This is a genomic window from Streptomyces yokosukanensis (assembly GCF_001514035.1).
Taxonomy (GTDB): domain Bacteria; phylum Actinomycetota; class Actinomycetes; order Streptomycetales; family Streptomycetaceae; genus Streptomyces; species Streptomyces yokosukanensis.
The window spans coordinates 179,652-236,319 of the sequence record NZ_KQ948218.1 but is presented as its reverse complement, the minus strand read 5'-3'; the positions used below and the strand labels follow the sequence as shown (position 1 = coordinate 236,319).

The following is a 56,668-nucleotide window of genomic DNA, read 5'->3' as shown; positions in this document are numbered from 1 at the left end:
GAAGGTGGCCCGCCGCAGCCAGAACTCCAGCAACTCCCGCTCGCCGAGCACCTCCAGTCCGGGGCTGTCCAGCGGCAGCCGGCGGTAGAAGGCGAGCAGCACGGAGGTGACCGGGCCGCGCAGGGCCACCGTGGCCTTCTCGTGCCCGCGCCGCCAGGCGATCGACTCCTCGCCCAGCTCGATCAGCCACTCGGCGTTCAGCGCCGGATCGGTGGCGTGCAGATGGATGCTGCTGCCCGGGCGGCGCAGGTCCTTGGCCGCGTCGTGCGGCATGTTCCGCTGCACCCACTGCACGAGCTGCAGCCACTCGTCCAGCGCGTCGACGGCGATGTCCGGCGCGACCTCGTACGGCAGCCCGGCCGCGAGCGTGGCGTCGGCACGGTGCACGGTGATCTCGTGGGCCATCCGGCGCGCCCAGAACGCGGAGTTCGCCACCCCGGCCCAGGCCCACACCGCGGTGTCCGGCCCGGCCTCGCGCAGAGCGGCGACGACCAGGTCGCCGGTCTCGGCGAGCCACTCGTCCAGGGCGGCCGCGTCGCCCTGCTTCTCCGGCCCCTTGGCCAGCGGGATCCGCTCCGCCGGAACGTTCTCCTGCGCCCGGGTGCGCACAAGGGTGTCCACCCAGCGCAGGGCACCCCCCATATGCCGTACGAGGTCCTCCAGCGACCAGTCCGGGCAGGTGGGCACGGTCGCGGACAGATCGGCGCCGGAGGTCACGACAGCCCTCAACTGTTCGACCTGGTGGGCGATTTCGTCACAGTAGCGGTCATGCGCGAGCAAAGTCATGCCCCTCACCCTAGGGGGGCGGTGATCAGTCGAGCACGGCGATTTCGGCCGCGTCGAACTCCACGCCGACCGCCTCACCGACCTCCGGCGCGTCCCGCAGTGCGCAGGCGGCCTCCAGGCGGGGTCCGTCCCCGGGCTGGAGACGGACGGCCACATGGCTGCCCTTGAAGGTGCGGGCGGTCACCGTGCAGGGCAGGCCGGCGTCGGCCGCCACGAGCCGCACCCCGGCCGGCCGGACCACCAGGGTGCGCCCGCCCTGCGGGGAGCCCTCGGGCACCGGCAGCTTGCCCCACGGGCTGTCGGCGGCCGTACCGGCGACCGTCCCGCCGACCACGTTGTCGAAGCCGAGGAAGCGGGCCACGAACGCGTCGGCGGGCCGCTGCCACACCTCGAGCGGCGTGCCGGACTGCGCGATCCGCCCGTCCCGCATCACCACCACCCGGTCGGCCAGCGCGAACGCCTCGCCCTGGTCATGGGTCACGGCGAGCACGGTCGTCCCCAACCGGCCGAACAGCTCGCGCAGTTCGACCACCAGGCGTTCCCTGAGCGAGCGGTCGAGCTGGCCGAGCGGCTCGTCGAGCATCAGCAGCCGGGGCCTCGGCGCGAGCGCGCGGGCGAGGGCCACGCGCTGCTGCTCGCCGCCGGACAGGGAGGCCACGGCCCGGCGGGCGGCGCCCGGCAGTCCGACCAGCTCCAGCAACTTCCCCACCTCGGCGTCCCGTTCACGCCTGGCGACACCGCGCATGCGCGGCCCGAACGCCACGTTCGCGCCGACGTCCCGCTGCGGGAAGAGCTGGTGGTCCTGGAACATCAGGCCGACGCCCCGCTTGTGCGCGGGTACGCCGGACTGGTCGCGGCCATCGAGCAGAATCCTTCCGCCGGTCAGGGGCTGCAGCCCGGCGACCGCCCGCAGCAGCGTCGACTTCCCGCTGCCGCTGGGCCCGAGCACGCACACCACCTCGTGCTCGGCGACGTCGAGGCCGACCGCGTCGAGCACGGCCCGCTCGCCGAAGCGCACGGTCGCGGCGTCGAGGCTGAGCAGCATCTAGAACTCCCCCGTCCGGTCGGTGCGCAGCCGCTCCAGGATCAGCAGGGCGACGGCGCACACCACCATCAGAATGGTCGAAAGGGCCATCGCCTGGCCGTAGTTGAGGTCTCCGGGGCGGCTGAGCAACCGGGCCACAGCGACCGGGAGCGTCGGGTTGTCGGGCCGGGCGATGAACACGGTCGCCCCGAACTCACCGAGCGAGACGGCGAACGCGAACCCGGCCGCGACCAGCAGCGCCCGCCGCACCATCGGCAGGTCCACCTCCCGCCACACCCGCCAGGGCGAAGCCCCGAGCACGGCGGCGGCCTCGCGCAGCCGGGCGTCCACCGCGCGCAGCACCGGCAGCATGGTCCGTACGACGAACGGGGCACCCACCAGCGCCTGTGCGAGCGGCACGAGAATCCAGGACTGCCGCAGGTCCAGCGGCGGCTTGTCGAGGGCGATGAGGAAGCCGAAGCCGACCGTCACGGCGGACACCCCGAGCGGCAGCATCAGCAGCGCGTCGAAGCCCCGCACCAGCCGGCCGGCGTCCCGCCGGGCCAGCGCGGCGGCGGCGAGACCTCCGATCACCACGGCGATGGCCGTGGCGGCGACGGCGTACTCCAGCGAGGTCCACACCGCGTGCACGGGCGCCACCAGGAACGTACCGCCGTCGGCGTGCGCGAGCGCCCGGTAGTAGCCGAGGCCGGGCGCGTCGAGGGAGCGGCGGACGAGCACGGTGAGCGGCAGGACCAGCAGCAGCGCGATGGTGGCGAGGACCCCGGCGAGCAGGGCCCACTGGCCGGCGCCGCGCGGGCGACGGGCGGTGGTCCTGGGGTCGACGAGGCGCAGGGCGGTCTCCCGGCGCCGCACCGTCCAGGCGTGCACGACGAGGATCGCGCCGACCGCGACGAACTGGACGAGGGTGAGGACCGCGGCCGAGGACAGGTCGAAGATCTCGGAGGTCTGCCGGTAGATCTCGACTTCGAGGGTCGAGAACGTGGGGCCGCCGAGGATCTGGACGACACCGAAGGAGGTGAAGGTGAACAGGAACACCATCAGCGCGGCGGCGGCCACGGCGGGCGCCAGGGCCGGCAGGGTCACCTTGCGCCAGGCCTTCAGCGGCGAGGCGCCCAGCATCCGGGCGGCCTCCTCCTGACGGGGGTCGAGCTGGGCCCACAGCCCGCCCACGGTCCGTACGACGACCGCGTAGTTGAAGAAGACGTGCGCCAGCAGGATCGCCCACACCGTGGTGTCCAGCCGTACGCCCCACAGCTCGTCCAGCAGGCCGCCCCGGCCGACCAGCGCCAGGAACGCGCTGCCGACGACGACGGTCGGCAGCACGAACGGCACGGTGACCACGGCCCGCAGCAGCTGCTTGCCCGGGAAGTCGAGCCGGGCGAAGACATGCGCGGCGGGCAGCGCGAGGAGCAGCGTGAGCGCGGTGGAGGCGAGCGCCTGCCAGGTGGTGAACCACAGCACGTGCCGGATGTCCGGCTGCGTGACCACGTCCGCGATCCGCCCGAACTGCCAGGCGCCGTCCGCCTTGAGCCCGCGCGCGACGATCGCGGCGACGGGCCAGGCGAAGAACACGGCGAAGAACGCGACGGGCAGGGCCAGCAGCCCGAGCCGCGCCGCGCTCCCCCGCCGGGTCCTCGCTACTTGAGTACGAGTGACGTCCACGCCTTGACCCACTGGTCACGATTGGCGGCGATCTTGCCGGGGGCCATGGTCTCGGGGTGCTGGGCGGCCGGGCCGTACTCGGTGAACTCGGTGGGCACCTTCGCGCCGTTCAGCACCGGGTAGACGTACATGTTCAGCGGCATGTCCTCCTGGAACTCCTTGGAGACCAGGAAGTCGATGAACGCCTTGGCGCCCGTGGGGTTCTTGGCGTTGCTCAGCAGCCCCGCGAACTCGATCTGCCGGAAGCAGGTGCCGCTCGCCACGCCGGTCGGGGCGGTGCTGGGCCGCTTCTTGGCGTAGATCACCTCGGCGGGCGGGGAAGAGGCGTACGACACCACCAGCGGCCGGTCGCCGCCGGCCTTCTTGCCCTCGGACGACCCGGAGAACTCCTGGTAGTAGGCCTGCTCCCAGCCGTCGACGACCTTGACGCCGTTGGCCTGGAGCTTCTTCCACCAGCCCTGCCAGCCCTGGTCGCCGAACCGCGCGGCACTGCCGAGCAGGAAGCCGAGGCCGGGTGAGGAGGTAGCAGCGTTCTCGGTGACCAGAAGGTTCTTGTACTTCGGCTCGGTCAGGTCGGCGAAGGACTGCGGCGGGGTCAGCTTGTGCGCGCTGAAGTAGGCCTTGTCGTAGTTGACGCAGATGTCGCCGTAGTCGACGGGCGTGACCCGGTGCCTGCCCTGGTCCAGCTGATAGGCGGCGCCGACCTTGTCGAGGCCCTTGGCCGTGTACGGCTGGAAGAGGCCGTTGTCGACAGCGCGGGACAGCAGGGTGTTGTCGACGCCGAAGAAGACGTCGCCCTGCGGGTTGTCCTTGGTCAGGATCGCCTTGTTGACGGCCTGGCCGGCGTCGCCGTCCTTGAGGACGTGGACCTTGTACCCGGTCTTCTTCTCGAAGTCCCGCAGCACGCTCTTGGAGACGGCCCACGAGTCGTGGCTGACGAGCGTCACGGTCTTGGCGTCCGCGGCGCTCTTGGTGTCCGACGATCCGCACGCGGACAGCGCGATCAGGCCGAGCCCGACCGCCACGGCCGTGAAGGTCTTGTTGTGCACTGGATGTCCTCCTGGGGTTGACCAGGAAGAACGCGGCCCCGTCCGGCCTTGTGCGAAGGCGGCCGGGCAGGGCGCAACAGCTCGAGTGATGACCGAACTTCCTACCCAGAATGACCTGGGCGAGGTTCAGAGGGTCTGCGGCCCGGTTGCCGCACTCTCAGCGCTGTGGCGCTCCCCTGTCGGAATATGAAGATGTGGGTGCTGTGAAGTTGTGAGCGCTATGAAGATGTGGGTGACCCGGCCAGATTACCGCTCGGTGGCCGCCAGCTGACCACAGGCCCCGTCGATCTCCTGCCCACGGGTGTCCCGGATCGTCACCGGCACGCCATGGGCGGCGATCGCCTCGACGAACGCCTTCTCGTCCTCGGGTCGCGAGGCGGTCCACTTCGACCCCGGCGTCGGGTTCAGCGGAATGAGGTTGACGTGCACCGGCTTGCCCTTGAGCAGCCGGCCGAGCCGGTCACCGCGCCAGGCCTGGTCGTTGATGTCCCGGATCAGCGCGTACTCGATCGACAGCCGGCGCCCGCTCTTCTCGGCGTACTCGAACCCGGCGTCCAGCACCTCGCGCACCTTCCACCGCGTGTTCACGGGGACGAGGGTGTCGCGCAGCTCGTCGTCGGGGGCGTGCAGGGAGATCGCGAGGCGGCACTTGAAGCCCTCGTCGGCGAACCGGTGGATGGCCGGCACGAGCCCGACGGTGGACACGGTGATCCCGCGCTGCGACAGCCCCAGCCCGTCGGGGGCCGGGTCGGTGAGCGCCCGGACGGCGCCGACGACGCGCTTGTAGTTGGCGAGCGGCTCGCCCATGCCCATGAACACGATGTTGGACAGCCGCGCCGGACCACCCGGCACCTCGCCGTCCCGCAGCGCACGCATCCCGTCCACGATCTGGTGGACGATCTCGGCGGTGGACAGATTCCGGTCCAGGCCCGCCTGGCCCGTGGCGCAGAACGGGCAGTTCATGCCGCAGCCCGCCTGCGAGCTGATGCACATGGTCACCCGGTCCGGATACCGCATCAGCACGGACTCGACGAGCGTCCCGTCGAACAGCCGCCACAGCGTCTTGCGCGTGGTCCCCTGATCGGTCGACAGATGCCGGACGACCGTCATCAGCTCCGGGAACAGCGCGTCGCGGAGCTTGTCGCGCGCCCCGGCGGGGATGTCGGTCCACTGCTGCGGGTCGTGCGCGTACCGCGCGAAGTAGTGCTGCGAGAGCTGCTTGGCGCGGAACGGCTTCTCACCGGTCTCGGCCACCGCGTCCTTGCGCTCGGCAGGCGTGAGATCGGCAAGATGCCGCGGCGGCTTCTGGGCTCCGCGCGGCGCGACGAAAGTGAGTTCTCCGGGCTTAGGCATGGCTGTACCAGTGTCTCAGATCCAATTGGGTGACCTGGGGCGTCGGTCGCCACGGCTGTCGGCACCCGTCGTCACCGGTCGCTGCCGGGCGGCCCCGGACGGGTCGGGGACGGCCCGGACAAGATCGTGGCGGGCCCAGGCCGTACGCGTCGCTTTCCGCGGACGCGGACGGCCGCGAGCTCCGGCGGAAAGCCTTCTTCCCGTGGTCTTCGGGCCGTGAGGCTGCGCGGGGCGACGACGCCGCGGAGCCGGTTGCCGGGGTTGTGCACGCGGTGGCCTGTGAAGTTCTGCTGACGAACGGTCGGGTTTCCTGGTCGGGCCTTGTCCCGTCCCTGGCCCTGACGTAACCACATGAGCCATGAACCTTTTCGGCCGCAACTCCTCCTTCCACCGGCGCGCGCAGCCGGCTGCCGCTGCCGTGGCGACCGCCGCCCCGGTGGCCAGTGCCCGTGCCACCGCCGTTCTGCCGGATCCCGCGCTGGCGGACCTCACCGGCGATTGGATGATCGATCCCGCGCACAGCAGGATCGGGTTCTCCGTGCGGCACGCGATGGTCACGACGGTGCGCGGCGCCTTCACGCAGTACGAGAGCCGGCTGCGCTTCGACGGCCGCGACCCGGCCCGCTCCCGGGCCGACCTCGTGCTCTACACCGCCAGCGTCGACACCGGCGTGGAGCAGCGCGACGCGCATCTGGTCGGCCGGGAGTTCCTGGACGCCGCGGCTCACCCGCGGATGACCTTCACGAGCACGACCGTGCAGCTCGTGGGCAAGAACGTCTACCGGATGACCGGCGATCTCACGATCAAGGACACCACCCGCCCCGTCGATCTGGAACTCACCTACATCGGTCATGTCACGGACGCGTTCGGCGACGAGCGCGTCGGTTTCGACGGCACCACCACCATCAACCGCTCCGACTGGGGTCTGACGTACGACGCCCGGCTCCTTCAGGGCGGGACCATGGTGAGCGAGACGGTACGTCTGCAGTTCGACATCGCCGCCATCCGCGCCACGCCCGCCGTCTGAGGCGCCCCCCACGGCCGCCCCGCCCCCGGACACGCGACGGGCCCCCGCCCTCTCACAGGACGGGGGCCCGGAAGCCGTACGGCACAGGGCTCACGCGGAGCCGACGAAGACCACCATCAGCAGCCAGACCACCGGGGCCGTCGGCAGGAGTGAGTCCAGGCGGTCCATGATGCCGCCGTGGCCGGGGAGCAAGGTGCCCATGTCCTTGATGCCCAGGTCACGCTTGATCATGGATTCGCCGAGGTCGCCCAGCGTGGCGCTGGCCGCGACCGCGAGACCGAGCAGCAGACCCTGCCACCAGGTGCCGTCGTCGATCAGGAACTGCATGCACAGCGCGCCCGCGACCATCGCGAACAGCACCGCGCCCAGCAGGCCCTCGCGGGTCTTGCCGGGGCTGATGCGCGGGGCGAGCTTGTGCTTGCCGAAGCGCCAGCCGACCGCGTACGCGCCGGTGTCGCTGACGACGGTGAGGAGAAGGAACGTCAGGACGCGCCAGGGGCCGTCCTGAGCGGTCAGCATCATCGCGACGAACGTGGCGAGGAACGGCACGTAGAACGCCGCGAAGACGCCCGCCGTGACGTCCTTGAGATAGTCCTCCGGGGATTCCGTCATGCGCCAGACCAGGACGGCCAGGGTCGTGAGCGCCATGGCGACCCACGCGCCCTCGGCGCCGCGCACGTACCCGGCGACCACCATCGCCGCACCGCCGACCGCGAGCGGCACCAGCGGCGCCTTGATGCCCTTGCGCTCCCGCAGCCTGCTGGTCAGCTCCCACAGACCGACGACGACGGCGACCGCGACCACACCGACGAACACGGCCTTGTAGACGAACAGGGAGGCGATGATCACCACACCGAGCCCGACCCCGACCCCTATGGCCGCGCTCAGGTCACGGCCCGCGCTCTTCTTCTGCGGCGCTGGCGCCGGCTGGTGGGCGTCGGGCATGGGCTCCGGATTCTGCTTCTCGGCCGGGACTGTCCGGGGCTGTGCGAACCCTGGGCGGAACTCGTCCTGGAACAAGGGACCACTCGGCCGAGCGGCCCCCCGGTCGTCGTCCTGGCCCCCGCCATGGGCGGGCTCGTCGGGCACGATGGGCATGGGGCGAGTGTGCTGCGCCTCAGGCGCATCGTACGCGGGACCCGCCGGGGCGGCCCCCTGGACAGGCCCACGCGCGGTGGGCCCCCAGAAGCCGGCCTGCCCCGCCGGCGGCGGTGCCCCCCAGGAAGAGTCGGTCATCAGACTTCGAGCAGCTCCGCTTCCTTGTGCTTCAGGAGCTCATCCACCTGGGCGACGTACTTCGCCGTGGTGTCGTCCAGCTCCTTCTCCGCACGGCGGACCTCGTCCTCGCCGGACTCCTTGTCCTTGACGAGCTTGTCGAGGGCGTCCTTGGCCTTGCGGCGCACGGAGCGGACGGAGACCTTGGCGTCCTCGGCCTTGCCCCTGGCGACCTTGATGTACTCGCGGCGGCGTTCCTCGGTCAGCTCGGGGAACGTCACCCGGATGATGTTGCCGTCGTTGCTGGGGTTGACGCCCAGGTCGGAGTCGCGGATCGCCTGCTCGATGTTGCGCAGCGCGCTCTTGTCGAACGGCGTCACGACCGCCATGCGCGGCTCGGGCACGGAGAACGAGGCCAGCTGGTTGATCGGCGTCAGCGCACCGTAGTAGTCGGCCACGATCTTGTTGAACATCGCCGGGTGCGCACGGCCGGTGCGGATCGCTGCGAAGTCCTCCTTGGCGACCACAACGGCCTTCTCCATCTTCTCCTCGGCCTCGAGAAGGATCTCTTCGATCACCACTTGCTCCTGTGTGTCTTGAGTAAGGCCCGGCTGCGGTTCCTGAAGTCGGTTGGCGGCCGGCTGCGTCGCGTCTTCTTCCTGCACGGTTCCGGACCGGCAGGACATTGTCCATCCCCCGGCCAGGGCGCGTCCCGCCCGTCCCCCGGAAAGGTGGCGGGTCAGGTGGCGCCCCCGGCGAAGGAGGTGCCGGTACGGGTCAGTCCCGGCTACCCTGTTCGCCCACCAGCGTGCCGATCTTCTCACCCTTGACGGCGCGGGCGATATTGCCCTCCGCGAGAAGCTCGAAGACGAGGATCGGGAGCTTGTTGTCGCGGCACAGCGTGACGGCGGTGGCGTCGGCGACCTTCAGGTCGCGGGTGATGACCTCGCCGTACCCGAGGGCGTCGAACTTGACGGCGTCCGGGTTGGTCTTCGGGTCGGAGTCGTAGACCCCGTCCACGCCGTTCTTACCCATGAGCAGGGCCTCGGCGTCGATCTCCAGGGCGCGCTGGGCGGCGGTGGTGTCGGTGGAGAAGTACGGCATGCCCATACCGGCGCCGAAGATGACCACGCGGCCCTTCTCCAGGTGGCGCACGGCGCGCAGCGGGATGTACGGCTCGGCGACCTGGCCCATGGTGATGGCGGTCTGCACCCGGCTGTCGATGCCTTCCTTCTCCAGGAAGTCCTGGAGGGCGAGGCAGTTCATCACGGTGCCGAGCATGCCCATGTAGTCGGAGCGGGCCCGGTCCATGCCGCGCTGCTGCAGCTCCGCGCCGCGGAAGAAGTTGCCGCCGCCGATGACGACCGCGACCTCCGCGCCGTCCCGGACGACGGCCGCGATCTCGCGGGCGATCTTGTGCACCACGTCCGGGTCCACGCCCAGGCCCCCGCCGCCGGAGAAGGCCTCTCCGGACAGCTTCAGCAGAAACCGGCCGCGTACTTTGCCGTCGTCGCTCTTCTGGGCCTTGGTGGTCATGGGAGATCCCGCCTCTTTCACGTGTTGCACATACGAAGAAGGCCATTGCCGATGGGGTCGCTTTTCGCTCCCATGCGCGGCAATGGCCTCCTCGTCAGATCTGCTGCCGTCCGCCCCACGCCCGGGTGTGGCGGTGTGCGCGGACGACTGCTGTCGACCCTATCGGGATTCCTCCGCGGGTCGTGCGTCGATCGCGGTACGGACTCAGATGCCGACCTTGATGCGCGAGAAGCGCTTCAGGGTGACACCGGCCTCGTCCAGCACCTTCTGGACCGACTTCTTGTTGTCGAGCGCGTACGGCTGACCGAGCAGCGTGGCGTCCTTGAAGAAGCCGTTGAGGCGACCCTCGACGATCTTCGGCAGGGCGGCCTCGGGCTTGCCCTCGGCGCGGGTGGTCTCCTCGGCGACACGACGCTCGGTCTCGACGACCTCGGCCGGCACGTCCTCCTTGGAGAGGTACTTCGGCGCGAAGGCGGCGATGTGCTGCGCGATGCCCTTGGCGATCTCGGCGTTCGGCTTGTCCAGCTCGACCAGGACACCGATCTGCGGGGGCAGGTCGGGCATGGTGCGGTGCATGTAGGCGAGCACGAAGCCGTCGGAGAACTGCGCGAAGCGGTCCAGGACGATCTTCTCGCCGAGGTTGGCGTTGGCCTCGTCCACGTACGCCTGGACGGTCTTGCCGGCCTCGATCTCGGAGGCGAGCAGGGCCTCGAGGTCGGCCGGGGAGGTCTTGGCGACGTGCTCGGCGATGGCCTTGGCCGCGGCCTGGAACTTCTCGCCCTTGGCGACGAAGTCCGTCTCGCACTTCAGCTCGACGATGACACCGGAGGAGTTGTCGTCGGCGATGATGGAGACCACGGCGCCGTTCTCGGCGGAGCGGCCCTCGCGCTTGGCGACGCCCTTCTGGCCCTTGATGCGCAGCGCCTCGACGGCCTTGTCGACGTTGCCCTCGGCCTCGTCCAGCGCCTTCTTGCAGTCCATCATGCCGGCGCCGGTGAGCTCACGGAGCTTCTTGACGTCAGCGGCGGTGTAGTTCGCCATGAGTCTGTGAGTCTTTCTCGAAGTCTGGAAGGTCTTCAGATCCGCACGGTATGCGTTCCACATATAGCCGCGGACCGCATACCTCGTGCCGACCTGCGGGTGAACAGCGGGGGCGGACTTGTCCGCGCCGAAGGCGCTGTCGGATTTCGTACCGCCCCCGCTGTCAACGCCTGTGTCAGGCCTGCTCGCCCTCGGCGGGCTTCTCCTCGGCCGGAGCGGCCTCGGCAGCCGGAGCCTCGGCGACAGGGGCCTCAGCGGCCGGGGCCTCGGCAGCCGGAGCCTCGGCGGCCGGATCCTCGTCAGCCTTCTTCTCACCCTCGAGCAGGTCGCGCTCCCACTCGGCGAGCGGCTCGCCCGCGGCCTTCTCGCCCTTGTCACCGGTGGCGACGCGAGAGCGGGAGATGAGGCCCTCGGCGACCGCGTCGGCGATCACACGGGTGAGCAGGGTGACGGAGCGGATCGCGTCGTCGTTGCCCGGGATCTTGTAGTCGACCTCGTCGGGGTCACAGTTGGTGTCGAGGATGGCGACGACCGGGATGTTGAGCTTCCGGGCCTCGCCGACCGCGATGTGCTCCTTCTTGGTGTCCACGATCCAGACGGCGCTGGGCACCTTCTGCATCTCGCGGATACCACCGAGGGTCTTCTCCAGCTTGGCCTTCTCGCGCGAGAGCACGAGAAGCTCCTTCTTGGTCAGACCGGACGCGGCGACGTCCTCGAAGTCGATCTGCTCGAGCTCCTTGAGGCGCTGCAGACGCTTGTAGACGGTCGAGAAGTTGGTGAGCATGCCGCCCAGCCAGCGCTGGTTGACGTAGGGCATGCCGACGCGGGTGGCCTGCTCGGCGATGGCCTCCTGCGCCTGCTTCTTGGTGCCGACGAACATGACCGTGCCGCCGTGGGCGACGGTCTCCTTGACGAACTCGTAGGCGCGGTCGATGTACGACAGCGACTGGAGCAGGTCGATGATGTAGATGCCGTTGCGCTCGGTGAAGATGAAGCGCTTCATCTTCGGGTTCCAGCGACGGGTCTGGTGACCGAAGTGGACGCCGCTCTCCAGCAGCTCCCGCATCGTGACGACGGCCATGGCCGCAACTCCTCGTTGTTCTCGGTTGTGCCGCGTCCGCCGGACGGCGGACGCGCCTGACGCCCGCGATGCGCCGTGCCGCGAAGGACCGAGGGGCGCTGACACCGGCCGGTGACCGGCCTGGTGTCGGGGCGTGCGAAGTCGACCCGGTGACCCGGATCGCCAGAAGAAGTGTACGGGACCGCCGAGGCACCGGGTGACGCCGCTGTCCACAACCGGGGAGCGGTCCACAGCCCCCGTCCGTGACCGGCGGGGCTGCGGGAGGGTTCTCGCATGCGACGAGTGAGGCGATGCGCGGCCTTGGCCGCGGCTTGGCTGACGGCCCCGGCGATGACGGTACTGGCCCCCCTGGCCTGGGCGGACGCCCCCGCCCCGGCGCCGCCGCCGGCTCCCGGGGGCCGGGTGGCGGCCATCGGCCGAGCCTGGCCGGTGGGCGTCCGGCCGGTGGTGCTACGGGGCTGGGAGCCCCCGGCGACGGTGTACGGCCCGGGGCACCGCGGTGTGGACCTGGGCGCATCCCCCGGTGCTCCGGTACGGGCGGTTGCGGCCGGCCGGGTGACCTTCGCGGGCCGGGTGGCGGGCCGGGGTGTGGTGTCGGTGGAGTTGACGGGGACCGCTCTGCGGACGACGTACGAGCCGGTGAACCCGTCGGTGAGCAAGGGGGACGCGGTGGGACCGGGTGAGGTGCTCGGCACGGTCGAGGCGACGTGGTCGCACTGCCCCGTCACCTGCGTGCACTGGGGCCTGCGCAGAGGGGAGTCCTACCTGGACCCGCTGTCCTTGCTGCCGCCGGGGCTGTTGCGGACGGGGCCGTCGCGCCTGCTGCCGGTCCTGGGCGTACCGACCCCCGGGTAGCCGCCGGGGGGCACCCTCTCGCCGCGGGCGAGCGCCCCCACGCCGCACCCGCACGGCGCCGGCGTCGGCGTCGGCGTCGGCGTCGGCAGCGCTCAGCCCTTCACACCCCGCAGAACCATGCCCACCGCGGCATCCGTGATCACCTCGGGATCCTCCGCCGCCCCCAGCTCGATCCGCCGCACCGCCGCGTCCACGGTCCCCTGCAGAAGCATCGCGGCCAGCCGAGGCTGCTCGTGCCCCATCTCGCCGAGTGCCTCGACGATCATCGCGACCAGCCCGCCGTGCGCCGCCCGGATCTTCTCCCGCGCCCCGGCGTCCAGCTCGCTCGCGGAGATGGCGACGACCGCCCGGTGCCGCCGGTCCCCGACCAGCGCCAGTTGCCGGCGCACATACGCCTCGACCTTGCCCTCGGCCGACTCCGCCCGCTCCATCGCCGCCGCGACCTCCGCCGCCCACACGGGGAAGTCGACCTCGCACAGCTCCTCGACCACGGCGGCCCGCGAACGGAAGTACTCGTACACGGACGACCGCGCCAGCCCGGTGCGCTCGGCGAGCGCCGGGAAGGTCAGCGCCTCCGTCCCGCCCTCGGACAGCAGGGAGCGAGCCGCGTCCAGCAGGGCGGCTCGCTGCATCGACCGGTGCTCGGCCACGGAGGCCGCTCGAATCCTTGGCACGTCAACCACTTTACGGACCCCCCGTCCCGGAAGGGGAGGACTCAGCGCCCGAAGCTCGCCAGCTTTGCCCTCAGCTGCAACACCGACTTGGTGTGGATCTGACTGACCCGGCTCTCGGTGACCCCGAGGACATTGCCGATCTCGGCGAGGGTGAGCCCCTCGTAGTAGTACAGCGTGACCACGGTCTTCTCGCGCTCGGGCAGCGTGTTGATCGCCCGCGCGAGGAATCTGCGCAGCTCGCGGTCCTCGGCCACCTCCACCGGATTGTCCGCGGCGGTGTCCTCGATCGTGTCCATGAGGCTGAGCCGGTCGCCGCCCTCGCTGCCGACGTGCAGCAGCTCCTCCAGCGCGACCACGTTGGCCAGCGACAACTGGCTGAACACGGCGTGCAGCTCGTCGACGTCCATGCCCAGCTCCGCGGCGACCTCACCCTCGTTCGGAGTGCGCCGCAACCGCGCCTCCAGGGTGGCGTAGGCCCGCTCCACGTTCCGCGCCTTCTGCCGCACCGACCGAGGGATCCAGTCCAGCGCCCGCAGCTCGTCGATCATCGCGCCCCGGATCCGGGTGATCGCGTACGTCTCGAACTTGATCTCCCGGTCGATGTCGAACTTCTCGATCGCGTCGATCAGCCCGAAGACTCCCGAGGAGACGAAGTCGGCCTGCTCCACATTGGGCGGCAGCCCGACGCTCACCCGCCCCGCGACGTATTTCACGAGCGGCGAGTAGTGCAGGATCAGCTGCTCCCGCAGCCGTTCGTCCCCCGTCGCCTTGTACGACCGCCACAGCTCGTCGAGCGTCGAGGGAGCGGGCGGCCGCACGCTGCCACCGTCGCGGGCGGCTGGGGGGATCGCCGCCCGGTCGGACCCGGAGGTGTGCTGGGGCATTCGTCGCCTTGTGCCGTTCTGCCGTGAAGTGCTGTGAAGTGCCGCGAGTGGGACGGGACGGGGTTGCGTGGGACGGAGTGGGCTACCTGGGTGAGCTGTCGGTCTGGTGTCGAGTTGGCGGGATCTGCGCCGGCTCCTTTGTGAGCGTAGCGTGACTGGGCTGTCGCGGTGTGCGAACACCGAGGCTCCACTCGTGCGCGGGGCGCTCCGGGCGGCCCCGCGCGCTCGTTTCGCGACTCGCTCTGTGTGACCAGCCGGAGTGCCAACTCCGGGAAACATCAAGGGCGTCGGGGATTCCCCCGGACGGCCGAACACGCTCGATCAGCACGGACTGTGACCGGTGCGGACCGACATCATCGCCTGGCGTGTCAACTTCCAGCCGTCGCCGTGTCGTTCGACGTATCCAAGTGCTCGGAGTTCGTACAGTCTCGCGATCGCGTCGTCCCGGGTGGTCGGCGTGCCGAGCGCGATCTCGTCGGCGGCGGCCGCGCGATCGCCGGGCAGGGCGGCGAGGACGGCCCGGACGGCAGGTGCCAGCAGGTCACGCGGGAGCACCGGGCCGTGCCGGGCCGGCGCCAGCTCCCCGATGTCGCCCACCAGCTCCACGATCTCCGCCGCGTCGGTGACCAGGGCGGCCTCTGCGCGCAGCAGTTCGTGCACCCCGGCGGAGAGCGCGCTGGTGACGGGGCCTGGCACGCCCATGGTGAACCGGCCGAGGCGCTGCGCGGCCCGCGCGGTCGCCAGGGAGCCGCTGCGGCAGGCGGCCTCCACGACGACGGTACCCCTGGTCAGGGCAGCGATGACACGGTTGCGGAGGATGAACCGGCTCGGCGTCGGATGGTCTCCCGGGGGCAGCTCGCCGACGACCAGTCCCTGCTCCGCGATCCTTTCGATGAGCGCGGTGTGACCGCGCGGGTAGGGCCGGTCCACGCCGCAGGCCAGGACCGCGACGGTGGCTCCGCGGGCGGCGAGGGCGCCTCTGTGGGCGGCGCCGTCGATGCCGTACGCGCCGCCCGAGACCACCACCCAGCCGCGCTCGGCGAGCCCTGCGGCGAGGGTGGCGGCGACGTGTGTGCCGTACTCGGTGCAGGCGCGCGCCCCCACCACGGCGACGGACCGCAGTGCCCAGATCCGCAGGCTGGGCCGGCCGCGCACCCACAGTCCGATCGGCCGGGCGTCCCCGAGATCGTCGAGCTGCCGGGGCCACTCCGCGTCGTGGGGTGCCACGAACCTGGCCCCGACGGCCTGCGCCACGGCCAGATCCCGCTCCGGCTCGGCCCGCCTAGCCCGCGCGACCAGCCCGGCCCACCGCACCTCGCTCACCCCGGGCAACCCCGGCAACTCCTCGGCCCCCTCCTTCAACCGCCGCACCACCTCCCCCACCCCGAACTCGCGCACCCAGCGCCCTGCGATCTCGTCCCCCGGCTCGACGACCCGGCAGAGAAAGACCCGCCCGAGCGTCCGGTCCGCCGGGTCCCCGTTCGTCGTCATGTCAGCGCCCCGATGGCCATCGGCACCCCTCGCGGGACTCCGGTGCGCAGCTGGAGGGCCAGAGCCACGTCGGTCGCGTCCGGGCGGTCATGGCCGACGAGGTCCGCGACCGTCCAGGCGACGCGCAGGACCCGGTCGACACCGCGGGCGGTGAGCACACCCCGTTCGAGGTTGCGCTCGGCCTCGTCCATCGCACCGGTCACCGCGTGATAGCGGCTGCGCAGGTCCCGTCCCGGCACTTCGCTGTTGGTGCGCCAGGGGGTCCCGGCCAGGCGGGCCGCCGTGCGCTCCCGGGCCCGCCGCACCCGCTCGGCCACGGTCGCCGTGGACTCGCCCCGGGCGCCGCGTTCGGTGAGTTCGGCCCGGGTGACCGGGTCGACCTCGACACGCAGGTCCACCCGGTCCAGCAGCGGGCCGGAGAGCCGGGACTGGTAGCGCCGGATCACCGACGGAGGGCATTCGCACAGGGAGTCGCGCTGCGAGAAGCGCCCGCAGGGGCAGGGATTGGCCGCCAGCACCATGAGAAAGCGTGCCGGGAACCGGACGACACCCGCACTGCGCGCGATCACGACGTGCCCCGACTCCAGCGGCTGCCGCAGCGCGTCCAGGGGCTGGCTGCGGAACTCGGGCGCCTCGTCCAGGAACAGCACGCCGCGGTGGGCCAGCGACACCGCGCCGGGGCGTGCGATGCCGGGACCTCCGCCGACCAGTGACTGCATCGTGGCCGAGTGGTGCGGGGCGCAGTAGGGGGCGACGTCGATGAGCGGCTTGCCGGGCGGCAGCAGCCCGGCCACCGAGTGCACCGCCGTGACCTCCAGCGAGTCCTCCCTGGTGAGCCCCGGCAGGATCGCGGGCAGTCGCTCGGCGAGCATGGTCTTGCCCGCTCCGGGCGGGCCTTCGAGGAACAGGTGGTGCCCTCCGGCGGCGGACACCTCCACGGCCGTGCGGGCCGAGGTCTGGCCCACGACGTCGGCCAGGTCGTGATCGTGGTCGTGCTCCGCGGCGCCGGTGCTGTGCATGCCGGTGGCCGCACCCGCGCCCGGCAGGCGCAGACCGGCCAGGAGGGGGTCGGGGCGTCCCCGTTCGTCCGGCTGCTCCTCGGGCACGGGCTCCTCGGTGAGGACGGCGACGAGCTGGCGCAGACTGCGGACACCGAGCACCGAGACGCCGGGGACCAGCGCGGCCTCGGCGGCGGCGCACTCGGGCACGACCACTTGCTCGTATCCGGCGTCGGCCGCGGCGAGGACGGCCGGCAGGATGCCGCGGACGGGTCGGACCCGGCCGTCCAGGCCCAGCTCGCCGATCATGACGATGTCCTGCAGCACGCGCGGATCGATCCGTTCGGCGGCGCCGAGCACCGCGCAGGCGACGGCCAGGTCGAAGCCGGAGCCGGCCTTGGGCACGGATGCCGGGCTGAGACCGACGGTGAGCTTCTTCTGCGGCCACTCGCCGCCCGAGTTCACCACCGCGGCCCGTACCCGGTCCCGGCTTTCCGTCAGGCTCTTGTCCGGGAGGCCGACCAGGGTGAAGGCCGCGACGCCGGGTTCGAGGTCGGCCTGGACCTCTACGACGACGCCCTCCACGCCGACGAGTGCCACCGAGCAGGTGCGGGCGAATCCCATTCAGGCCACCCCCCGCACATGCTCCACGGTCGGCGCGCCCCGGTGCGGCAGCAGGACGCCGATCAGGTCGATCCGCACACCGCCCGGCGGAGCGCCGCCGTGGGCCTGGATCCAGTGCTCGGCCAGCTCGCGCAGCCTGGCCGCCTTGTCGGGGGTCACCGCGGCCATCGGATGCTCGAAGGAGCCGCCTGTGCGGGTCTTGACCTCGCACACGACGAGGACGTCGCCGTCCCTGGCCACGATGTCGATCTCGCCGGTCCTGCCGGAGCGCCAGTTGCGCTCCAGGACCGTCATTCCGGCCTCGGCCAGCCGCCGCGCGGCCAGATCCTCGCCGTACCTGCCGAGTGCACTGCGTGCGTTGCTCATGTCGGCACCACCTCCGGCGCCAACGATCATGCATCCCGCCCACAGTTGTTGATCTTGGTGGGCTACTCGGCGGTTGTGGAAAACCCCGTCACCCGCCCGGAAGCTCCAGGTCGGTCTTGTTCAGCTCCTCGATGTTCACGTCCTTGAACGTGAGGACTCTGACCTGCTTCACGAAGCGAGCCGGCCGGTACATGTCCCAGACCCAGGCATCGGCCATCGACACCTCGAAGAACACCTCGCCCTGGACCGAGTGCACCTGCATCTCGTAGTCGTTGGTGAGGTAGAAGCGCCGCTCGGTCTCGATCACGTATTTGAACAGACCGACGACGTCTCGGTACTCCCGGTAGAGCTTCAGCTCCATCTCGGTCTCGTACTTCTCGAGGTCCTCGGCGCTCATGGCATGTTCCCCTTCAGCCGTGCGATCCCACCATTGTGCGCCAGTCCGACGAGCCCTCAGACGATTTCCGCGTCAAGGGTCACAGGACCGGCCGGGGGACCTTCGTCGAGCAGCGTGCGCAGCAGCTCGGCGAGTCTGGTCGGATACACCGTCTCATGTGCCCGGGTCAGTTCCTGACACGTCCACCAGCGCGCTCCGGCGACACTGCGCCGCTCCAGCTCCGTCAGCCCCGTCGCCGCTGTGGCCGTCTGGGTCGTACGGGCCAGGAAGTACCACTCGTCCTGGTCCCAGCGGCGGCCCGCGAACGGGAAGGAGCACCTGCGCCGCCACAGCACCGGGCCGAGTTCGACCTCGGTGATGCCGGTCTCCTCGGCCAGCTCCCGCAGCGCTGCCTCCTGTCTCGTCTCGGCGCCCTCGAGACCGCCGCCCGGGGTGAACCACCAGTCGTCGGCGGGATCGTCCGGCTCATGGCCGTGCAACAGCAGGATGCGGTCCTCGGGGTCGAGGAGGACCACCCGGGCCACCTTGCGCAGACCCCCCTCGTACTCCTGTTCGCCGGTCCGCTGGGTCTCAGCGGACACCGGCCGCCTCCGGGCGGGCCCCGCGGGCGCGGGAGCGGCCCAGGCGGCCCGCGATCGGACCGTAGGCGCCGCCGACCAGGACCAGGACGGCGCCGGCGGCGATCAGCAGCTCGATCGTGCCCAGCGGGCCGGGCTGCGAGAGCGCCCCGAGGGTCTCGAAGCCGGTGGGGCGCTTGAGCGAGCCCTTCCAGGGCCATACGACGGCGTCCACCCGGGCGGTCACGGCGTCGCGGGAGACCGTGCCCTTGGCCCCGTCGGTGAGGTGGGCCGTGGAGTCCAGGGAGCCCTGGCGCTCGTCACCGAGCAGGAACAGACGTCCCTCGGGGACCTTCACCGCCGGGATGTTCTGGTTCTCGGCCAGGCTGCCCTTGGGCAGGTAGGGCTCGTCGATCTGCTTGCCGTTGACGGTGAGCTTGCCGTTCGTGCAGCAGGCGACGGTGTCGCCGCCGACCGCGACCACGCGCTTGACCACCTTGGCGTTGCTGACCCAGCTCTTGTCCTCGAAGACGACGACGTCACCGCGGCGCACCTCGCCGCCGTCGACCTTCTGCGCCAGCACCCGGTCGCCGGCGTCGATCGTGGGTGTCATGGAGCTGGTGGGCACGGTGTACGGCCGGTAGCTCACCGCCGCCCAGCCGAATCCGCCGAGGAACAGCACCAGACCCAGTGCCACGGCCACACCGGACAGCCGCTGACCGAGCCGGCTGCCGCCGGCCTGTGCCGTGCCTGTCCCCCCGCTGTGCGGGGCCGTACGCGTCGTGCTCTCGCCACCCATGGACCCGCACCCTACCCGGCGGTACCAGGCAGAGGCAGCCCCTGTTCCACGACCGGAGGCAAAGACCCGCCCTCGCGGACTCACGAGTTCCGGATCGCCTCGGCCGGGCCGGGACCGGGACGCGGACCGACGCCCCGGCGAGCCGTCGGCGCGGCAAACGCGAGACCGCCCGCGCATCGCCTCAGTGGGCGCGCAGGCGGTCGGTCGTCGACCCGGCGGAAAGCGCCGGGCCCTCGTCGGTCAGGGGTGGTTCGGATGCGTCACCGGTGGTCAGGACGGGTCACCGGCCGCCCGTGGCCGTCTTGCGGTCGATCTTGGACTCCAGCCGGTCCGACCGCCTGCGCCGCCACACCACCACCGGCAGCACCGCCGCGACGGCCACGCCCTGCGGGGCCACCGTCAGAGCGGCGGACGCCGAGGACTGCTGGGAGATGCCCGGCTGGTCGAAGGTGTCCGGGATCGGCAGGGTGCCCCAGCGGTTGATCGGCCAGGCCTTGACGATCGCGCGGCCCACGACATCGCTGACCGGGACCATGCCGTGGTGCTTGTCGGACTGGTTGTAACGCGAGTCGCGGGAGTTCTGGCGGTGGTCACCCATCACCCAGATGTAGCCGGCGGGGACCTTCACCTTGAACTGGCCGCCCAGGTCGTCGTCGGTGCACGGCGTGTTGCCGGGGTAGACGTACGGCTCGTTCAGCGCATGGCCGTTGACCAGCAGTGGGCCGGTGCCCTTGCACTGGACGGTGTCGCCGCCGACGCCGACCACGCGCTTGATGAGGTCCTTCTCGTTGGCGGACGGCATCAGGCCGATCCAGCTGAGGACCTGCTGCACGGCGTTCGGGGTCGGCGCCGGCTCGCCCGCCAGCCAGTCGTCCGGGTCGTGGAAGACCACGACCTCGCCGCGCTCGGGCTTGGAGCCGAACCACGGGGTGAGCTTGTCGACCAGGACGCGGTCACCCACCTGGAGGGTGTTCTGCATCGAGGCGGACGGGATCGAGAACGCCTGCACCAGGAACGTCTTGATCAGCAGCGCCAGGACCAGCGCGATGACGACGAGGATGGGCAGCTCCTTCCAGAAGGAGCGCGGCGGCTTCCTCGGCCGCCCGGCGGCCTCGCCGGCGCCCGCTCCCGCGTCGTCGGTCCGGGGCCCCTGTTCCTCGTCGGGCCCGCCCTGGTCGCCCGCCGGGTCATTCCCTGAGGTCATGGCGCCGTCCGGCACGGGGGCGTTCGCTTCCACGGGGTGTCCGCGGTGCTCCTCGCCGTCGTGCCCCGACCGTGCGCCAACCGCCACATCCCCCACGCCAACTCCTTACTCTGTGCCGCTGCCTGCCCCGCATACGGTGCAGGCCCACCACTCCCATAACGAGCGGGAGTTCCGCAGGGGTCGGGAGCTGGGTCAGTCCGTTCGGATTCTCGGGGGCAACCCTATGCGACAGCCGAGGACCGGCGGTCGCACCCGACACGGAGTTCCCCACGCTTGCGAAGGTTTTAGGTTCCTCCAGGCGTGTCCAGTGGCCGATCGGCCAGCCGATGGCGACGGCCCGGCCGACCACGGACTTCTCGGAGACAGTTCCGCCGTAGGGCGTGTCCTGGTGGAACCGGGAGTCCGCGGAATTGCCCCGGTGGTCGCCCATCACCCACAGCCGCCCCTTGGGGACGGTGATGTCGAAGGACTGGGCGGACGGGGCGTCTCCCGGGTAGATGTAGTCGCCTTCGGTGAGCGGTACGCCGTTGACGGTGACGCGGCCGTGCGCGTCACAGCACTTGACGTGGTCCCCGCCGACCCCGATGACCCGCTTGATCAGGTCTTTCTCGTTGTCGGAGGGCAGCAGGCCGATAAAGGTGAGGCCTTCCTTGAGCTGCTTGACGACGACCGGGTCGTGCTTCTTGGCCGTCTGCTCGTCGGCCAGCCAGCCGCCCGGGTCGTGGAAGACCACGACGTCCCCGCGCTCGGGCTTGGAGCCGAACCACGGGGTGAGCTTGTCGACCAGGACGCGGTCGCCGATCCGGATCGTCTGCTCCATCGAGCCGGACGGGATCACGAACGCCTGGACGAGGAAGGTCTTCAGGACCAGCGCTATGAGGACGGCCACGCCGACCAGAAGGGGGATCTCCCGAACGGCTGAACGCCGGCGCTTGCGCTTGACCTTGCGCTGGAGTTTCCGTCGCTCCGCGCGCGTACGGCCGCCGCCGGGCGCGGCGGTACGGCGTGATCCGGTCGGCAGCAGGTTGGCGGCGGGGCCGGCGGGCACCCCACGCGGCTTGCCGCGGTTACCCATGCGTGCCCGCCCCTCTCGGCGGCTCCGGAACGCGCGCGTAGGCGGCGGGCCGCGACAGGTGGGTCCAGTGGTCGTAGGGCCACAGGATCCAGTCGGCGCGGCCGATGACGTCGCCGACCGGGATCATGCCGCCGCCGGGGGAGCCGAGATGGTCCCGGGAGTCGCTGGAGTCGCTGCGGTGGTCACCGAGGACGAAGAGGTGACCGGCGGGCACGGCGACGTCGAAGGGCACGCTGGAGGCGGTGTCCCCCGGATAGAGGAAGGCCGACTCGTCGACCGCGCGGCCGTTCACCTCGATCCGTCCCTTCTTGTCGCAGCAGACCACATGGTCTCCCCCCACCCCGACCACGCGCTTGATGTAGTCGGCGTCCCCGAAGTACCCGGTGCCGTCGAACACGATCACGTCCCCGCGGTGCGGCTGGGCACCGAAACGGTACGCCAACTTATTTACGAGAACGCGGTCCCCGATCCTCAAACCCTGCTCCATGGATCCGCTCGGAATCTGGAACGGTTGCACCATGAACGTGTTGAGGACCAGCAAGAACAGCAGGCAGGTGAAGAGGGTGAGGGTGATCCGGCCGCCGGGCAGCCAGTCGGCGATCCGTGCCACCAACGCGAAACGCGACCGTTCCTCCGGCCCCGGGGATTCCGGGTGGGAGGAGCGGTCGCGTTCCGTCGACTGTGCTTCGGTGTCCATCGGGGCGAGATGCTATCCCGCCGAGCCATGGACGCCGGAGAGCGCTCAGCTCTCGCGCTTCTCCTTGATCTTCGCGGCCTTGCCGCGCAGCTCACGGAGGTAGTACAGCTTGGCGCGGCGCACGTCACCCCGGGTGACCAGCTCGATCTTCTCGACGATCGGGGTGTGCACCGGGAAGGTGCGCTCGACGCCGACGGAGAACGAGACCTTGCGGACCGTGAAGGTCTCGCGGACGCCGGAGCCCTGGCGACGGATCACAACGCCCTTGAACTGCTGCACACGGGAGCGGTTGCCCTCGATGACGCGCACGTGGACGTTGACGGTGTCACCCGGGCGGAAGGCCGGGATGTCGCTGCGCAGCGACGCGACGTCGACGGAGTCGAGCAGGTGAGACATTTCGTCTGCTTTCTTCGCTGATGCCACAGGTCATCAGCGGCAACTAGGTGTTTGCACGAAGCCGTGTGCGGGTCGGGGCGGACGTCGTGTCCCCCTGCGGCAGGGGCGCACGCCGGACGGGCGCACAACAGCGGTCTATTCTTCCATGCCTTCGGCCCGCCGCCAAAATCGGCCGTACGGCTCCCCCGCCGGGTCCGGCTCCCAGCCCAGGATGGACAGCATCTCGCGGTCCTTCTTGTCGAAGGCCTTGGGGTCGCAGCGCTCGATCAGGTCGGGCCGGTTGCGGGTCGTACGCCGCAGGGCCTCGTCGCGGCGCCAGCGGGCGATCTTGCCGTGGTGGCCGCTGAGCAGCGTGTCCGGGATGTCCCGGCCGCGCCACAGGGGCGGCTTGGTGTAGACGGGGCCTTCCAGGAGGCTCGCCATCGCGCCGGGCGCGAAGGAGTCGTCGCGGTGCGACTCGGCGTTGCCGAGGACGCCGGGCAGCAGCCGGGCGACGGCCTCCGTGATGACGAGTACGGCCGCCTCGCCGCCGGCGAGGACGTAGTCGCCGATGGACACCTCGTACACCGGTACACGGGTCGCGTACTCGTCCATGACGCGCCGGTCGATGCCCTCGTAGCGGGCCGGGGTGAAGATCAGCCAGGGGCGCTCGGAGAGTTCGACAGCGAGTTCCTGGGTGAAGGGACGGCCGCTGGGGGTGGGCACGATCAGCGCGGGCGCCCGGGCACCGGTGTCGTAGCCGTCGGCGAGGACCGTGTCCAGGGCGTCGCCCCAGGGGTCGGTCTTCATGACCATGCCGGGGCCGCCGCCGTACGGCGTGTCGTCGACCGTGTTGTGCCGGTCGTACGTCCAGGCCCGCAGATCGTGCACATGGACGTCGAGTTGTCCACGCGCGCGTGCCTTGCCGACGAGGGAGACGTTCAGCGGGTCCAGGTACTCGGGGAAGATCGTGACGACGTCGAGGCGCATCACGACTCGTCCTTCGCGGAGTCCGAGTCCCTGGAGGAGTCGATCTCGGCGCGGTCGTCGATCAGGCCCGGCGGGGGCGCGATGACGGCCTTCTGCTCCTCCAGGTCGATCTCGGTGACGATCTGCTCCACGAAGGGGATCAGCACCTCGGTCCCGTCCGGACGCTCCACGATGAACAGGTCCTGGGAGGGCAGGTGCGAGATCTCCGTGATCCGGCCGACCTCCGTCCCGTCCTCGGTGACCACGTCGAGGTCCATGAGCTGGTGGTCGTAGTACTCGTCCTCGCCCTCGGGCAGTTCCTCCGGATCGATGTCGGCGATCAGGAGGGTGTTGCGCAGGGCCTCGGCCGCGGTCCGGTCGGCGACGCCCTCGAAGCGCAGGAGCAGGCGGCCGCTGTGCACGCGGCCGGTGGCGATGGTGAGGGGCCCGGTGGAGGGCGGGTCGGTGGCCAGGACGGCGCCCGGCGCGAGCCGCAGCTCCGGCTCGTCGGTACGTACCTCGACGGTGACCTCGCCCTTGATGCCGTGGGCGCGGCCGATCCGAGCGACTACCAGCTGCACGTGTCCAATTCTCCTGTCATCTCCTGTCCCCGCATCCTGCGCACACGACTGCGGGCCGGGGCGGGCCAGGCGGCCCTCCCCGGCCCGAGCCGGTTGCGATGAAGCGTCAGCGGACGTGGTCCACGTCGACGAGGTCGACGCGGACACCGCGGCCGCCGATGGCGCCCACGACGGTGCGCAGGGCACGCGCGGTACGGCCGTTGCGGCCGATCACCTTGCCGAGGTCGTCGGGGTGGACCCGGACCTCGAGCACGCGCCCGCGGCGCAGGTCGCGCGAGGCGACCTGCACATCGTCGGGGTTGTCGACGATGCCCTTCACGAGGTGCTCAAGCGCCTCTTCGAGCATGCTGCTCAGGCCTCGGTCGACTCGGACTCGGCAGCGGCCTCGTCCTTCTTCTCAGCCTTCTTCTTCTGGGTGATCGCCTCACCCTTGCCCTCGTCGTCACCGCCGAGAGCCTCGAACGACGGACGGGCCGACTTCGGCTCGGCGACGAGCAGCGGCGCGGGAGCCGGCTCGCCCTTGAACTTCTGCCAGTCGCCGGTCTTCTTCAGGATGGCGAGAACGGGCTCGGTCGGCTGCGCGCCGACACCCAGCCAGTACGCCACGCGCTCGGCGTCCACCTCCATGACCGACGGGTTGTAGGTCGGGTGGTACTTGCCGATCTCCTCGATGGCCCGGCCGTCACGGCGGGTACGGGAGTCGGCGACGACGATGCGGTAGTGAGGCGAACGGATCTTGCCCAGACGCTTCAGCTTGATCTTGACTGCCACGGGAGTGGGTTCTCCTGGTTTTGACGTGGTTGGGCACGGCGAGCTGCCGCGTGGGGTTGCGGTACCCGAGTGCCCGATGGACGCGTCAGCCGGAGGAGAGAGGGGTCCTATGCGGCTGTCGAGTACAGCTAGCCATTGTGCCACACCTCGCGGACCGCTCTCGGCCGCGGGGTGCGTGGGCTGTGCCTGGGCATGCCGATGAGGCACCCGGCGTGGAGGTGAGGTCACGTCGGGTGCGCTCCTGGGTGCTGTGCGGTGGCTCAGCTGGTGAGGCCCGGTGTCCACGATCCGGCACCCACGAGATGCCGGTGCTGCGTGGTGCGTCCGCGCCTAGGCCGCTCCGGCGACCTCCGGAATGCGGAACGGCTTGCCGCAGCCGCCGCAGACGATGGGGGCCTGGGCCAGGACCGAGGGGACCACGCGGACGTTGCGGCCGCAGTCGCATACCGCCTTGACGCGAACACCACCACCGGAGGAGCCGTGCCGGGCTGCCGGGCCACGGAAGGTGCGGGAGGTGTCCGACGAGGTGGCCGCCGTGTGGGCCTTCAGCGCGCGCTGGAGCCGCTCGATGGTCGGGCGGTAGCGCCGCTTGGCCTCGGGGTTGAGCGTGACCAGGGAGAAGCCGCTGCTCGGGTGCGGCTCCTCGGGGTGGTCGAGGCCCAGTTCCTCGGCGATCGCGAGGAAGCGGCGGTTGTGGTAGCGGCCGGCGCGGGAGGTGTCGCGGATCCCGCGGGCGGCGGCGATGCCGTGGACTGCCTCATGAAGCAGTCGCTCGAAGGAGAGTTCGTGACCGCACGCGGACGACGACTCCCCGATCAGGGATTCTGGCGCGGCAAGGTCCGGCAGCTCGGGGTGGTACCGCTGAATGTCGGCCCACGCCTGCGCCAGCTCTGCGGCGAGAACAGGTGGTGTCTGTGTCGTGCTCACGTAATGACAACGAGCGGGGGTACCGCTGTGTTCCTATTCCGGGGCATCCCAAATAATTTGCACGTACTGGTCAGTTGCCGCTGATGCGTCCGGACGAGGGCGGGTGCGCTGATCTGCGGAGAAGCCTCACAGCTCATACCAAGCCGGTGCGTAGTCCGCACTACGATCGCGCGTGTACGCCGGGCACGGACGGGGGCGGCGGTCGCGCAAGACGCCTTTCGGCCGCTCTCGGCGCGGAGCCTCACCTTGGTCAGCGTCCGTGACGGGCGTGACGTTACCGCGCGTCGCCGGACCCCCCGGCACCGGCCGGTTCCCCGGAAGCGGACACCGTACGGCCACCCAGATTGCCGGCATGTGAAATCTCGCCACACCCGGGCCCGGACCCCAAGCGGGGCCCCACACCCCCTGGACGGGGCAGCGAGCCGGGAGTTACCTGGCATACGTGGGAAGTGCGCGCGCACGGCACGGGGGCCACGCAACCGGGCACAGCGGCGAACTGTCGGCGGATTGGGGCGCTTACCTATGACACCTACGCTCGTGCGGCAGCACGCGTCGCACGCGGATTCCACACCCCGCGTGGACCGGTGCGCACGCGCGCGTGACTGGTCCGAGATCCAGGAGCGGATGCTCGTACCGCTCTACGAAGCCGTCTACGAACGACTCGAAGTGGGGCCCGCAACCCGGCTGCTGGGCCTGCGCTGCGGCTCCGGGCTCGCCCTGCTGCTGGCGGCCGGCAGAGGCGCCGCCGTCACCGGGCTCGACTCCGCCTGCCCCGAACGCCTCGCGCTCGCCCGCGAACGCCTGCTGCCGGGCGCCCCGCGCGACGCAGACGGCGGCGTCCCCGGCGCGCGCGGCACGGACGGTGGCGGACCCGAGGGGCACGGGTCGCGCGGCGGGAGAAGCCGTGCGCCCGCGTCCGTGGCCGCGCGGCTGGTCGACGGCTCGCCCGGTGACGCGGCCGGCGCGGAGACGGCCGCGTACACCCTGGTGACGGTCTTCGAGCCGATCGGCTGCCTCGCGGGCGACTCCGAGGGGCTCGGCGAGCTGCTCGCGGACGCGCTGCCGCGGGCCGCGCGCGGGGCCGCCGTCGTGCTGGCCGGCTGGGGTCCGCCGGAGCGCTGCACCACCTCCTCGGTGCTGCGGGTGGCGACGAAACTGGCCGACCCCCTGCGCAGCGCGCGCAGCTGGCGACCGGCCCGGCGGGACGACCTGGAGGAGGTCGCCCAGCGGGCGGGGCTGAAGCCGGACGGCTCGGGGCGGGTGGCCTGCCCGTTCGGGTACGCCGATGTCGACAGCGCCGTACGCGGGCTGCTGTCGACCGAGCTGTTCGACGCGGCGATCGCGGCGACCGACGCCAAACAGGTCGACAAGGAGCTGGCGGAGGCCCTGCATCCGCACCGGCGCCCGGACGGGACCGTGTGGATGCCGAACGTCTTCCGCTATCTGATCGCGCGCGTGCGCTAGCGCTCCGCCGCGTGGGCGCGGGTGCTGCGGCGGGTGCTTCGTCCGCGGCGCCGTCCGGCCCGTGCGCGCCCACGCGGCGGAACCGCACATCGATCCGGCCCCGCGCTCAGACCTCGGTGTCCTTGCGCAGGCGCGTGATGCCCGCGATCCGGTACGCGTCGGCCTCCTCCAGGGTCTCGCTCGCCAGCAGCGCCTCGGCGAGCGCGTCCAACTGGCCGCGGTGGTCGCGGAGTTTGCGGCACGCCTCCTCGTAGCACTCGTCCACGATCCGTCGCATCTCGGTGTCGATCACGTCGAGGGTCTGCGGGGCGGCGGCGAGGCCGTAGGCCTGCTGGGCGTCGTTCGGGAGCGCGGAGAGGCGGCCGACCTCCTCGCTCATGCCCCAGCGGGACACCATCCCGCGCGCGATGTTGGTGACCTGCTCCAGGTCGCTCTCGGAGCCGGTGGTGATCACGTCGTAGACGACGTGCTCGGCCGCCATGCCGCCGAGCGCGCCGATGATCCGGCCGCGCAGATACTCCTCGGTGTACGCGTACTTGTCCGCGTCCGGCGTGGACAGGGTGACGCCGAGGGCGCGGCCGCGCGGCACGATGGTGATCTTGCGGACCGGGTCGGCGCCCGGCTGGAGCATGCCCAGCAGGGCGTGTCCGCTCTCGTGGTAGGCGGTGCGCCGGCGTTCCTCCTCGGGCATCACCAGCGGCCGTTCCGCGCCGAGCTGGACCTTCTCCAGGGCGTCGGACATGTCGGACTGCGTCACGCGCTCCTGCTGGCGCTTGACCGCGAGCAGGGCGGCCTCGTTGGCGAGGTTGGCCAGATCCGCGCCGGTCATGCCCGGGGTCGTACGGGCGACCTGGGCGAGGTCCACGTCCGGGGCCATCGGGATGTCCCGGGTGTGGATCTCCAGGATGGCCTCGCGGCCGCCGCGGTCCGGGGGCGAGACCTGGACCACCCGGTCGAAGCGGCCGGGGCGGGTCAGGGCCGGGTCGAGGATGTCGGCGCGGTTGGTGGCCGCGATGACGATGACGCCCTCCGAGCCGGAGAAGCCGTCCATCTCGGTGAGGATCTGGTTCAGGGTCTGCTCGCGCTCGTCGTGCCCGCCCACCGAGGCGCCGCCGCCGCGGGCCCGGCCGATGGTGTCGATCTCGTCGATGAAGATGATCGACGGGGCGACCTTGCGGGCCTCCGCGAACAGCTCCCGCACCCGGGAGGCGCCCACGCCCACGATCATCTCGATGAACTCGGACGCGGACGCGGAGAAGAACGGCACTCCCGCCTCGCCCGCGACCGCGCGCGCGAGCAGCGTCTTTCCGGTGCCGGGCGGGCCCGCGAGCAGCACACCGCGGGGCATCTTGGCGCCCATGCGGCGGTAGGCGTCGGGGTTCTTCAGGAAGTCGACGACGTCGTTCAGCTCGCCCTCGACCTCGTCGATGCCGGCCACGTCGGCGAAGGTGGTGCGCTTCTCGCCGGGCACCAGCTCGACCGGCTTCGGCGGCGCCTTGCGGCCCAGCATGCCGCCCGCGCCGCCGAGCCCCGCGCTCATCCGCCGCGCGATGAAGACCCACACCGCGATCAGCAGCAGCATCGGCGCGAGCGAGATCAGCAGGTTGGAGAGGAAGCTGCGGTGCTGGACGACCGGTTCGGCGGTGACCGTCACACCGTGCTTGGTCAGATTCGACCAGAGGCTGTCGTCCGCGAAGGACGGGCGCTCGGTGTTGAACTTGGTGTACTTCCCGCCGCCCTCGGGGTTCTTCTGTTCCTTCTTCAGCTGGCCCTGGATCGAGTCGCCCTTGGCGTAGATCTTGGCGACATTGCCGTCGTTCACCTGTTTGCTGAACTCGGTGTACGAGATCGTCGGCTCGTTGGCCTGGTCGAAATAGGACAGCACCAGGTTGGCGATCAGGTACACGACCAGTGCGGTGATGATCAGCCGCCCCCAGCCGCCGCGCATCCGGCGCCCGCCGGGCGACTGCTGCGGCGGCTCGTCGGGGGCGCCCTCGGTACGCCAGGGCTGGTCGGGCGACTTGCGTGGCGGCGCGGGGTTGGTCATATGCGGACGTTACGACAATGACCAACCCCTGGCACGCGCAGAGGTGCACCCACGGGCGACCGGGCCCGTGGACTTCCTGAACTCGTCAGTCCATGAACTTCTTGAACTCGTCCGGCAGCTCGAAGTCCTGACCGCCCTGCTGCGGCAGCCCGAAGGCGCCGCCGCCCTGCGCTGCGGCCTCGCGGCGCTGGGCCTCCTCCAGCTCCTGCTGCTTGCGCTTCATCGGGTTGCCGGAGCGCTGCTTGCCCTTGGCCTTCTTCGGCTGCTTCTTGGTGCGGCCGGGGCCGCCGCCCATGCCCGGCATCCCCGGCATGCCCGGCATACCGCCGCCCTGGGCCATGCGGGACATCATCTTGCGGGCCTCGAAGAATCGCTCGACCAGGTTCTTCACGGCGCTGACCTCGACGCCGGAACCCTTGGCAATACGGGCGCGGCGGGAGCCGTTGATGATCGTCGGTTCCTGGCGCTCGCCCGGGGTCATCGACTTGATGATCGCGGCGGTGCGGTCGACGTCGCGCTCGTCGATGTTCTGGATCTGGTCCTTGATCTGGCCCATGCCCGGGAGCATGCCGAGCAGCTTGCTGATGCTGCCCATCTTCCGGACCTGCTCCATCTGGGCCAGGAAGTCGTCCAGGGTGAAGTCCTGGCCCTTCTTGGACGCCAGCTTCGAGGCCATCTTGGCGGCCTCTTCCTGGCTGAAGGTCTTCTCCGCCTGCTCGATCAGGGTGAGCAGGTCACCCATGTCGAGGATGCGGGAGGCCATCCGGTCCGGGTGGAACGCGTCGAAGTCGTCCAGCTTCTCGCCGTTCGACGCGAACATGATCGGCTTGCCGGTGATCTGCCGGATCGACAGGGCGGCGCCACCGCGGGCGTCACCGTCGAGCTTGGACAGGACCACGCCGTCGAAGCCGACGCCGTCGCGGAAGGCCTCGGCGGTGTTGACCGCGTCCTGACCGATCATCGCGTCGACGACGAACAGGATCTCGTCCGGGGAGACGGCGTCGCGGATGTCCGCGGCCTGCTGCATCATCTCCTGGTCGATGCCGAGGCGGCCCGCGGTGTCCACGATCACGATGTCGTGGACCTTGGACTTCGCGAACTCGATGGAGTCCTTGGCGACCTTCACCGGGTCGCCGACGCCGTTGCCCGGCTCGGGGGCGTAGACGGCCACGCCGGCCCGCTCGGCGACGACGCTCAGCTGGTTGACGGCGTTCGGGCGCTGGAGGTCGCAGGCGACCAGCAGCGGCGAGTGGCCCTGCTCCCCCAGCCACCGGCCGAGCTTGCCCGCGAGGGTGGTCTTACCGGCACCCTGCAGACCCGCGAGCATGATCACGGTGGGCGGCTGCTTGGCGAACCGCAGCCGCCGCGTCTCGCCGCCCAGGATGGTGACCAGCTCGTCGTTGACGATCTTCAGGACCTGCTGGGCGGGGTTCAGCGCCTTGGAGACCTCGACGCCGAGCGCCCTCTCCTTGATGTTCTTGATGAACGTGCGCACGACCGGGAGGGCCACGTCCGCTTCGAGGAGCGCGATACGGATCTCGCGCGCGGTGGCGTCGATGTCCGCCTCGGAGAGCCGTCCCTTGCCGCGCAGGTTCTTGAAAGTCGCTGACAGGCGATCGGAGAGAGTGTCGAACACGGCGCTCGCGGTCCTCGGGGTCGGTGACGGTCTTGGGAATCGCCCTCCAGGGTATCCCGGCCCCGAAGTCACCGGGGCCGGGTCGTCCCCGGCTCAACCGCGCAGCGTCTCCTCCAACGCCTGCGCCAGCGAGGCGGCGTCCGCTCCGGGCAGTGGGGCACCCACGCCGGTGGTGACGTAGAACGCGTCCACCGCGTTGGATCCCAGCGTGCTCACATGCATGCTGCGCACCCGCACCCCCGCCTTCTCCAGGGCCGTCCCGATGCGGTGCAGCAGGCCCGGGGCGTCCTGGGCGCGGACCTCGATCACCGTGGCGTGGTGGGAGGCCGCCGGGGCCACCGTCACCCGGGGCGGCGGGGCGGTCCAGCCGCGCCGGCGGGGGTAGGCCGCGTCCCGTTCGGCGAGGCGGCCGGCGATGTCCAGGGTGCCGTCCAGGGCGCGGACGAGGTCGGCGCGCAGCCGGGCGGCCTGGGGCAGGGAGCCGTACTCGGCGGCCACCCGCCAGTTGAGCAGCAGCACCGAGCCGCTGGAGCCGGTCCGGACGTCGTCCGGCAGCCGCAGGGTGCGCAGCTCGGCCGTGCGGACGGTGAGGCGGTGCACGGCGAGGACACCGGCGACGGCGGGAAGCACGGCGGGCTGGTCGGGGACGGCGATGAGCAGTTCGACGCCGAGCGGCTCGGGCCCCCCGGCGGGTTCCTCCCCGGTGACCGGTTCCGTCTGGGCACGCAGGGCGAGGACCGGGCCGCCGGTGCGGAACGCCTCGATCGCGAGGCGCTCCTGCTCGGCCGTGGGCGCGGCGGGCTCCGGCTCTTCGGGGGCGTCCCCGGCGAGCACGGCGGAGACCCGTCGTACCAGGTCGGCGACGAGGGAGCCGCGCCAGGAGGACCAGGCCGCCGGTCCGGTGGCGAGGGCGTCGGACTCCGTGAGCGCGTGCAGCAGCTCCAGGGTGCCCTGGGTGCCGACGGCCTCGGCGACCGAGCGGACGGTGGCCGGGTCGTCCAGGTCGCGGCGGGTGGCGGTCTCGATGAGCAGCAGGTGGTGGCGGACCAATGCCGACAGGACGGCCACGTCGGCGCGGTCGAAGCCGATCCGCGCCGCCACGTCCTTGGCGATGATCTCGCCGGCCACGGAATGGTCGCCGGGCCAGCCCTTGCCGATGTCGTGCAGCAGGGCGGCGACCAGGAGCAGGTCGGGGCGGCTGACGCGGCGGGTCAGCTCGGAGGCGCGCACGGCCGTCTCGATCAGATGCCGGTCCACCGTCCAGACGTGGACGGCGTTGCGCTGCGGGCGACAGCGGACCCGTTCCCAGTCCGGCAGGAGGCGGCTGATCAGTCCCTCCGCCTCCAGGGCCTCCCAGACGTCGACGGTGGGGCGGCCGGAGCCGAGCAGGGTGACCAGCTGCTCGCGGGCCTCGGCGGGCCAGGGCGTGGGCAGGGGGCGCACGATGGCGGCCATGCGCCGTACGGCGTGCAGGGAGAGCGGGAGCCCGGCCTGCGCGGCGGCGGCCGCGGCGCGCAGGGGAAGCACGGGGTCGCGCTCGGGGCGCGCGGCACGGGCGAGCACCACCTCGCCGTCCTGCTCGACCACCCCCTCGGCCAGAGGGGACCGTTCCGGTGCCGGCTTGCCGCCGCTCAACATGGCGCGCAGGCGCGGCCGGACCGCGCGCGAGCGCAGGACGCGCCCCACCTCGCGCCAGGTGACGTCACTGGCGTACGAGATGACACGCGCCGCCTCGTAGACCTGGCGCAGCAGCGTGTCCGCGTCCAGCAGGCCCAGTCCGGCCGCCACCTGGTCCTGCTCCTGGAGGGCGAGCCGGTCGGTGGCACGGCCCGTCGCCAGATGCAGCGCGTCGCGTACGTCGAGCAGGCTGCGGCGCGCGTCGGCGAGGCCCTCGCGCGGGGCGTCGGCGAGCCAGGAGGCGGCGACGGCCCGCAGGGCGGTGACGTCGCGCAGGCCGCCGCGCGCCTCCTTCAGGTCGGGTTCCAGCAGGTACTGCAGCTCGCCCTGCCGGTCGGCGCGTTCGACGCACAGCGCCTGGAGTTCGGGCAGGCGCCTGGGCGCCTGGTTGCGCCAGTCGGCCAGGACGGCCGTACGCAGCCCGGCGGTGAGACCGAGGTCTCCGGCGAGATGGCGGGCGTCCAGGAGGCCGAGGTGGACCTTCAGATCCTCCCCTGCGGTCTTGCGGGCCTCGGCCGGGGTGCGCACGGAGTGGTCGAGGGCGAGCCCGAGGTCCCAGACGGGGTACCAGAGGCGGTCGGCGAGGGCGGCGACCGCGCCGGGGTCGCCGCCGTCGTGCAGCAGCAGGAGGTCGAGGTCGCTGCGCGGGGACAGCTCGCCGCGGCCGTACCCGCCGACGGCGACGAGGGAGACGCCTGCGGTGTCCTGGGCCGCCGCGGTGAACAGGCCGGCGAGCCAGTCGTCGGTCAGCTCCGCGAGGGCCGCACGGCGCGGCGGCCCGGACCGCGCCCCCTCGGTGAGGAGGCGCAGCCGGGCCGCCGCGTAGCCGCTGGGTCCCGAGTCCTCTGCTTGCGTGCGCACGTCCGTTCCCGTCACCCGGCGACTCCTGTCTTCCTGTTCTGTCGCAGCGACCGTCGTGTCAGAGCGCGTCCGGGCCGCGCTCGCCGGTGCGGACGCGGACGGCCGACTCGACCGGCAGGGACCACACCTTGCCGTCGCCGATCTTGCCGGTGCGGGCCGCCTTGACGATGACGTCGATCAGCTGCTCCGCGTCGTCGTCCTCGGCCAGCACCTCGATGCGGATCTTGGGGACGAGGTCGACGGTGTACTCGGCACCGCGGTAGACCTCGGTGTGGCCCCGCTGACGGCCGTAGCCACTGGCCTCGGTGACCGTCAGACCGTGTACGCCGAAGGCCTGCAGGGCCTCCTTGATCTCGTCCAGCCGGTGGGGCTTGACGACGGCGGTGATGAGCTTCATGCGTCCACCTTCTTGGTCTGCGTGGCGGCGAGGGCCGTGGCGTGGGCCGCGGAGCCGATGACACCGCCGCCGGTGCCGCTGAAGTCGTAGGCGCTCTCGGCGTGCTCGGCCTGGTCGATGCCGGAGATCTCCTCGTCCTCGGATACTCGCATGCCGATGGTCCGGTCGAGCAGGAAGGCGAGGACCGCGGAGACGACCAGCGAGTAGGCGAGGACCGCGCCGACGCCGGCGCACTGCTTCCACAGCTGGGTGAAGGTGTGGTCGCCGTAGAAGACGCCCGTGGCGGCGGACTGGCCCTTGCCGGTGGCGAAGAAGCCGATGAGCAGGGAGCCGATGATGCCGCCGACCATGTGGACGCCGACCACGTCGAGGGAGTCGTCGTAGCCGAACCTGAACTTCAGGCCGACGGCCGCGGCGCAGGCGACACCGGCGACGGCGCCGACGGCGATCGCGCCGAGCGGGGAGACCGCACCGCCGGACGGGGTGATGGCGACCAGACCGGCGACCGCGCCGGAGGCGGCGCCGAGCGTGGTGAACGCGCCGTGCCGGATCTTCTCGTAGGCGAGCCAGGCCAGCATGGCGGCGGCGGTCGCGACCTGGGTGTTGACGAACATCAGCGCGCCGACGCCGTCGTCGTTGCCGAGCCAGGAGCCCGCGTTGAAGCCGAACCAGCCGAACCACAGCAGACCCGCGCCGAGCATCACCAGCGGGAGGCTGTGCGGGCGCATCGGGTCCCGCTTGAAGCCGACGCGCTTGCCGATGACGAGGATGACACCGAGCGCCGCCGCTCCGGCGTTGATGTGGACCGCCGTACCGCCCGCGAAGTCGATCACGCCGAGCTTGTAGGCCCAGCCGTCGGCGCCCCAGACCCAGTGGGCGACCGGGACGTAGACGATCGTGACCCACAGGGCGACGAAGAGCGCCCAGGCCGAGAACTTCACCCGGTCCGCGAGGGCGCCGCTTATCAGGGCCGGGGTGATGATGGCGAACATCATCTGGAACACCATGAACACGAAGACCGGGATGGTGTAGCCGGGCCACAGCTCCGTCAGGCCGATGTGGCTGAGGCCGAACCAGTCGGAGTTCCAGCCGATGAGGCTGTTGTGCTCGCCGAAGGCGAGGGAGAAGCCGTAGAGCACCCACAGGATGGTGACGATGCCCATGCTGATGAAGCTCATCATCAGCATGTTGAGGGTGCTCTTGACCCGGACCATGCCCCCGTAGAAGAAGGCCAGTCCCGGGGTCATGATCAGCACCAGGGCGGAGCAGATGAGCATGAAGCCTGTGTTCGCGGCAGACAGTTTGGGTGCCTCCGCGGCAAGCGTGATGGCTGGGGCCATCGGCGTCTCCTCGTCGGTTTCTGCGGCCCCGTGCGGGCGGTGCCTGGGCGGTCCGGTGGTAGCGGGGGGTGGGCCGGTTATGCGCCATGAGACTGGCGCAGCGCGGTTTCGGTGGAAGCCCCTCGTTGTTTCGCCGGGGTGACGAAGGCGCCCTGCGTGTTACGCGTCGATGAACTGCCGGATCCCGGCCGCGCCGATCGTTATCGTGACGCAACCGTCATGGATGCCACCGCAGGCGCGACCGGGAAACCACGGCGGCGGGCAACCGCATCCGCGAGAACGGCGCCGGTCCGGGCGCGAAGGGGGCCGGCCGCGGCGGGCCTCTCCGATGACCTGGCGCGGGGGAGCCGAGTCGGGCAGTTCGGGAGGACCGGCCGCGGCCGGGGCCGGGTGGCCGGGGGTGTCAGACCGCTTCCGCGGTCTCCGGCAGGTCGACGGCGAGCTGATCGCTGAGGTCGACGACGACCGTGAGATCGCCGTAGTCGCGTACGGCCGTGTCGACCGTCTTTCGAATACGAGTGTTCACACGCTCGGAGCGGACCTTCTTGGCGATGTCCATGGCCTGTGTGGCGTAGGCCGAACTCTCCTCGGGCTCGCGCTGGAGCAGGTGCACGGTGGCCATGCCGATCAGGTTGAGCGCGTACGACCGCTGGTGCTCGCCGTCCTTGGCGAACAGCTCCACCGCCCGCTGCATGAGCGGCTCGGCCAGGGAGGCGTAGGCGGGACTGCGTCCGGCGACGTAGGCGAGGTCACGGAAGGAGTGGGAGTTCTCGCCGTACAGCTCGGCCTCGGAGAAGAAGCGGATCCAGTCGGGGTCGGGCTCGTCCCACTCGTCGGACTCGGCGAAGGTGTCCTCGGCCATGCGGACCGCGCGCTTGGTCTTGCCGGGCTGGCCCATGTTCGCGTAGGCGCGGGCCTCCATCGCATACAGCATGGACTGGGTGCGCGGGCTCGCGCAGTCGCGGCTGCCGTACTGGGCGAGGTGGATAAGTTCCAGGGCGTCGTCGGGCCGGCCGAGATGGATCATCTGGCGGCTCATGCTGGAGAGGATGTACGAGCCGAGCGGCTTGTCACCGGCCTCCTTGGCGGCGTGCAGCGCGAGGACGAAGTACTTCTGCGCGGTGGGCTGCAGACCGACGTCGTAGCTCATCCAGCCCGCCAGCTCGGCGAGTTCGGCCGCGACCTTGAAGAGCTTGCGGGTCGTGGCCTCGGGCTGGGGTTCCTGGAGCAGGTCGGTCACCTCGTGCAGCTGGCCGACGACCGCCTTGCGCCGCAGGCCGCCACCGCACTGGGCGTCCCACTGCCTGAACATCCGCGTGGTGGACTCCAGCAGGTCCAGCTCGGGCCGGGACAGCCGGCCCGGCCTGCGGGGGTCGACGACGGGTTCCGGCTCGGCGGGGCCCGGGGAGGTGGGGGTCGGGACGAGCCAGCGCTGCATGGGCTCGATGAGGGACGGGCCGGCGGACAGCGCCAGGGAGGTGCCGAGGAAGCCGCGCCGGGCCAGCATCAGGTCGCTGCGCGAGAACTCGCTGAGCAGGGCGACCGCCTGCGGGCCGGTCCAGGGCAGGTCGACCCCGGACACGGAGGGCGACTGGCGGACGGCGCGCAGGCCGAGGTCCTCGATCGAGACCACACAGCCGAAGCGCTCGGAGAACAGCTCCGAGAGGATGCGTGGGATGGGCTCGCGCGGGTTCTCGCCGTCCAGCCAGCGGCGCACGCGCGAGGTGTCGGTGGAGATGTGGTTGGCTCCCAACTGGCGTGCCCGGCGGTTCACCTGACGCGCCAGCTCGCCCTTGGACCAGCCGCTGCGCACGAACCACGAGCCGAGCAGCTCGTTGGGGCGCTTGTCAGCGTTCGTCACGCTACCGCTGTTGCCGCCCACTGGAACGCCCCCATCCCTGAGACCACTTGTCGTCGAGTGCGCCAAGCCCTATCAGAATGCCGGTAAATACGGCTTCCCGTCCGCAGATTCTCACCCGTCGAACGAGCTGACGACTCGCCTCCGGCATACCCATCGATGCATATGCCTCCCGGACTCGCACACTCACAGTAATCCTACGATCACCCGCTCAGCCACGGGGATCCCGGAAACGCCACCATTCGCCACCCCTTCGAATGAACCCATGGTCGCCCGTACGCGATTCACTTGACATAGGACGGCCGGGAGTGGGCGGAGTGACGCGCACAGGGGGCGTGCAAGCCCCGATGTGCCACCCGGTGCGCTTCAAGGCGCCGCCTTGACCTCGCGTCGGCAGGGGCGGGCGGTGTCGTAGCGTTACATTCCGCTTCCGTCTCGTTCCGTGTCGTAACCACCGGCGCGCCGGACCCGTTGGAGGGGGCATGGGCTTCACGATCGGCGGCATTCGAGAGATCCGTTCCGGCACGCGTCGGCGCGGCCGCTCGTCGGAATGCACCGCCGTCGCCGAGTTCACCGGACTGTGGGGCTGGGACGTGGTGCCGGGGGCGCGGGCCGCGGCGGGCGCCTGCTCGTGCGGGCGCGCCGACTGCCCGGCGCCGGGCGCGCACCCGCTGGACTTCGCGCCCCAGGTGCCGGCCGGGGCCACCCTGGACGAGGTGAGCAAGGCCTGGTCGGAGTTTCCGGGGGCCGCGGTGATGCTGCCCGTGGGCCGGGCGTTCGACGTCGTCGAGGTCTCCGAGGCCGCCGGCCGCCGCGCCCTGGTCCGCCTGGAGCGCATGGGGCTCCCCCTCGGTCCGGTCACCGCGACCCCGGACGGCCGCGCCCACTTCTTCGTCGCGCCCGGCGCCGCCGCCGAACTCCCCCGGCTTCTCTACCGCATGGGCTGGGACGACCCCTCGGCCCTGGACCTGCGCGGCCTCGGTGCCGGTGCGCACATCACCGCGCCGCCCTCCGACCGGGGCGGTCTGGGGCCGGTGCGCTGGCTGCGCCCGCCCGCGCTGGACTCGGCGACGCGGCCGCCGGCGGCACGGCTGCTGCTGGGCACGCTGGCGTATGTGGCCCACCGGTCGCGGGCGCGGGCCTGAGAGAGCCCGGACAAGGCGAAGCGCCCGTCCCCGGCTCATCGCGGGTCCGGGCGCTTCTCGCTGAGCACCTGCGGATGTCGGTATGCGTCACTCGCCGATCAGGGCATCCACGAACGCCTCCGGCTCGAACGGTGCGAGGTCGTCCGCACCCTCGCCGAGACCGACCAGCTTGACCGGCACGCCCAGCTCCCGCTGGACCGCGACGACGATGCCGCCCTTGGCGGTGCCGTCCAGCTTGGTCAGCACGATGCCGGTGATGTCCACGACCTCGGCGAAGACCCGGGCCTGCACCAGGCCGTTCTGTCCGGTGGTGGCGTCCAGGACGAGCAGCACCTCGTCCAGCGGCGCGTGCTTCTCCACGACCCGCTTGACCTTGCCCAGCTCGTCCATGAGGCCGGTCTTGGTGTGCAGACGGCCGGCGGTGTCGATGAGGACGACGTCGACGCCCATCTCCTTGCCCTCCTTGACCGCGTCGAAGGCGACGGAGGCGGGGTCACCCGCCTCCGGCCCGCGCACGGTGTAGGCACCGACCCGCTCGCCCCAGGTCTGCAGCTGGTCGGCGGCGGCGGCACGGAAGGTGTCGGCGGCGCCGAGCACGACCGTACGGCCGTCGGCGACGAGCACGCGCGCGAGCTTGCCGGTGGTGGTGGTCTTGCCGGTGCCGTTGACGCCGACGACCATCACGATGCCGGGCTTGCGGTCCTCGGGCTCGGTCTTCACCGAGCGGTCGACGTCGGTGCCGATCAGCTTGAGCAGCTCCTCGCGCAGCAGACCGCGCAGCTCCTCGGGGGTACGGGTGCCGAGCACCTTCACGCGCTCGCGCAGGCCCTCGACCAGCTCCTGGGTGGGCTGGACGCCGACGTCGGCGGTGAGCAGGGTGTCCTCGATCTCCTCCCAGGTCTCGTCGTCCAGGTGCTCGCGCGACAGCAGCGTGAGCAGGCCCTTGCCGAGGGCGTTCTGGGAGCGGGACAGGCGGGCGCGCAGCCGGATCAGCCGGCCTGCGGTGGGCTCCGGGACCTCGATCTCGGGAGCCTCGACAGCGGGGGGCTCCTCCACGGCGACCGCGGGGCCGCCCGGTAGATCCACCTCCTCGATCGTCCGGCGCGGTTCGTCGCGCGGCGTCTCGGCCTCGTCGCCGACGTGCGGCTCGGCCGGGGGCGCGGTGATGTCGGGCGTCTTCGGGGGCGGCGGAGGCAGCGGCTTCTTGCGCCGGGTGCCCACGATCAGCCCACCGAGCGCGCCGATCACGACCACGGCGATGACTACAGCAAGGATGACGGTTTCCATAACCCGTCCAGTATCAGCCATGGGTGACGACGAGAGCCTGTTTGTGGCTTCCTCCGAGAGACAAACGCCACGTAAAGCGAGGAGTCGGAGCAAAGTACGATGGTGGCGGCTCTGTTGACGCGCGTAGAGTCCGATCGTCCACTGTCCCCCCACGTCTGGCCCGTTTCTTCATGACCAAAACCGTCGAGACCGAAGGCGCTCTCGAGACCCGAGGCATCGAGCAGGTCCCGGACCACGAACGCACCGCCAAGACCCGGGAGCTGTTCCCGACCTGGGTCGGCGCAAACATCAGCGTGCTGCTGCTGACGATGGGCGCGAGCCTCGTCGTGGCCTACCACCTGAACATCTGGCAGGCGCTCGTCGTCGCGGTGGCCGCGCCGATCGTGTCGTACGGGCTGGTCGGGCTGATCGGCATCGCCGGCAAGCGCGGCGGCGCGCCCGGGATGGCGCTCTCGCGCGCGGTCTTCGGCCAGCGCGGCAATCTGCTGCCCGGCTCGCTGATCTGGGTCGCGCGCTGGGGCTGGGAGACCATCAACGCGGTCACCGGCGCCTACGCGATGCTCACCATCCTGGACATCCTGTTCGACCTGAAGGCGAACAGCGTGCTGGACATGGTGACGCTGCTGATCTTCGTCGTCGCGACCTTCGCGATCTCCGGACTCGGCATCAACGCCGTGCAGAAGTGCAACAAGTACGCGACCTATTTCTTCGGTCTGTTCTCGGTGCTGGTGCTGGTGTACCTGGCCGTGAACACAAACTGGTCGAAGGTGATGCACCACGGCGCCGGTTCCACGGCCGCGGTGATCACCGGTGTCGGCATGATCGCGGCCGGCGGTGTCAGCTGGATCCCGACCGCACCGGACTTCACCCGCTACCTGCCGCGTACGGCGTCCTCGAAGGCGATCGTGGGCACGGCGGTCGGCGGCGCCGGCGTGGTCGTCCTCCCCATGGTCCTGATGGGCGCGGTGATGGCGGTGTCCACGCCGGACCTGGCCTCGGCCACCGACCCGGTGTCCTTCCTCGGCGAGATCCTGCCGACGTGGATCGCGGTGCCGTACCTGTGCATCGCGCTGATCGGCATGCTGCTGATCAACTCGATGTCGATGTACTCGGCGGGCTTCACCGCGCAGACCCTCGGCTTCAAGGTGCCGCGCCACTGGGCGGTCTCGGTGAACGCCGTGATCTCGCTGATCTTCGGCGGTGTGCTGATGCTGGTGGCGACGAGCTTCATGGGCTCGTTCATCGCCTTCCTGTCGCTGCTGGCGGTCGCCTTCTCCGCCTGGGTCGGCGTCTTCGGCGCGGACATGCTGCGCCGTACCGAGTACGACGGCGCGGCCATGGCCGACACCACCCGCGCCAGCGCCTACTGGTACAAGGGCGGCTTCTCCCTCGCGGCCGTGGCCGCCTGGGCGATCGGGCTGGTCTCGGGTCTGATGTTCACGACCTCGGACTGGTTCACCGGCCCGCTCGCGAAGAACAACGTCATCGGCGAGTACGGCCTCGGCTGGGTCGCCACGATCGTGGTCTCGGGCCTGCTCTACATGGCGCTGCCGAAGCCGGCGGTGGTCCACCCGGCCGAGGCCGCCGAGCCGGTCGAGGAGCCCGCGACCGTCGACGCCTGACGCCCGTCAGGCGCCGGGGCCGCAGATCGTCCGGATCGAGCCACAGTGCGATCCGGCCCCGGACGGCCTCCGCACGTGGATCCGTGGGTACGGCTTCGGTCATCCCGTGCGCCTACCTCCCGCCCCACCATAGCCATCTGACGCTGCGTCAGTTACCGTCCCCCTCCACCGCATCGCACCGGAGGGGGACTTCCCATGCCCGTCACGGTCGTCCGTTTCAACCTCGTCGCTCCCGGCGCCTCCCCCGCCGCCCTCTCCGCCCGCTACCGGGCCGCCCTGGAGATGGCCGCGTACGCGGACGAGCACGGGATCAGTACCGTGCAGACCGAGGAGCACCACGGCGCCGAGAACAACTGGCTGCCGTCGCCGTTCGCCTTCGCGGGCGCGGTGTTCGGGGCGACCCGGAACATCGCCGTGACGGTGTCGGCGGTGATCGGCCCGCTGCACGACCCGCTGCGGCTGGCCGAGGAGATCGCCGTACTGGACCTGCTCAGCGGCGGGCGGCTGGTGACGGTGGCCGGGATCGGCTACCGGCCCGAGGAGTACGCCCTGTTCGACGTGGACTGGAAGCGCCGGGGCCGGCTCCAGGACGAGCTGCTGCAGACCCTGTTGAGGGCGTGGTCCGGCGAGGAGTTCGAGTACCGGGGCCGTACCGTACGGCTCACCCCGCGCCCGTACACCGATCCGCACCCGCTGCTGCTGGTCGGCGGTTCCTCGAAGGCCGCCGCACGCCGGGCCGCCCGGCTCGGCCTGCCGTTCTTCCCGAGCGCCCATCTGCCGGAGCTGGAGGCGTACTACAAGGAGAAGCTCACCGAGTACGGCACCGAGGGCTGGACGATGATGCCGGCCGCCGAGACCCCGCTCCTGCACATCTCCGAGGACCCGGACCGGGCCTGGGCCGTGTACGGCGAGCACTTCCTGCACGAGGCGCGGACGTACGCGTCCTGGCAGTCGGGGCAGATCCGCTCGGCGGTGAAGTCCGGGGCGACGACGGTGGAGGAGCTGCGTGCGGAGGGCGTGTACCGGATCCTCACACCGGAGCAGTGCGTGGCGCAGGGGCTGGACAGCCTCGTCCTGCATCCGCTGGCCGGCGGCATGCCGGTGGAGGAGGGCCGGCGCAGCCTGCGGCTGTTCGCGGAGCGGGTGCTTCCGGCGCTGGGCGGCTAAGCGTCGCGGCGCCGTCCGGTGACGACACCGCCGCCCCCGCTCCGGGCAGTGACCGGAGCGGGGGCGGCGGATGGTACGAGGAGAGGGGCAGCGGGGACTTGGCCCTTCTCCTCGGTCTCGGGGGGGGGTGTCCTGGAAGAGGATCAGCCCATTTCCTCCAGCGCCTTGCCCTTCGTCTCCTTGACGAACTTCAGGACGAACGGGATGGAGAGCGCCGCGAAGACGGTGTAGATGATGTACGTGCCGGAGAGGTTCCAGTCGGCCAGCGACGGGAAGCTCGCGGTGATGGCCCAGTTGGCGATCCACTGCGCGGAGGCGGCCACGCCCAGGGCGGCGGCGCGGATCTTGTTCGGGAACATCTCGCCGAGGAAGACCCAGACCACCACGCCCCACGACAGGGCGAAGAAGAGGACGAAGATGTGCGCGGCGATCAGGGCCGTCCAGCCCTGGGTGCTCGGGAGCTTGCCGTCGACCAGGTGGTGGCTGAACGCCCAGGCCTCCAGCGCCAGACCGACGACCATGCCGACCGAGCCGATGAGGGCGAGCGGCTTGCGGCCGATGCGGTCCACGAAGATCATCGCGATCACGGTGCCGATGATGTTGATGATCGACGTCGTGAAGGAGTAGAAGAACGAGTCCGTCGGGTCGACACCGACCGACTGCCACAGCGTCGAGGAGTAGTAGAACGCGACGTTGATGCCGACGAACTGCTGGAAGACCGACAGGCCGATGCCGACCCAGACGATCGGCTTGAAGAAGAAGGAGCCGCCCAGCAGGTCCTTGAAGGTGGACTTGTGCTCGCTCTTCATCGCGTGCTCGATCTCGGCGACGCGCTCGTCCAGGTCGCCGCCCGTGCCCTCGACCTCGGCCAGGATCTCCTTGGCGCGCTCACGCTTGCCGACGGAGAGCAGGAAGCGCGGGGACTCGGGGATGGCGAAGGAGAGCAGGCCGTAGAGGACGGCCGGGACGACCATGACGCCGAGCATGACCTGCCAGGCCTCCAGGCCCATCAGGTGACCGCGCTGGTTGCCGCCGGCGGCGTTCAGCAGGCCCCAGTTGACCAGCTGGGAGATGGCGATGCCGACGACGATCGCGGCCTGCTGGAAGGAGCCGAGCCGACCGCGGTAGGCGGGCGGGGCGACCTCGGCGATGTAGGCCGGGCCGATGACGGAGGCCATGCCGATGGCGAAACCGCCGACAATGCGCCAGAAAGCGAGGTCCCACAGCGCGAAGGGCAGCGCGGAGCCGACGGCGCTGATGGTGAAGAGGACGGCGGCGATCTGCATACAGCGGATACGGCCGATGCGGTCGGCTATGCGACCGGCGGTCGCGGCGCCGATGGCACAGCCGATCAGGGCGATCGCGATGACCTGGGCGAGGGCCGCGGAGCCGATGTCGTAGCGGCTCCGGATCGCCTCGACCGCGCCGTTGATCACGGAGCTGTCGTAACCGAAGAGGAATCCACCCATGGCGGCAGCGGCCGCGATGAAGATGACGTGCCCGAGGTGCTCGGGATGAGCCGATCTGGATCCTGACTGAGGTGCCTGCGCTGTGCTGGTCACGTGTATCTCCTCGGGCCACGGCAACGCTGCCGGGTGGGGGGCGAGCCCTTCCAGGTGCTTCCAGTGGCGCATACGTTCACACCACTTACACCTGAAGGTAAAAGCAACGTTGCAGAGACTATGCCTTCAAGTTTCGAAGTCAATAGCCCAACGCCTGTGACTTTTCAGATATGGCCAACCACCTCACGTTCAAGAAGTGAACACGAGGTGGGTCAATCCCCTAGTGGATCTTGAAATGCCCTAACGAAGCCGCTGAGAGATGACCTTCGACACTCCGTCGCCCTGCATCGAGACGCCGTAGAGCGCGTCGGCGACCTCCATGGTGCGCTTCTGGTGCGTGATCACGATCAGCTGCGAGGCCTCCTGCAGCTCCTGCATGATCCGGATCAGCCGCTGGAGGTTGGTGTCGTCCAGCGCCGCCTCGACCTCGTCCATCACATAGAACGGGCTCGGCCGGGCCTTGAAGATCGACACCAGCAGCGCGACGGCCGTCAGCGAGCGCTCGCCGCCGGAGAGCAGGGAGAGCCGCTTGACCTTCTTGCCCGGCGGGCGCGCCTCGACGTCCACACCCGTGGTGAGCATGTTGTCGGGATCGGTCAGGATCAGCCGTCCCTCACCACCCGGGAAGAGCCGGCTGAAGACACCCTCGAACTCCCGGGCGGTGTCCCGGTAGGCCTCGGTGAAGACCTGCTCGACGCGCTCGTCGACCTCCTTCACCACCTGGAGCAGGTCCGCGCGGGTCTTCTTCAGGTCCTCCAGCTGCTCGCTGAGGAACTTGTGCCGCTCCTCCAGCGCCGCGAACTCCTCCAGCGCCAGCGGGTTGACCTTGCCGAGCTGCTGGTACGCCCGCTCAGCGGCCTTGAGCCGGCGCTCCTGCTCGGCCCGGTGGAAGAGCCTCGGCTGGTTGCGCGGGTGCTCGGGGTCCTCGGGCAGCACCTCGCCCTCGGCGGGGGGCGAGGGCGGCACCGGCTGATGCGGGCCGTACTCCTCGACGAGCCCCGCCGGTTCGACGCCCAGCTCCTCCAGCGCCTTGCTCTCCAACTGCTCGATCCGCATCCGCTTCTCGGCACCGAGCACCTCGCCGCGGTGCACCGAATCCGTCAACTTGTCGAGTTCCGACTTCAGTTCGCGGCCGGCGGTGCGGGCGGCGGTCAGCTCCTGCTCGCGCAGCGCCTTCGCGGCCTCGGCGGCGGAGCGTTCCTGCGCGGCGCGGGCGAGGGACACCTCGATGTGCGCGAGCAGCTGCCGGGCGCCGGAGGCGACGGCCTCGGCGACGGCCGCCTCGTGCCGCAGCCGGGCACGGCGCTGCTCGGCACGCACGCGTGCCTCGCGTTCCGCGCGGGCGGCCCGGTCCAGCGAATCGGCCCGCCCGGCGAGCCCCCTGACCCGCTCCTCATGCGTACGGACCTGGAGCCGGGCCTCCATCTCGGTCTGCCGGGCGTTGGCGCCGTCGGCGACGAGCCGGTCGCGCACGGAGGTGTCGGGCTCCTCCTCGACCGGCATCTCCTCGGCCACCGCCAGCCGCTCGGCCAGCTCCTCGGCCTCCTGCACGGCCTTCTCCAGCGCCTCCTGTGCCCGCGCGGCAGCCGCCGCGGACCGCTCGGCCTCACCCGCGGCCCCACGGGCCTGCCCGGCGAGCCGGCCCAGCTGCTGGGCCACGGCCGACTTCTCCCGGTCGGCGGCCCGGCGGCGCTCGCCCAGTTCCTCCACGAGGGCGGCGGCCTCGGTACGGCGTTCGGCCGCCGTCCGCTGCTCACCGGCCAGCTCCTCGCAGCGCACCGCCAGTTCGGCCAGTTCGGCGGCGGCCTCGTCCACGGAGGCCTGCACCTCCAGCAGACTCGGCGCCCCGGCCGAACCGCCGTGCGCGAAGTGGGTCCCGAGCAGGTCGCCGTCGGCGGTCACGGCCGTCAGCTCCGGGCGGGCGTAGACCAGGTCCTCGGCGTCCTCCAGAGTGCCGACGACCACGATTCCTTGCAGGAGGCGGCGGACGGCGGGCATCAGCTCGGCAGGGCCGCGAACCAGGTCGGCGGCCAAGCGCGCACCGGGAGGTGCCGTGGTCTGCGCTCCGGCGACCGCGGGTTCGTCGTGGCTGGACGCGCAGTTCCCCGCGCCCCTTTGGGGCACCTCCCCCGAGGTCGGCTCGACCGCCCCTGCCAGCAGCAGTGCCGCTCGGCCGCCGTCCTGCTTGCGCAGCAGACGAATCGCTTCGGCCGCTGCCGCCGGGGTCGACACGGCGATCGCGTCCGCCGCCGCGCCGAACGCCGCGGCCAGCGGGGTCTCGTGACCCGGGGTGACGGTCAGCAGTTCCGCCGCCGGACCGAGGACGCCGGTGAGGCGGTCCCGGGCGCCGAGCAGTATGCCGGTGCCGTCCTTGCGGCGCAGGCCCAGAGCCAGGGCCTCATGGCGGGCCTGGGTCGCGGCGCGGCTGCGCTCGGCCCCGGTGAGCGCCTCGCGGGCCGCGCCCAGTGCGGACTCGGCCTCCGCGAGCCGGCCCTTGGCCGCCTGGTGCTGCTCGGCCAGGTCCGCGTCGTCCGCGTCGAGGCCGTCGACCTCGGCCTTGAGCGTCTCGTACTCCTCCTGAGCCCGGGTGGCGCGTTCCTGTGCCTCGTCGCGGGCCGTGGCCAGCCGGTCGATCTCGGCCTGGGCCGAGGCGGCGCGCGAGCGGGCCGCGTTGACCTGCCCGTTCAGCCGGGCCAGCCCCTCACGGCGGTCGGCGATGGCGCGGGCCGCGTCCTTCAGCCGGCGCTCCTCGGCGGCCAGTTCGCGCTCCAGATCGGCGCGATGGGCGATGGTGTCGTCGAGGGCGCGCTGGGCCGCTTCCAGGGCGGCCTCCAACTCGGCCTCCTGCTCGCGGATGCGGGCGGCCTCGCGCTCCAGGTCCTCGGGGTCGCGACCGCGGGATTCCTCGGGCGGCGCGGACGTGGCGCTCTTGACCCGGGCGTCGGCGAGCGAGACGGTGCCGCGGACGCGTTCGGCCAGCTGGGACAGCTCGTACCAGGTCTGCTGGGCGCGCTGGAGGCGGGGCGCGAGCTGCCGTACCTCGTCCTCCAGCAGGGCCTCGCGCTGGAGTGCCTTCTTCAGTTCCTGTTCGGCTGATTCCTTGCGTTCCTTCAGGGCCGCCTCGTCGGCGATCTCGGACTTCAGCGCCTCGCGCAGCCGTACCAGGTCGTCGGCGAGCAGCCGCAGGCGGGCGTCGCGGAGGTCCGCCTGGATGACGGCGGCCCTGCGTGCCACCGCCGCCTGCCGGCCGAGCGGTTTGAGCTGGCGGCGCAGTTCGTCGGTGAGGTCCTGCACGCGCGCGAGGTTGGCCTGCATCGCGTCCAGTTTGCGCAGGGCCTTCTCCTTGCGCTTGCGATGCTTCAGCACGCCCGCGGCCTCCTCGATGAAGGCGCGGCGCCCCATCGGGTCGGCGTGCAGGACGGAGTCGAGCTGGCCCTGGCCGACGATGACATGCATCTCCCGGCCGATGCCGGAGTCGGAGAGGAGTTCCTGGATGTCGAGGAGCCGGCAGGTCTCGCCGTTGATCTGGTACTCGCTGCCGCCGTTGCGGAACATGATCCGCGTGATGGTGACCTCGGCGTACTCGATGGGCAGTGCCCCGTCGGAGTTGTCGATGGTCAGGGACACCTCGGCGCGGCCCAGCGGGGGACGCCCCGTGGTGCCGGCGAAGATGACGTCCTCCATCTTGCCGCCGCGCAGCGACTTGGCGCCCTGCTCTCCCATGACCCAGCTGAGCGCGTCCACGACATTGGACTTGCCCGAGCCGTTCGGTCCGACGACACACGTGATACCCGGTTCGAACCGGAGCGTGGTCGCGGAGGCGAACGACTTGAAGCCGCGCAGGGTCAGGGCCTTGAGGTGCACGCCGCTGGACTCTACCGGGCGGCGCTATCTCACTCCATGAACCCTCGCAACCGCGCGGTTTCGCCATTGAACATGCAGGGCACACCGTACGTTAAAGACGGTGAAAGGATGCGTGGGACAAGAAGGAAGGGACGCCGAAGCGTCCCTTTGCGACTCTGGCGGCCGGGTTACGGTCGCCCGATCAACTGAGCGGTTGATACGGCAGCCCGATCGCTGCGACTGCTGTCGTGGAGCGATGCAGTGATCAGGTGAGCGCAGGCTCCGCCTGGTGTGCGTCGATGCTCTCCATGATCCTGTCCTGAGAGGCGGCAGCCGTCAGCGCTTCGTTCTCCGCCTGGATCCTGACCAGCTCGGACTCCAGGTCCTGGACACGCTGCTGCAGCCGTCGCATCTCGGCGAGGAGTCGAGGGTCGGAGCCGCCGACGTAACCGAGAAGCGCCTTTGCCATGATGGATGGTCCTCCACACTGAGTGACCGACCGATGCGGTGTGGGTCGTGAGGGATTCGCACCCGCGGTGCTTGGCACATCCGGGTGTTGCTCTGCTGTTGCTCCATGCCAAACAGCTAAGGTGCGCGGGGCTTTCAGCGTCTCACCAAAAAGTTTGACGGTCAACACGATCACGCCCTGTATTGGCGGGCGGACCGGGGCGCGCGGCCGAGAGAGCGGCGGCGCTGCGAGTCGTCCGGGGCCCTCAGGGCGTGGCGATCAGCTGTACCAGCGGAGCCTGCCATGCTGGGCCGTTCTTGGCAACCACCAGGTCGTTTCTGCTTCCCGCACGTGCCCCCGGCAGCTCACCGCGCGCCGGCCTGCGCATCTTTACAGAATCGGGTCAGCGGATGGCGAAGCCGTCGTAGCCACCGCGCGGTGTGTCCCAGATCTCGGTGACTCCGTCCACACGTCCGGGCGTGTCGTCGCCCTGGAGCCAGTCCAGGAGCCCCTCGCAGCCCTCGCGCGCCCCCTCCGCGACCACCTGGACGCGACCGTCGGCCAAATTGAGAGCAAAACCACTCAGGCCGCCGATCTCCAGTGCCTTGGCACGCGTGAACCAGCGAAAACCCACACCTTGCACGCGTCCACGCACCCAGGCGACCAGTCGTACATCCTCGCTCATGGGTGCAACCTAACCGGCCGATGTCGCTCAGGACACGTCGCCCTTCAGCGGCATGGGGTAGCGTCCGCACCCAATGAATCTCATATGAAACTCGCTCGATCGAGTGAGTCTGGTCGGCCATAGGGAGTCATTCGCCCAGGTGCCGGTCGACCGCGAGGACGAGGAAGAGGGCAAGGACATGGGACGCCACCGACGCTCCGCCGCCGGCCGCGCCACCCGGGGCCGCGCCACGGGGGGCATACGCGCGCAAGGCTCCGCGAGCGGCGGCGGCGACCCACAGGATTCCTATACGAGTGAGATCGCCCGGCGGGACTCCTACACGAGTGAGATAGCCCGGCGGGACGCGTACACGAGCGAGATCGCCCGAAGGGACTCGTACGCCGGCGAGATCGCCCGCCGCGACCAGGCGCCCCGCGGCATCGCGCCGTATCTGAACCCCGAGGCCTACGCCGAGGCGACCGGTCTGCGTCCGCGGTCCTATGGCGATGCGACCGCAAAGGCTCATGCCTACCTCTTCGCACAGGAGGGCGGGGGCCCGGCGGGCCCCGGGGGCGGTGGCCACACGCCGCCCGGCGCCCCCTCCCCCGGCCACCGGCGCCGGAAGAAGAGCGCCAAGCCGGTGCGCGCGAGCCTGATCGGGATGTCCGCCGCGGTCGCCCTCGGCACGGCGGCGGTGGCCTCGGGCGTGGTGCCGGGTCTGCAGAACTACAGGCTCGGCGGTGACACGCACGCCGGCAGCGACCAGGTCCAGGCCGCGGACGCCCCCAGCAACACGGCCGCCGAGCAGGGCGGCACCTCCGGCAGCGCGAACGGCGTCCCGGGCGGCGACAGCCGCGCCGGCGGCGTCGGCACCAGCCGGGACTCCGCGCGACCGCAGTCCCCGAGCCCGTCCGCCTCCCCCTCGACGTCGCAGACGGCCTCCGCCACGCCCACCCCGTCGACGACGGCGACGGCGCCCACCGGGAAGGCGGCGCCGCACGCGACGCCGTCCGCCAAGCCGAAGAACACCCCGTCGCACAAGGCGAGCGAGGCGCCCAAGGCGGGTGCGGCATCGGTGTCGGCATCCTCCGCCAAGGCCGAGGCCGAGGTGCTGAAGCTCGTCAACCAGGAGCGGGCGAAGGTCGGATGCAGCCCGCTCTCGGCCGATTCCGCACTGCGCAAGCTCGCCCAGTCCTTCAGCGACGACATGGCCGCGCGCGGCTTCTTCGACCACACCGACCCGGACGGCAAGACGCCGTGGGACCGGGCGGCGGCGGCCGACATCACGGACCTCGGCGGCGAGAACATAGCCCGCGGCCAGGCCGACGCGGCGGCCGTGATGCAGGCCTGGATGAACAGCCCTGGCCACAAGGCCAACATCCTGAACTGCGACTTCAAGACCCTCGGCGTCGGTGTCCACTTCGGCTCCGGCGGGCCTTGGTGGACGCAGGACTTCGGCTACTGAGGCCGGGCTCGGCCCAGTGGTCGGTGGTGCCGTGGACCGTGGCGCCGCGATGCCGTAGTGCCGTGAACCGTCACTGAGCCGGTACGGCGGCACGCCCCCGGGCGAAGGTCCGCGCCGTCTCGGCGATCCGCCGGCCCAGGTGCTCGGCCGTGGCGATGTCGGCCTTGTGGACGGCCTCGGGCCCCTGGTCGTTGTTGCTCTGCGCGGCGGCACCGGCGAAGAAGCCGAGGCGGTTGAGGTCGTTCTCGGATGCGGTGCTGGAGTTCCAGCCGGGGAGCAGGCCCAGGTTGACCCAGGTCATGCCGTGCTGGGCGGCGAGCGTCTGGAAGAACTGCAGGGTGTGCAGCTTGTCGCCGCTCTTGGAGGCCGAGTTGGTGAATCCGGCGGCCAGCTTGTCCTTCCAGTCCTGGCCGAACCAGCGCTTGGAGGTGGCCTCGGCGAAGACATGGAAGGCGCCGGACGCGGTGCCCATGTAGGTCGGCGATCCGAAGACGATCGCGTCGGAGCGGTCCAGCGTCTCCCACTGCTCGTCGGTGATCTCGTCGACCTTGACCAGATGCACCTCGGCGCCCGCGTCGGCGGCACCGGCGCGGACCGCCTCGGCGATCACGGCGGTGTGGCCGTAGCCGGAGTGAAAGGCGATGGAAACGACAGGGGTGGTCACGAAGACTCCTCGAATGGGCAGCTCGGAAGCAGTGACCTCAGGAAAGCACTAACTTCAGGTTAGTGCAAGCTCGCGGTTAGCGCTGTGCACGCGTATCCTTGCCGGTATGAGTGCCGGTATCAGCGCCACCCCCGAGGACCACGACGACCTCGCCTACGACGTCTTCGCGAAGGCCTGCCCGTCCCGCGGCACGCTGGAGCACGTCACGGGCCGCTGGGGCGGACTGACGCTCGGCGCGCTGCACGAGGGCTCGCTGCGCTTCAACGAGCTGCGCCGCCGCGTCGACGGAGTGAGCGAGAAGATGCTGTCCCAGACGCTGCACGCGCTGGAGCGCGACGGCCTGGTGCACCGCGAGGCGCAGCCGACCAACCCGCCGCGCGTGGACTATGAACTGACTCCCCTGGGCCACCAGGTCGCCGAACGCCTGCTCGCCCTCATCGTCTGTGTGGAGGGCTCGATGGACGACGTCCTCGCGGCACGCGCGCGTTACGACGAGACGCGCGGCGCCCTCTGACACTTCGGGCAGAAGTAGCTGGAGCGGTTCATCCAGGGGCGACGGCGGATCGGTGTGCCGCACCGCTTGCAGGGCTCGCCCTCGCGGCCGTACGCGTCCAGGGACCGGTCGAAGTAGCCCGACTCGCCGTTGACGTTGACGTACAGGCTGTCGAAGCTGGTGCCGCCGACGGCGAGCGCCGCGTTCATCACGTCCCGGACATGGCCGAGGAGTTCGTTCGTCACCGGGCGGGTGAAGTTCGCCGTCGGGCGCTCGTAGTGCACGCGGGCGCGCCACAGCGCCTCGTCCGCGTAGATGTTGCCGACGCCGCTGATCAGCGACTGGTCCAGCAGGGCCCGTTTGACGGTGGTCCGCTTGCGGCGCAGCGCCTGGTGGAAGGCCTCGTCGTCGAACAGCTCGTCCAGGGGGTCGCGGGCGATGTGCGCGATGACGTCCGGCAGGCCCTCGGGGGTGTTGTCGTGCAACGACAGTCCGCCGAAGGTGCGCTGGTCGACGAAGCGCAGTTCCGTGCCGAGGGAGTCGGCGAACCGGACCCGGATGCGCAGATGCTTCTCGTCCGGCGCCTCATGGGGCTGCACCAGCAGCTGGCCGCTCATGCCGAGGTGGGCGAGGACGGACTGGTCGGTCTCCTCCAGCGGCAGCCACAGGTACTTGCCGCGGCGGCGCGGGGTGCCGATGTGGTGGCCCTTGAGCCGGTGCGCGAAGTCCTCGGCGCCCGCGACGTGCCGGCGTACGGCGCGCGGGTGCAGCACCTCGACCTCGGCGACGGTGCGATGCGCGACCCAGCGCGCAAGACCGCGCCGGACGACCTCGACCTCGGGCAACTCGGGCATCGGGACCCCCGTACAGAGCGGTGGACGAGCCGAGCGCCCGCCCCGTCAGCGGCGGGGCGGGCGCTCGGTACTGCTGTGGGTCAGGCGGGAGCGGACGACGGGTCGCCGTCCCTGGAGGCGGCTCGCTCGGCCGCCGGGGCCGCGTCGCCGTCCTTGGCGGCCGCTTCCTCGGCCGCCTCGGCTCGCTCGTCCGCCGCGGCCTTGATGGCCCGCCAGGCGGACTCGGCAGCCTGCTGCTCCGCCTCCTTCTTGCTGCGGCCGGTGCCGGTGCCGTACGAGACGCCTCCGACGCGGGCGGCAGCAGTGAAGGTCTTCTCGTGGTCGGGGCCGGTCTCCGTGACGAGGTACTCGGGCACACCGAGCCCCTCGGTCGCGGTCAGCTCCTGGAGGGACGTCTTCCAGTCCAGGCCGGCACCGAGGTTCGAGGACTTCTCGATCAGCGGGTCGAAGAGCCGGTGCACCAGCTCGGACGCCGAATCGAGGCCCTGATCGAGATAGACCGCGCCGATCACCGCTTCCAGGGTGTCGGCGAGAATGGATGCCTTGTCCCGGCCGCCCGTGCCCTCTTCACCACGGCCGAGCCGGATGAAGGAACCCAGGTCGAGACCACGGCCGACCTCCGCCAGCGCACGCGAGTTGACCACCGCGGCCCGCAACTTGGCCAGCTGGCCTTCGGGCAGGTCGGGGTGGGTGCGGTACAGCGTGTCCGTGACGACGAGGCCGAGCACGGAGTCCCCGAGGAACTCCAGCCGCTCGTTCGTCGGCAGACCGCCGTTCTCGTACGCGTAGGAACGGTGGGTCAGCGCACGCACCAGAAGGGCGGACTCGAGCTGGTAGCCGAGCCGCCCTTCCAGAAGCGTGTGGGACGAGGCCTGATTGTCCGCTGGGCTCCCGCTCGCACGGGAGGAACTCTTCTTGGGCGTGGACACAGTGCCTCTCACCAGCCCGCTCAGACTTCGAGGACCTGGCGCTTGTTGTAGGTGCCGCAAGACGGGCACGCAATGTGCTGCTGCTTGGGCTCGTGGCAGCGCTCGCACGCAACCAGGGTGGGGACCGCAGCCTTCCACTGCGACCGGCGGTGGCGCGTGTTGCTGCGCGACATCTTCCGCTTCGGAACAGCCACGGCTACTTCTCCTGCTTCTCGTCGACGCCCGCTTCGGCGCCGCTCATCTCGTCCTTCTCGCCGTCTTCGAGTGAACCGGCGAGTCCCTGCAAAGCCGCCCAACGGATGTCGACGGCGTTGTGGTGGTGGTCCGGGTCCTCCGCGAGCCGCGCCCCGCACTCGGAGCACAGGCCCGGGCAGTCTTCCTGACACACCGGCTGCATCGGCAGTGCGAGCACCACCGCATCGCGCAGCAGAGGTTCGAGGTCGAACATTCCGTCCTCGAGGAAGAACCTGTCCTCGTCGTCCTCGGCGTCGTCGCCCGGTTCCGCGATCACACGGCCCCGGTCGTCGGCGTCAGGGTACGAGAACAGCTCCTGGAAGTCCGCTTCGAGCTCCAGCCCGACCGGCTCCAGACACCTTACGCACTCCCCCTCGGCCTGTGCACGGGCGGTGCCTGTGACGAGCACCCCTTCCATGACCGACTCGAGTCGGAGTTCGAGCTCCAACGGGGCGCCTTCCGGCACCATGATGACTCCCTGGATGCCGAGATCCACGGGAGCGTCGATCGTGCGGGTCAGGCGCTGCAGCGCGCCAGGCCGCCGGCCCAGCTCGTGTGTGTCGAACACGAGAGGGTTGCGGTGGTCGAGGCGGGCGTTGGAAGCCATTCCTGCTTTCGATCTTCGAACTCGAAGGGACGCCACCCGTCGGTGTTCCGGGCAGCGCTGATCGCGGACATACACGCGACCGAAGAGCCAGGATACTGGACCTTGCGCTCTCGGCCCAATCCGGTGGTCGGCGGGCGGTCGCGCCGGGCCGCGCCCCGCGCCCCGCGGACTCCTCGCGCCCTACAGTCCCCGGCCCTGCTCGTACGCCCGGAGCTGCTCCGCGCTGATCATGCCGGTGTCGAAGAGGCTGGTCTCGTCCAGGGCGTAGCCCTGCTGCGCCTGGTGCTGGTGGGACTGCTGCTGGACCTGCTGAGGGTCGTACGCGGCCTGCTGGGGGTCGTAGGCGCCCTGGTAGGCATAGGGGTCGGCCTGCTGGTAGCCGTACGGGTCGTGCTGGGCGTAGGCGGCGGGCTGCTGCGGGAAGCCGCCGTAGGGGTCCTGCTGCTGGTCGGCGGGGGCGCCTCCCACCGGAGCGTAGCCGGGGGTGGGGGAATAGGCCGGCTGCGGCTCGTACGACGGCTGCTGCGCGCGCTGCGGCTGTACGGGCTGGGCGGTGCGCTCGGCGGAGATGTCCCGGTCCGCGAGGGCGGCGAGGTCGGCGAGGTAGTCGGCGTCGCTGGAGTGCTGGAAGGTCGTGGTGTCGTCGGCGAGGGCGCCGAGGTCGTCCGTGGCGATCCGGCCGTGCAGCTTCTGCCGGCCGCGCCCGACGGCCTCCAGGGTCTTGGCGAGGACCGCCTCGAAGGCGCCCAGCTTGGCGTCGACGTACTGGTCGGCGGTGTGGCGCAGGGTCTCGGGGTCGTGGCTGCGCTCGGGGGCGTCCTCGTCCTCGTAGCCGTTCTCGTCGAGGCCGGGGCCGGTGCCGAGCAGCTTCTCGCGGCCGCGGCCGACCGAGCCGAGGGTCTTGGTGAGGACGACCTCGAAGTTGGCGAGCTTGGAGTCGACGTAGTCGTCGGCCTCGGCGCGGATCTCCTCGGCCTCCTGGCGGGACTCGGCGAGGATCCGGTCGCCCTCGTTCTGGGAGCGGCGGGCGATCTCGGTGTCGGAGATCAGCGAGCCGCGCTCGGCGTGCGCGCTCTCGATGATCCGCTCGGCCTCCTGCCGGGCCTGCTCGACCATCTGCTCACGGCCGCCGATCAGCTCCTGCGCCTGCGCGAGGGAGCCGGGCAGGGCCTGGCGCACCTCTTCCAGCATCGCGAGCAGCTCGGCGCGATTGATCACGCAGGACGCCGACATGGGCATGGCCCGGGCGCCGGCGACCGCGGAGACGATCTCGTCGAGCTTCTTCTGCACGTCCACCTGTGCTCGCCACTCTCTACAGCCGGGTTGGAGACGGACGGGACGACTGTAGCCCCATCAGTCCTTGCGCAGGCGCTTGTTCAGGGCCTCCAGCACCGGGGCGGGCACCAGGTGCGAGACGTCGCCGCCCCAGGCCGCGACCTCCTTGACCAAAGAGGACGAGAGGAAGCTGTAGGTGGGGTTGGTGGGCACGAAGAGCGTCTCGACGCCGGTGAGGCCGACGTTCATCTGGGCCATCTGCAGTTCGTAGTCGAAGTCGCTGACGGCGCGCAGGCCCTTGACGATGGCGGGGATGTCGCGCTGCTTGCAGAAGTCGACGAGGAGGCCGTGGAAGGCCTCGACCCGGACGTTGGCGTAGTCGGCGGTGACCTCGCGGATCAGCTCGATCCGCTCCTCGATCTCGAAGAGGCCCTTCTTGGACTTGTTGATCATCACCGCGACATAGACCTCGTCGTACAGACGGGAGGCGCGGGCAATGATGTCGAGATGTCCGTTGGTGATCGGGTCGAACGACCCGGGACAGACGGCGCGGCGCACTTGTGATCCCTCGCTCTCCGGTCCGGTCATCGTGCGTCTTCGCACGTAGAGGCGGCGCGACCGTACCAAAACGTTCCCTCGCCGTAGCGACGGGACCGCAGGGCCTCGAAGCCGTCCGGCCAGTCGAATTCGCCACCTCTGGTGCTGCGCTCCACGGTGACGAGGGCATCCGCCGCGAGCCAGCCCAACGAGCGGAGTGTGAGGAGAATCTCGCGAAGATCGTCGTCCGTGACGGCGTACGGGGGGTCGAGGAAGACGAGGTCGTAGGGCTTCGCGGGCGGTGCGGTTCTGATGACTTGTTCCGCTTTGCCCGCCCGTACTTCGGCGCCGGGGAGGCCGAGGTTCTTGACGTTCTCGCGGACGATCCTCGCCGCGCGGGAGTCGGCCTCGACCAGGAGCGTGTGGCTCGCGCCCCGGGAGAGGGCTTCCAGGCCCACGGCGCCGGAACCGGCGTAGAGGTCGAGGACCCGCTCGCCGTCCAGGGGGCCGCCCAACAGCGACTGCCAGGTGGAGAAGAGACCTTCGCGTG

53 protein-coding genes and 1 pseudogene (2 of these 54 only partly in view) are annotated in these 56,668 nt (G+C 70.9%); 8 read left to right on the top strand and 46 right to left on the bottom strand.

The window, feature by feature from the left end; translation table 11 throughout:
* The 5 genes from AQI95_RS30245 to rlmN form a co-directional block, all read right to left on the bottom strand.
* A protein-coding gene (locus AQI95_RS30245) for a maleylpyruvate isomerase family mycothiol-dependent enzyme (protein ID WP_067130832.1) crosses the window boundary here: on the bottom strand, positions 1-786 show its 5' portion. Its footprint begins 6 nt before the window's first position; the window shows 786 of its 792 coding nt (coding positions 1-786); the start codon lies at positions 784-786; the stop codon falls past the left edge of the window.
* 25 nt (positions 787-811) lie between these two features.
* Complete coding sequence (locus tag AQI95_RS30240) at positions 812-1,831, bottom strand: ABC transporter ATP-binding protein (RefSeq protein WP_067130828.1); 1,020 nt, start codon at positions 1,829-1,831, stop codon at positions 812-814.
* A complete protein-coding gene (locus tag AQI95_RS30235; protein ID WP_067131075.1) occupies positions 1,832-3,433 on the bottom strand; it encodes an ABC transporter permease in 1,602 nt (533 codons plus the stop codon).
* Between the two features lie 38 nt (positions 3,434-3,471).
* Positions 3,472-4,545, bottom strand: coding sequence for a thiamine ABC transporter substrate-binding protein (locus tag AQI95_RS30230; protein WP_067130826.1), 1,074 nt, complete (start codon positions 4,543-4,545; stop codon positions 3,472-3,474).
* A 246-nt stretch (positions 4,546-4,791) separates the two neighbouring features.
* On the bottom strand, positions 4,792-5,898 hold the full coding sequence (rlmN, locus tag AQI95_RS30225; RefSeq protein WP_067130822.1) for a dual-specificity RNA methyltransferase RlmN: 1,107 nt from the start codon (positions 5,896-5,898) through the stop codon (positions 4,792-4,794).
* A gap of 358 nt (positions 5,899-6,256) precedes the next feature.
* On the opposite strand from rlmN, the gene AQI95_RS30220 reads away from it, so the two are divergent.
* Entirely contained in the window at positions 6,257-6,925 is a 669-nt protein-coding gene (locus tag AQI95_RS30220; RefSeq protein WP_067130819.1) for a YceI family protein, read from the top strand.
* 90 nt (positions 6,926-7,015) lie between these two features.
* Here AQI95_RS30220 and AQI95_RS30215 read toward each other — a convergent pair whose 3' ends face one another.
* From AQI95_RS30215 to rpsB, 5 genes are all read right to left on the bottom strand, one after another.
* Complete coding sequence (locus AQI95_RS30215; RefSeq protein WP_079071546.1) at positions 7,016-8,161, bottom strand: phosphatidate cytidylyltransferase; 1,146 nt, start codon at positions 8,159-8,161, stop codon at positions 7,016-7,018.
* Entirely contained in the window at positions 8,161-8,718 is a 558-nt protein-coding gene (frr, locus tag AQI95_RS30210; protein ID WP_067131072.1) for a ribosome recycling factor, read from the bottom strand. The genes AQI95_RS30215 and frr overlap by 1 nt, the downstream gene beginning before the upstream one ends.
* 199 nt (positions 8,719-8,917) lie before the next feature.
* Complete coding sequence (gene pyrH / locus AQI95_RS30205) at positions 8,918-9,676, bottom strand: UMP kinase (protein ID WP_067130814.1); 759 nt, start codon at positions 9,674-9,676, stop codon at positions 8,918-8,920.
* A 204-nt stretch (positions 9,677-9,880) separates the two neighbouring features.
* Positions 9,881-10,717 (bottom strand): translation elongation factor Ts, encoded by an 837-nt coding sequence (gene tsf / locus AQI95_RS30200; RefSeq protein WP_067130811.1) that lies wholly within the window; start codon positions 10,715-10,717, stop codon positions 9,881-9,883.
* Positions 10,718-10,892: 175 nt separating this feature from the next.
* Entirely contained in the window at positions 10,893-11,798 is a 906-nt protein-coding gene (gene rpsB, locus AQI95_RS30195) for a 30S ribosomal protein S2 (RefSeq protein ID WP_067130808.1), read from the bottom strand.
* A 330-nt stretch (positions 11,799-12,128) separates the two neighbouring features.
* Here rpsB and AQI95_RS30190 point away from each other — a divergent pair, with 330 nt between their 5' ends.
* Complete coding sequence (locus tag AQI95_RS30190) at positions 12,129-12,653, top strand: peptidoglycan DD-metalloendopeptidase family protein (protein WP_208614300.1); 525 nt, start codon at positions 12,129-12,131, stop codon at positions 12,651-12,653.
* A 92-nt stretch (positions 12,654-12,745) separates the two neighbouring features.
* On the opposite strand, the gene AQI95_RS30185 is transcribed toward AQI95_RS30190, so the two are convergent.
* The 17 genes from AQI95_RS30185 to AQI95_RS30105 all read right to left on the bottom strand — a co-directional run bounded on the left by AQI95_RS30185 (position 12,746) and on the right by AQI95_RS30105 (position 26,042).
* Positions 12,746-13,303: a TetR/AcrR family transcriptional regulator gene (locus AQI95_RS30185; protein WP_067130805.1), complete on the bottom strand. Its 558-nt coding sequence runs from the start codon at positions 13,301-13,303 to the stop codon at positions 12,746-12,748.
* Positions 13,304-13,368: 65 nt separating this feature from the next.
* Positions 13,369-14,211, bottom strand: a complete 843-nt coding sequence (gene whiG, locus AQI95_RS30180; RefSeq protein ID WP_067130803.1) for an RNA polymerase sigma factor WhiG — start codon at positions 14,209-14,211, stop codon at positions 13,369-13,371.
* Positions 14,212-14,532: 321 nt separating this feature from the next.
* Entirely contained in the window at positions 14,533-15,702 is a 1,170-nt protein-coding gene (gene dprA, locus AQI95_RS30175; RefSeq protein WP_067130799.1) for a DNA-processing protein DprA, read from the bottom strand.
* A complete protein-coding gene (locus tag AQI95_RS30170; RefSeq protein ID WP_067130796.1) occupies positions 15,699-17,324 on the bottom strand; it encodes a YifB family Mg chelatase-like AAA ATPase in 1,626 nt (541 codons plus the stop codon). Before AQI95_RS30170 ends, dprA begins: the two co-directional genes overlap by 4 nt.
* Complete coding sequence (locus AQI95_RS30165; RefSeq protein ID WP_107121794.1) at positions 17,325-17,720, bottom strand: YraN family protein; 396 nt, start codon at positions 17,718-17,720, stop codon at positions 17,325-17,327. It lies immediately after the preceding gene.
* A 58-nt stretch (positions 17,721-17,778) separates the two neighbouring features.
* Positions 17,779-18,087 carry a DUF2469 domain-containing protein gene (locus AQI95_RS30160; RefSeq protein WP_008745401.1) on the bottom strand — a complete coding sequence of 103 codons (309 nt, stop codon included), beginning with the start codon at positions 18,085-18,087 and terminating at the stop codon, positions 17,779-17,781.
* Between the two features lie 56 nt (positions 18,088-18,143).
* Positions 18,144-18,668 carry an NUDIX hydrolase gene (locus AQI95_RS30155; protein WP_067130790.1) on the bottom strand — a complete coding sequence of 175 codons (525 nt, stop codon included), beginning with the start codon at positions 18,666-18,668 and terminating at the stop codon, positions 18,144-18,146.
* Positions 18,658-19,443, bottom strand: a complete 786-nt coding sequence (gene lepB, locus AQI95_RS30150; RefSeq protein WP_067130788.1) for a signal peptidase I — start codon at positions 19,441-19,443, stop codon at positions 18,658-18,660. The genes AQI95_RS30155 and lepB (AQI95_RS30150) overlap by 11 nt, the downstream gene beginning before the upstream one ends.
* A 280-nt stretch (positions 19,444-19,723) precedes the next feature.
* Entirely contained in the window at positions 19,724-20,743 is a 1,020-nt protein-coding gene (gene lepB / locus AQI95_RS30145) for a signal peptidase I (protein ID WP_208614299.1), read from the bottom strand.
* Positions 20,631-21,722, bottom strand: a complete 1,092-nt coding sequence (lepB, locus tag AQI95_RS30140; protein ID WP_067130785.1) for a signal peptidase I — start codon at positions 21,720-21,722, stop codon at positions 20,631-20,633. Before lepB (AQI95_RS30140) ends, lepB (AQI95_RS30145) begins: the two co-directional genes overlap by 113 nt.
* Positions 21,715-22,419, bottom strand: a complete 705-nt coding sequence (lepB, locus tag AQI95_RS30135; protein ID WP_067130782.1) for a signal peptidase I — start codon at positions 22,417-22,419, stop codon at positions 21,715-21,717. The genes lepB (AQI95_RS30140) and lepB (AQI95_RS30135) overlap by 8 nt, the downstream gene beginning before the upstream one ends.
* 45 nt (positions 22,420-22,464) lie before the next feature.
* Positions 22,465-22,815: a 50S ribosomal protein L19 gene (gene rplS / locus AQI95_RS30130; RefSeq protein ID WP_039656468.1), complete on the bottom strand. Its 351-nt coding sequence runs from the start codon at positions 22,813-22,815 to the stop codon at positions 22,465-22,467.
* 135 nt (positions 22,816-22,950) lie between these two features.
* Positions 22,951-23,784, bottom strand: a complete 834-nt coding sequence (trmD, locus tag AQI95_RS30125) for a tRNA (guanosine(37)-N1)-methyltransferase TrmD (RefSeq protein ID WP_067130779.1) — start codon at positions 23,782-23,784, stop codon at positions 22,951-22,953.
* Positions 23,784-24,344: a ribosome maturation factor RimM gene (gene rimM / locus AQI95_RS30120; protein WP_067130776.1), complete on the bottom strand. Its 561-nt coding sequence runs from the start codon at positions 24,342-24,344 to the stop codon at positions 23,784-23,786. The genes trmD and rimM overlap by 1 nt, the downstream gene beginning before the upstream one ends.
* 106 nt (positions 24,345-24,450) lie before the next feature.
* Positions 24,451-24,690 carry an RNA-binding protein gene (locus AQI95_RS30115; protein ID WP_005479813.1) on the bottom strand — a complete coding sequence of 80 codons (240 nt, stop codon included), beginning with the start codon at positions 24,688-24,690 and terminating at the stop codon, positions 24,451-24,453.
* A 5-nt stretch (positions 24,691-24,695) separates the two neighbouring features.
* Positions 24,696-25,115, bottom strand: a complete 420-nt coding sequence (gene rpsP / locus AQI95_RS30110; RefSeq protein WP_067130773.1) for a 30S ribosomal protein S16 — start codon at positions 25,113-25,115, stop codon at positions 24,696-24,698.
* Between the two features lie 330 nt (positions 25,116-25,445).
* Positions 25,446-26,042: a hypothetical protein gene (locus AQI95_RS30105; protein ID WP_067130770.1), complete on the bottom strand. Its 597-nt coding sequence runs from the start codon at positions 26,040-26,042 to the stop codon at positions 25,446-25,448.
* Between the two features lie 522 nt (positions 26,043-26,564).
* Between AQI95_RS30105 and AQI95_RS30100 the strand changes: the two genes are divergently transcribed.
* Positions 26,565-27,506, top strand: coding sequence for a class I SAM-dependent methyltransferase (locus AQI95_RS30100; RefSeq protein WP_107121793.1), 942 nt, complete (start codon positions 26,565-26,567; stop codon positions 27,504-27,506).
* 106 nt (positions 27,507-27,612) lie between these two features.
* Here the strand turns inward: AQI95_RS30100 and ftsH are convergent, their stop codons facing one another.
* From ftsH to nsdA, 6 genes are all read right to left on the bottom strand, one after another.
* Complete coding sequence (ftsH, locus tag AQI95_RS30095; RefSeq protein ID WP_067130765.1) at positions 27,613-29,553, bottom strand: ATP-dependent zinc metalloprotease FtsH; 1,941 nt, start codon at positions 29,551-29,553, stop codon at positions 27,613-27,615.
* A gap of 85 nt (positions 29,554-29,638) precedes the next feature.
* Positions 29,639-31,189: a signal recognition particle protein gene (gene ffh, locus AQI95_RS30090; protein ID WP_067130762.1), complete on the bottom strand. Its 1,551-nt coding sequence runs from the start codon at positions 31,187-31,189 to the stop codon at positions 29,639-29,641.
* A 93-nt stretch (positions 31,190-31,282) separates the two neighbouring features.
* On the bottom strand, positions 31,283-33,742 hold the full coding sequence (locus AQI95_RS30085; protein WP_067130759.1) for a [protein-PII] uridylyltransferase: 2,460 nt from the start codon (positions 33,740-33,742) through the stop codon (positions 31,283-31,285).
* A 43-nt stretch (positions 33,743-33,785) separates the two neighbouring features.
* Positions 33,786-34,124, bottom strand: coding sequence for a P-II family nitrogen regulator (locus AQI95_RS30080; RefSeq protein ID WP_062666705.1), 339 nt, complete (start codon positions 34,122-34,124; stop codon positions 33,786-33,788).
* Positions 34,121-35,464, bottom strand: a complete 1,344-nt coding sequence (locus tag AQI95_RS30075) for an ammonium transporter (protein ID WP_067130756.1) — start codon at positions 35,462-35,464, stop codon at positions 34,121-34,123. Before AQI95_RS30075 ends, AQI95_RS30080 begins: the two co-directional genes overlap by 4 nt.
* A 403-nt stretch (positions 35,465-35,867) precedes the next feature.
* Complete coding sequence (nsdA, locus tag AQI95_RS30070) at positions 35,868-37,346, bottom strand: transcriptional repressor NsdA (RefSeq protein WP_067130753.1); 1,479 nt, start codon at positions 37,344-37,346, stop codon at positions 35,868-35,870.
* 458 nt (positions 37,347-37,804) lie between these two features.
* On the opposite strand from nsdA, the gene AQI95_RS30065 reads away from it, so the two are divergent.
* Positions 37,805-38,467: a bifunctional DNA primase/polymerase gene (locus tag AQI95_RS30065; RefSeq protein ID WP_067130750.1), complete on the top strand. Its 663-nt coding sequence runs from the start codon at positions 37,805-37,807 to the stop codon at positions 38,465-38,467.
* An 87-nt stretch (positions 38,468-38,554) separates the two neighbouring features.
* Here the strand turns inward: AQI95_RS30065 and ftsY are convergent, their stop codons facing one another.
* Positions 38,555-39,754, bottom strand: coding sequence for a signal recognition particle-docking protein FtsY (ftsY, locus tag AQI95_RS30060; protein ID WP_067130747.1), 1,200 nt, complete (start codon positions 39,752-39,754; stop codon positions 38,555-38,557).
* Positions 39,755-39,924: 170 nt separating this feature from the next.
* On the opposite strand from ftsY, the gene AQI95_RS30055 reads away from it, so the two are divergent.
* Together AQI95_RS30055 and AQI95_RS30050 are read left to right on the top strand one after the other, a co-directional pair.
* Positions 39,925-41,376, top strand: a complete 1,452-nt coding sequence (locus tag AQI95_RS30055) for a cytosine permease (RefSeq protein WP_067130743.1) — start codon at positions 39,925-39,927, stop codon at positions 41,374-41,376.
* Positions 41,377-41,571: 195 nt separating this feature from the next.
* Positions 41,572-42,543, top strand: coding sequence for an LLM class flavin-dependent oxidoreductase (locus tag AQI95_RS30050; protein WP_067130740.1), 972 nt, complete (start codon positions 41,572-41,574; stop codon positions 42,541-42,543).
* Positions 42,544-42,686: 143 nt separating this feature from the next.
* On the opposite strand, the gene AQI95_RS30045 is transcribed toward AQI95_RS30050, so the two are convergent.
* The 4 genes from AQI95_RS30045 to AQI95_RS30030 all read right to left on the bottom strand — a co-directional run bounded on the left by AQI95_RS30045 (position 42,687) and on the right by AQI95_RS30030 (position 49,081).
* Positions 42,687-44,105: a sugar porter family MFS transporter gene (locus AQI95_RS30045; RefSeq protein WP_067130738.1), complete on the bottom strand. Its 1,419-nt coding sequence runs from the start codon at positions 44,103-44,105 to the stop codon at positions 42,687-42,689.
* 240 nt (positions 44,106-44,345) lie between these two features.
* Positions 44,346-47,969 carry a chromosome segregation protein SMC gene (gene smc / locus AQI95_RS30040; RefSeq protein ID WP_067130735.1) on the bottom strand — a complete coding sequence of 1,208 codons (3,624 nt, stop codon included), beginning with the start codon at positions 47,967-47,969 and terminating at the stop codon, positions 44,346-44,348.
* Between the two features lie 244 nt (positions 47,970-48,213).
* Positions 48,214-48,417 carry a hypothetical protein gene (locus AQI95_RS30035; RefSeq protein WP_014675251.1) on the bottom strand — a complete coding sequence of 68 codons (204 nt, stop codon included), beginning with the start codon at positions 48,415-48,417 and terminating at the stop codon, positions 48,214-48,216.
* 382 nt (positions 48,418-48,799) lie between these two features.
* A complete protein-coding gene (locus AQI95_RS30030) occupies positions 48,800-49,081 on the bottom strand; it encodes an acylphosphatase (RefSeq protein ID WP_031167288.1) in 282 nt (93 codons plus the stop codon).
* Positions 49,082-49,259: 178 nt separating this feature from the next.
* Between AQI95_RS30030 and AQI95_RS30025 the strand changes: the two genes are divergently transcribed.
* A complete protein-coding gene (locus tag AQI95_RS30025) occupies positions 49,260-50,525 on the top strand; it encodes a CAP domain-containing protein (protein ID WP_067131063.1) in 1,266 nt (421 codons plus the stop codon).
* Between the two features lie 70 nt (positions 50,526-50,595).
* Here the strand turns inward: AQI95_RS30025 and AQI95_RS30020 are convergent, their stop codons facing one another.
* A complete protein-coding gene (locus AQI95_RS30020; protein ID WP_067130732.1) occupies positions 50,596-51,189 on the bottom strand; it encodes a flavodoxin family protein in 594 nt (197 codons plus the stop codon).
* A 106-nt stretch (positions 51,190-51,295) separates the two neighbouring features.
* Between AQI95_RS30020 and AQI95_RS30015 the strand changes: the two genes are divergently transcribed.
* Positions 51,296-51,703: a winged helix-turn-helix transcriptional regulator gene (locus tag AQI95_RS30015; RefSeq protein WP_067130729.1), complete on the top strand. Its 408-nt coding sequence runs from the start codon at positions 51,296-51,298 to the stop codon at positions 51,701-51,703.
* Here the strand turns inward: AQI95_RS30015 and mutM are convergent.
* The 7 genes and pseudogenes from mutM to rsmD all read right to left on the bottom strand — a co-directional run.
* Positions 51,676-52,536 (bottom strand): bifunctional DNA-formamidopyrimidine glycosylase/DNA-(apurinic or apyrimidinic site) lyase, encoded by an 861-nt coding sequence (gene mutM / locus AQI95_RS30010; protein WP_067130726.1) that lies wholly within the window; start codon positions 52,534-52,536, stop codon positions 51,676-51,678. The two genes, AQI95_RS30015 and mutM, sit on opposite strands and share 28 nt — an antisense overlap.
* Positions 52,537-52,616: 80 nt before the next feature.
* Positions 52,617-53,477, bottom strand: coding sequence for a ribonuclease III (gene rnc, locus AQI95_RS30005; RefSeq protein ID WP_244188891.1), 861 nt, complete (start codon positions 53,475-53,477; stop codon positions 52,617-52,619).
* 8 nt (positions 53,478-53,485) lie between these two features.
* Positions 53,486-53,659, bottom strand: a complete 174-nt coding sequence (rpmF, locus tag AQI95_RS30000; RefSeq protein ID WP_003951102.1) for a 50S ribosomal protein L32 — start codon at positions 53,657-53,659, stop codon at positions 53,486-53,488.
* Between the two features lie 2 nt (positions 53,660-53,661).
* On the bottom strand, positions 53,662-54,306 hold the full coding sequence (locus AQI95_RS29995) for a YceD family protein (protein WP_067130720.1): 645 nt from the start codon (positions 54,304-54,306) through the stop codon (positions 53,662-53,664).
* Positions 54,307-54,486: 180 nt separating this feature from the next.
* A complete protein-coding gene (locus tag AQI95_RS29990) occupies positions 54,487-55,602 on the bottom strand; it encodes an ATP synthase F0 subunit B (protein WP_067130718.1) in 1,116 nt (371 codons plus the stop codon).
* A gap of 57 nt (positions 55,603-55,659) precedes the next feature.
* Entirely contained in the window at positions 55,660-56,139 is a 480-nt protein-coding gene (gene coaD, locus AQI95_RS29985) for a pantetheine-phosphate adenylyltransferase (RefSeq protein WP_067130715.1), read from the bottom strand.
* Positions 56,140-56,165: 26 nt separating this feature from the next.
* Positions 56,166-56,668 (bottom strand): annotated as a pseudogene (gene rsmD / locus AQI95_RS29980) (16S rRNA (guanine(966)-N(2))-methyltransferase RsmD) (its annotated part continues 88 nt past the right edge of the window); the annotation flags it as partial.

What these genes read in the sequence shown, in the direction of transcription:
- AQI95_RS30240 (WP_067130828.1), bottom strand. Translation starts at nt 1,831, where the DNA reads ATGCTGCTCAGCCTCGACGCCGCGACCGTGCGCTTCGGCGAGCGGGCC.
- rlmN (WP_067130822.1), bottom strand. Translation starts at nt 5,898, where the DNA reads ATGCCTAAGCCCGGAGAACTCACTTTCGTCGCGCCGCGCGGAGCCCAG.
- AQI95_RS30220 (WP_067130819.1), top strand. Translation starts at nt 6,257, where the DNA reads ATGAACCTTTTCGGCCGCAACTCCTCCTTCCACCGGCGCGCGCAGCCG.
- AQI95_RS30215 (WP_079071546.1), bottom strand. Translation starts at nt 8,161, where the DNA reads ATGACCGACTCTTCCTGGGGGGCACCGCCGCCGGCGGGGCAGGCCGGC.
- pyrH (WP_067130814.1), bottom strand. Translation starts at nt 9,676, where the DNA reads ATGACCACCAAGGCCCAGAAGAGCGACGACGGCAAAGTACGCGGCCGG.
- tsf (WP_067130811.1), bottom strand. Translation starts at nt 10,717, where the DNA reads ATGGCGAACTACACCGCCGCTGACGTCAAGAAGCTCCGTGAGCTCACC.
- rpsB (WP_067130808.1), bottom strand. Translation starts at nt 11,798, where the DNA reads ATGGCCGTCGTCACGATGCGGGAGCTGCTGGAGAGCGGCGTCCACTTC.
- AQI95_RS30190 (WP_208614300.1), top strand. Translation starts at nt 12,129, where the DNA reads ATGACGGTACTGGCCCCCCTGGCCTGGGCGGACGCCCCCGCCCCGGCG.
- whiG (WP_067130803.1), bottom strand. Translation starts at nt 14,211, where the DNA reads ATGCCCCAGCACACCTCCGGGTCCGACCGGGCGGCGATCCCCCCAGCC.
- dprA (WP_067130799.1), bottom strand. Translation starts at nt 15,702, where the DNA reads ATGACGACGAACGGGGACCCGGCGGACCGGACGCTCGGGCGGGTCTTT.
- AQI95_RS30170 (WP_067130796.1), bottom strand. Translation starts at nt 17,324, where the DNA reads ATGGGATTCGCCCGCACCTGCTCGGTGGCACTCGTCGGCGTGGAGGGC.
- AQI95_RS30165 (WP_107121794.1), bottom strand. Translation starts at nt 17,720, where the DNA reads ATGATCGTTGGCGCCGGAGGTGGTGCCGACATGAGCAACGCACGCAGT.
- AQI95_RS30160 (WP_008745401.1), bottom strand. Translation starts at nt 18,087, where the DNA reads ATGAGCGCCGAGGACCTCGAGAAGTACGAGACCGAGATGGAGCTGAAG.
- lepB (WP_067130788.1), bottom strand. Translation starts at nt 19,443, where the DNA reads ATGGGTGGCGAGAGCACGACGCGTACGGCCCCGCACAGCGGGGGGACA.
- lepB (WP_067130785.1), bottom strand. Translation starts at nt 21,722, where the DNA reads ATGGGTAACCGCGGCAAGCCGCGTGGGGTGCCCGCCGGCCCCGCCGCC.
- lepB (WP_067130782.1), bottom strand. Translation starts at nt 22,419, where the DNA reads ATGGACACCGAAGCACAGTCGACGGAACGCGACCGCTCCTCCCACCCG.
- rplS (WP_039656468.1), bottom strand. Translation starts at nt 22,815, where the DNA reads ATGTCTCACCTGCTCGACTCCGTCGACGTCGCGTCGCTGCGCAGCGAC.
- trmD (WP_067130779.1), bottom strand. Translation starts at nt 23,784, where the DNA reads ATGCGCCTCGACGTCGTCACGATCTTCCCCGAGTACCTGGACCCGCTG.
- AQI95_RS30115 (WP_005479813.1), bottom strand. Translation starts at nt 24,690, where the DNA reads ATGCTCGAAGAGGCGCTTGAGCACCTCGTGAAGGGCATCGTCGACAAC.
- AQI95_RS30100 (WP_107121793.1), top strand. Translation starts at nt 26,565, where the DNA reads ATGACACCTACGCTCGTGCGGCAGCACGCGTCGCACGCGGATTCCACA.
- ftsH (WP_067130765.1), bottom strand. Translation starts at nt 29,553, where the DNA reads ATGACCAACCCCGCGCCGCCACGCAAGTCGCCCGACCAGCCCTGGCGT.
- AQI95_RS30080 (WP_062666705.1), bottom strand. Translation starts at nt 34,124, where the DNA reads ATGAAGCTCATCACCGCCGTCGTCAAGCCCCACCGGCTGGACGAGATC.
- AQI95_RS30075 (WP_067130756.1), bottom strand. Translation starts at nt 35,464, where the DNA reads ATGGCCCCAGCCATCACGCTTGCCGCGGAGGCACCCAAACTGTCTGCC.
- AQI95_RS30065 (WP_067130750.1), top strand. Translation starts at nt 37,805, where the DNA reads ATGGGCTTCACGATCGGCGGCATTCGAGAGATCCGTTCCGGCACGCGT.
- ftsY (WP_067130747.1), bottom strand. Translation starts at nt 39,754, where the DNA reads ATGGAAACCGTCATCCTTGCTGTAGTCATCGCCGTGGTCGTGATCGGC.
- AQI95_RS30055 (WP_067130743.1), top strand. Translation starts at nt 39,925, where the DNA reads ATGACCAAAACCGTCGAGACCGAAGGCGCTCTCGAGACCCGAGGCATC.
- AQI95_RS30050 (WP_067130740.1), top strand. Translation starts at nt 41,572, where the DNA reads ATGCCCGTCACGGTCGTCCGTTTCAACCTCGTCGCTCCCGGCGCCTCC.
- AQI95_RS30035 (WP_014675251.1), bottom strand. Translation starts at nt 48,417, where the DNA reads ATGGCAAAGGCGCTTCTCGGTTACGTCGGCGGCTCCGACCCTCGACTC.
- AQI95_RS30030 (WP_031167288.1), bottom strand. Translation starts at nt 49,081, where the DNA reads ATGAGCGAGGATGTACGACTGGTCGCCTGGGTGCGTGGACGCGTGCAA.
- AQI95_RS30025 (WP_067131063.1), top strand. Translation starts at nt 49,260, where the DNA reads ATGGGACGCCACCGACGCTCCGCCGCCGGCCGCGCCACCCGGGGCCGC.
- AQI95_RS30015 (WP_067130729.1), top strand. Translation starts at nt 51,296, where the DNA reads ATGAGTGCCGGTATCAGCGCCACCCCCGAGGACCACGACGACCTCGCC.
- mutM (WP_067130726.1), bottom strand. Translation starts at nt 52,536, where the DNA reads ATGCCCGAGTTGCCCGAGGTCGAGGTCGTCCGGCGCGGTCTTGCGCGC.
- AQI95_RS29995 (WP_067130720.1), bottom strand. Translation starts at nt 54,306, where the DNA reads ATGGCTTCCAACGCCCGCCTCGACCACCGCAACCCTCTCGTGTTCGAC.